This window comes from Marinilabilia salmonicolor JCM 21150 (assembly GCF_000259075.1).
GTDB lineage: Bacteria > Bacteroidota > Bacteroidia > Bacteroidales > Marinilabiliaceae > Marinilabilia > Marinilabilia salmonicolor.
Map to the genome: position 1 here is coordinate 1 of NZ_AJKI01000007.1, position 57,671 is coordinate 57,671.

General features: G+C 41.4%; 42 protein-coding genes (1 of these 42 running past the window's edge). 28 read left to right on the forward strand and 14 right to left on the reverse strand.

What is annotated here, in order from left to right; translation table 11 throughout:
* The 12 genes from W7W_RS23830 to W7W_RS23110 form a co-directional block, all read left to right on the forward strand.
* Positions 1 to 186: hypothetical protein (locus W7W_RS23830; protein WP_238532127.1), on the forward strand; the 186-nt coding region annotated here is incomplete at its 5' end.
* Positions 187 to 419: 233 nt separating this feature from the next.
* Positions 420 to 1,058, forward strand: a complete 639-nt coding sequence (locus W7W_RS0105155; RefSeq protein ID WP_010662758.1) for a hypothetical protein — start codon at positions 420 to 422, stop codon at positions 1,056 to 1,058.
* An 83-nt stretch (positions 1,059 to 1,141) separates the two neighbouring features.
* Positions 1,142 to 1,741, forward strand: coding sequence for a hypothetical protein (locus tag W7W_RS0105160; protein WP_010662759.1), 600 nt, complete (start codon positions 1,142 to 1,144; stop codon positions 1,739 to 1,741).
* Positions 1,742 to 1,929: 188 nt separating this feature from the next.
* Positions 1,930 to 2,331, forward strand: coding sequence for a GFA family protein (locus tag W7W_RS0105165; RefSeq protein WP_010662760.1), 402 nt, complete (start codon positions 1,930 to 1,932; stop codon positions 2,329 to 2,331).
* Between the two features lie 265 nt (positions 2,332 to 2,596).
* On the forward strand, positions 2,597 to 3,628 hold the full coding sequence (locus W7W_RS0105170) for a serine hydrolase domain-containing protein (protein ID WP_010662761.1): 1,032 nt from the start codon (positions 2,597 to 2,599) through the stop codon (positions 3,626 to 3,628).
* Positions 3,629 to 4,062: 434 nt separating this feature from the next.
* The gene (locus tag W7W_RS0105175; RefSeq protein ID WP_010662762.1) at positions 4,063 to 4,629 is read left to right on the forward strand and encodes a DUF502 domain-containing protein; all 567 of its coding nucleotides are present in this window, start codon (positions 4,063 to 4,065) and stop codon (positions 4,627 to 4,629) included.
* A gap of 403 nt (positions 4,630 to 5,032) precedes the next feature.
* Positions 5,033 to 5,548 (forward strand): outer membrane beta-barrel protein, encoded by a 516-nt coding sequence (locus W7W_RS0105185; protein WP_010662763.1) that lies wholly within the window; start codon positions 5,033 to 5,035, stop codon positions 5,546 to 5,548.
* Positions 5,549 to 6,530: 982 nt separating this feature from the next.
* Positions 6,531 to 7,802, forward strand: coding sequence for a hypothetical protein (locus W7W_RS21760; RefSeq protein WP_010662764.1), 1,272 nt, complete (start codon positions 6,531 to 6,533; stop codon positions 7,800 to 7,802).
* 635 nt (positions 7,803 to 8,437) lie between these two features.
* A complete protein-coding gene (locus W7W_RS0105195; protein WP_010662765.1) occupies positions 8,438 to 10,111 on the forward strand; it encodes a SulP family inorganic anion transporter in 1,674 nt (557 codons plus the stop codon).
* Positions 10,112 to 10,300: 189 nt separating this feature from the next.
* On the forward strand, positions 10,301 to 11,233 hold the full coding sequence (locus tag W7W_RS0105200) for a PhoH family protein (RefSeq protein ID WP_010662766.1): 933 nt from the start codon (positions 10,301 to 10,303) through the stop codon (positions 11,231 to 11,233).
* 19 nt (positions 11,234 to 11,252) lie between these two features.
* Positions 11,253 to 12,206 carry a phosphoribosylaminoimidazolesuccinocarboxamide synthase gene (locus W7W_RS0105205; RefSeq protein WP_010662767.1) on the forward strand — a complete coding sequence of 318 codons (954 nt, stop codon included), beginning with the start codon at positions 11,253 to 11,255 and terminating at the stop codon, positions 12,204 to 12,206.
* Between the two features lie 470 nt (positions 12,207 to 12,676).
* On the forward strand, positions 12,677 to 13,771 hold the full coding sequence (locus tag W7W_RS23110; protein ID WP_029510369.1) for an NUDIX domain-containing protein: 1,095 nt from the start codon (positions 12,677 to 12,679) through the stop codon (positions 13,769 to 13,771).
* A 136-nt stretch (positions 13,772 to 13,907) separates the two neighbouring features.
* Here the strand turns inward: W7W_RS23110 and W7W_RS0105215 are convergent, their stop codons facing one another.
* The 8 genes from W7W_RS0105215 to W7W_RS0105250 form a co-directional block, all read right to left on the reverse strand.
* Positions 13,908 to 15,095, reverse strand: a complete 1,188-nt coding sequence (locus W7W_RS0105215) for a tetratricopeptide repeat protein (protein WP_157202444.1) — start codon at positions 15,093 to 15,095, stop codon at positions 13,908 to 13,910.
* Positions 15,096 to 15,303: 208 nt separating this feature from the next.
* A complete protein-coding gene (locus W7W_RS0105220; RefSeq protein ID WP_010662770.1) occupies positions 15,304 to 16,563 on the reverse strand; it encodes a M56 family metallopeptidase in 1,260 nt (419 codons plus the stop codon).
* A complete protein-coding gene (locus tag W7W_RS0105225) occupies positions 16,560 to 16,943 on the reverse strand; it encodes a BlaI/MecI/CopY family transcriptional regulator (RefSeq protein ID WP_010662771.1) in 384 nt (127 codons plus the stop codon). The genes W7W_RS0105220 and W7W_RS0105225 overlap by 4 nt, the downstream gene beginning before the upstream one ends.
* Positions 16,944 to 17,055: 112 nt before the next feature.
* Positions 17,056 to 17,799, reverse strand: coding sequence for a shikimate dehydrogenase family protein (locus W7W_RS0105230; protein ID WP_010662772.1), 744 nt, complete (start codon positions 17,797 to 17,799; stop codon positions 17,056 to 17,058).
* Positions 17,800 to 17,851: 52 nt separating this feature from the next.
* Positions 17,852 to 18,763: a DUF368 domain-containing protein gene (locus W7W_RS0105235; protein WP_010662773.1), complete on the reverse strand. Its 912-nt coding sequence runs from the start codon at positions 18,761 to 18,763 to the stop codon at positions 17,852 to 17,854.
* A gap of 9 nt (positions 18,764 to 18,772) precedes the next feature.
* Complete coding sequence (locus tag W7W_RS0105240) at positions 18,773 to 20,203, reverse strand: tetratricopeptide repeat protein (RefSeq protein WP_010662774.1); 1,431 nt, start codon at positions 20,201 to 20,203, stop codon at positions 18,773 to 18,775.
* Positions 20,204 to 20,587: 384 nt separating this feature from the next.
* Entirely contained in the window at positions 20,588 to 22,117 is a 1,530-nt protein-coding gene (locus W7W_RS0105245) for a DUF4301 family protein (RefSeq protein ID WP_010662775.1), read from the reverse strand.
* Positions 22,118 to 22,545: 428 nt separating this feature from the next.
* On the reverse strand, positions 22,546 to 22,788 hold the full coding sequence (locus W7W_RS0105250) for a transposase (protein ID WP_010662776.1): 243 nt from the start codon (positions 22,786 to 22,788) through the stop codon (positions 22,546 to 22,548).
* A 614-nt stretch (positions 22,789 to 23,402) separates the two neighbouring features.
* On the opposite strand from W7W_RS0105250, the gene W7W_RS0105260 reads away from it, so the two are divergent.
* Together W7W_RS0105260 and W7W_RS0105265 are read left to right on the forward strand one after the other, a co-directional pair.
* Positions 23,403 to 24,632 (forward strand): OmpP1/FadL family transporter, encoded by a 1,230-nt coding sequence (locus tag W7W_RS0105260; protein WP_010662777.1) that lies wholly within the window; start codon positions 23,403 to 23,405, stop codon positions 24,630 to 24,632.
* A gap of 21 nt (positions 24,633 to 24,653) precedes the next feature.
* Positions 24,654 to 26,006 carry an SGNH/GDSL hydrolase family protein gene (locus tag W7W_RS0105265; RefSeq protein ID WP_234408819.1) on the forward strand — a complete coding sequence of 451 codons (1,353 nt, stop codon included), beginning with the start codon at positions 24,654 to 24,656 and terminating at the stop codon, positions 26,004 to 26,006.
* Between the two features lie 188 nt (positions 26,007 to 26,194).
* Here W7W_RS0105265 and W7W_RS0105270 read toward each other — a convergent pair whose 3' ends face one another.
* Positions 26,195 to 26,488 carry a sll1863 family stress response protein gene (locus W7W_RS0105270; RefSeq protein WP_010662779.1) on the reverse strand — a complete coding sequence of 98 codons (294 nt, stop codon included), beginning with the start codon at positions 26,486 to 26,488 and terminating at the stop codon, positions 26,195 to 26,197.
* Positions 26,489 to 26,620: 132 nt separating this feature from the next.
* On the opposite strand from W7W_RS0105270, the gene W7W_RS0105275 reads away from it, so the two are divergent.
* Genes W7W_RS0105275 through W7W_RS0105285 form a run of 3 tightly spaced genes read left to right on the forward strand, consistent with a single transcriptional unit; the run spans position 26,621 to position 32,503 of the window.
* Positions 26,621 to 28,345 (forward strand): M23 family metallopeptidase, encoded by a 1,725-nt coding sequence (locus W7W_RS0105275; RefSeq protein WP_010662780.1) that lies wholly within the window; start codon positions 26,621 to 26,623, stop codon positions 28,343 to 28,345.
* Positions 28,346 to 28,350: 5 nt separating this feature from the next.
* Entirely contained in the window at positions 28,351 to 30,492 is a 2,142-nt protein-coding gene (locus W7W_RS0105280; RefSeq protein ID WP_010662781.1) for a tetratricopeptide repeat protein, read from the forward strand.
* Entirely contained in the window at positions 30,485 to 32,503 is a 2,019-nt protein-coding gene (locus W7W_RS0105285) for an AAA family ATPase (protein WP_010662782.1), read from the forward strand. Before W7W_RS0105280 ends, W7W_RS0105285 begins: the two co-directional genes overlap by 8 nt.
* Here W7W_RS0105285 and W7W_RS0105290 read toward each other — a convergent pair.
* Positions 32,500 to 33,120: a trimeric intracellular cation channel family protein gene (locus W7W_RS0105290; protein ID WP_010662783.1), complete on the reverse strand. Its 621-nt coding sequence runs from the start codon at positions 33,118 to 33,120 to the stop codon at positions 32,500 to 32,502. The two genes, W7W_RS0105285 and W7W_RS0105290, sit on opposite strands and share 4 nt — an antisense overlap.
* 224 nt (positions 33,121 to 33,344) lie before the next feature.
* Between W7W_RS0105290 and W7W_RS0105295 the strand changes: the two genes are divergently transcribed.
* On the forward strand, positions 33,345 to 35,843 hold the full coding sequence (locus tag W7W_RS0105295; RefSeq protein ID WP_010662784.1) for an FAD-dependent oxidoreductase: 2,499 nt from the start codon (positions 33,345 to 33,347) through the stop codon (positions 35,841 to 35,843).
* A gap of 278 nt (positions 35,844 to 36,121) precedes the next feature.
* Here W7W_RS0105295 and W7W_RS0105300 read toward each other — a convergent pair whose 3' ends face one another.
* A complete protein-coding gene (locus W7W_RS0105300; RefSeq protein WP_025007065.1) occupies positions 36,122 to 38,170 on the reverse strand; it encodes a M13 family metallopeptidase in 2,049 nt (682 codons plus the stop codon).
* A gap of 544 nt (positions 38,171 to 38,714) precedes the next feature.
* On the opposite strand from W7W_RS0105300, the gene W7W_RS0105305 reads away from it, so the two are divergent.
* Both W7W_RS0105305 and W7W_RS0105310 read left to right on the forward strand, forming a co-directional pair.
* Positions 38,715 to 41,861 carry a glycoside hydrolase family 2 TIM barrel-domain containing protein gene (locus W7W_RS0105305; protein ID WP_010662786.1) on the forward strand — a complete coding sequence of 1,049 codons (3,147 nt, stop codon included), beginning with the start codon at positions 38,715 to 38,717 and terminating at the stop codon, positions 41,859 to 41,861.
* 164 nt (positions 41,862 to 42,025) lie between these two features.
* Positions 42,026 to 43,096 carry a uroporphyrinogen decarboxylase family protein gene (locus W7W_RS0105310; RefSeq protein WP_010662787.1) on the forward strand — a complete coding sequence of 357 codons (1,071 nt, stop codon included), beginning with the start codon at positions 42,026 to 42,028 and terminating at the stop codon, positions 43,094 to 43,096.
* 48 nt (positions 43,097 to 43,144) lie between these two features.
* On the opposite strand, the gene W7W_RS0105315 is transcribed toward W7W_RS0105310, so the two are convergent.
* Both W7W_RS0105315 and W7W_RS0105320 read right to left on the reverse strand, forming a co-directional pair.
* Complete coding sequence (locus W7W_RS0105315) at positions 43,145 to 43,717, reverse strand: HDIG domain-containing metalloprotein (RefSeq protein ID WP_010662788.1); 573 nt, start codon at positions 43,715 to 43,717, stop codon at positions 43,145 to 43,147.
* A 5-nt stretch (positions 43,718 to 43,722) separates the two neighbouring features.
* Positions 43,723 to 44,487, reverse strand: a complete 765-nt coding sequence (locus W7W_RS0105320) for an aminotransferase class IV (RefSeq protein WP_010662789.1) — start codon at positions 44,485 to 44,487, stop codon at positions 43,723 to 43,725.
* A 362-nt stretch (positions 44,488 to 44,849) separates the two neighbouring features.
* Here W7W_RS0105320 and W7W_RS0105325 point away from each other — a divergent pair, with 362 nt between their 5' ends.
* The 8 genes from W7W_RS0105325 to W7W_RS0105360 all read left to right on the forward strand — a co-directional run bounded on the left by W7W_RS0105325 (position 44,850) and on the right by W7W_RS0105360 (position 56,271).
* Complete coding sequence (locus W7W_RS0105325; RefSeq protein WP_010662790.1) at positions 44,850 to 45,110, forward strand: OadG family protein; 261 nt, start codon at positions 44,850 to 44,852, stop codon at positions 45,108 to 45,110.
* Between the two features lie 18 nt (positions 45,111 to 45,128).
* Positions 45,129 to 47,009, forward strand: a complete 1,881-nt coding sequence (locus tag W7W_RS0105330) for a biotin/lipoyl-containing protein (protein WP_010662791.1) — start codon at positions 45,129 to 45,131, stop codon at positions 47,007 to 47,009.
* Between the two features lie 42 nt (positions 47,010 to 47,051).
* A complete protein-coding gene (locus W7W_RS0105335) occupies positions 47,052 to 48,263 on the forward strand; it encodes a sodium ion-translocating decarboxylase subunit beta (RefSeq protein WP_010662792.1) in 1,212 nt (403 codons plus the stop codon).
* Positions 48,264 to 48,431: 168 nt separating this feature from the next.
* Positions 48,432 to 49,382 (forward strand): signal recognition particle-docking protein FtsY, encoded by a 951-nt coding sequence (gene ftsY / locus W7W_RS0105340; protein WP_010662793.1) that lies wholly within the window; start codon positions 48,432 to 48,434, stop codon positions 49,380 to 49,382.
* A gap of 161 nt (positions 49,383 to 49,543) precedes the next feature.
* Positions 49,544 to 50,851, forward strand: a complete 1,308-nt coding sequence (gene rimO / locus W7W_RS0105345; protein WP_010662794.1) for a 30S ribosomal protein S12 methylthiotransferase RimO — start codon at positions 49,544 to 49,546, stop codon at positions 50,849 to 50,851.
* Between the two features lie 111 nt (positions 50,852 to 50,962).
* On the forward strand, positions 50,963 to 51,694 hold the full coding sequence (locus tag W7W_RS0105350) for a lysophospholipid acyltransferase family protein (RefSeq protein ID WP_010662795.1): 732 nt from the start codon (positions 50,963 to 50,965) through the stop codon (positions 51,692 to 51,694).
* Between the two features lie 140 nt (positions 51,695 to 51,834).
* Positions 51,835 to 53,457, forward strand: a complete 1,623-nt coding sequence (locus W7W_RS0105355; protein WP_010662796.1) for a Na/Pi cotransporter family protein — start codon at positions 51,835 to 51,837, stop codon at positions 53,455 to 53,457.
* A 306-nt stretch (positions 53,458 to 53,763) separates the two neighbouring features.
* On the forward strand, positions 53,764 to 56,271 hold the full coding sequence (locus W7W_RS0105360) for an AsmA-like C-terminal region-containing protein (RefSeq protein WP_010662797.1): 2,508 nt from the start codon (positions 53,764 to 53,766) through the stop codon (positions 56,269 to 56,271).
* A gap of 43 nt (positions 56,272 to 56,314) precedes the next feature.
* On the opposite strand, the gene W7W_RS0105365 is transcribed toward W7W_RS0105360, so the two are convergent.
* Positions 56,315 to 57,671: the end of a UvrD-helicase domain-containing protein gene (locus W7W_RS0105365; RefSeq protein ID WP_010662798.1), read on the reverse strand. The gene runs 1,925 nt beyond the window's last position; the window shows 1,357 of its 3,282 coding nt (coding positions 1,926-3,282); its start codon lies beyond the right edge, outside the window — the gene reads right to left on this strand; it ends in the stop codon at positions 56,315 to 56,317.

Genomic DNA, 57,671 nt, shown 5'->3' on the forward strand with positions numbered 1-57,671 from the left:
TTTGCCATCAAAGTAACGGCTGAAGACGGGGGCTTACAATATGCGCGAGGCCGAAGGCTTACAATGCAGTGGAACCGGATACGTGAAAACTGTACAGCCTGTCCCGATTATTTGCATCGGGATCCGGGTCTGCGAGGGGGGAGGCGGAGTAATCTGCTATCCTATCCCGATTGTATGGCATTATGACACGCATCATGAAATATATGATGACCATTTAGTTTTTATTGAAAAAATATATTATTTAGTCTATATTTATAACAATCAGACAAATAGAACTGTTTTAAAAAAATGATTTCCGAAACATCTGAAGAATCTTTAATTCTTCTTTGTTAGTAAGTCTTTTATCTATTAGTTGTTGAATAAAAGCATTATAACACTTTTAATAGAGTCATATTTATCGATATCTAAAAGACAAAATCATGAAAAAGGGCATCATTTTTTTAATGTTTATGGCTTCGTTGGCATCATGCAAAACATACCAATTGACTTGGGATTATCCGTCCAATGACACTCCTGACAGATTAAGGTGCAAACAAGTTGAAGCAAATGAAATTATTGTGAAAAGAAAATCAATTTTTTCGGATGAAGCATTGAAGAGAATTGATTTTTTTTATTACCCTGGCAAATATACAACAATCGAAACTGAATCATTAAGTGGGTCAAGATTGAAAATGATAAATAATTATCTAGGAGCAGATTCTATTTCTAATTATCTAGGGACATGTAAAGTCACTTTATGCAAAACTAAACATTATATTGAAATAGGATACCTTGTTCCAACAGTATTGACACTTACTATGATAAACCTTTTAGGATTTCCAATTATAAGTCATGAAGTGCAGTTAGAATTAAAAGTAGAATTAGTTGATACCTTAGGTGAAAATGAGAAAGAAATTTATGTTTCAGGTATTAATAAGTCATTTGCCGCATACTATTGGGGATATTCAGGTGTTGGAGCGATGAATGAAAATAGTGAATTGGGGGATATAACAGAAAAATTAGCTTTAAAAGATGCATTGGAAAAAATTAGCTTACAGTTAAACAAAAACATTGAGTAAGAAGATGAATAAGCGCTACACAGTTTACCGCCATGCTCCGAAAAATCAAATATCCATAATGTTAACCTTAATAAAATAAAAAGATGAAAAAAACAGTTTTTACATTACTTTCAATAATCTTCGCACTGAACATTTATTGTCAGACAGATATTGATAAAACTAAAATAGGTTATATAAATTGCATGCTGCCTTTAAGTTTTAATAAAGTCAAAGGAGCTAAATATGATGAGCTTAAGGAAATAACTATATCACAAACAAAGCAGTTGTTAAAATCATACCCAAATACGGATGCTAATTCTATTTCTTTAGTTGGTTTTGATGTATACGAATCTTCTGATCAAAATGTATTGATATTATTTCAGTCAATTAAGATTCAAATGGAGTTATCTGAGTTTTATTTAGATGAGATGAGAAATGAAGCAGTTGATAAAATTAATTGGGGTATTACAAATAATAAATTAAGCAAATGCTTTAAAAATGAGGTTACTTTGATTAATGGCAGTAAAGTCCATTATACTGATTTGTTAATAAGCAATGGTGCGAGAAATATTAATCTCAATTTTTGGAAAAAAGAATTTAAAAATATTACAAATGGAATTGCAATTATAGCAAATACCAATAATGATTATTTAGAAAATGAAAATGAATTAAAAAAATTCATAAACAGTATTATAATTGAATAATTTTGTATCCTTCCCTAAAAAACGGACAGTTTAAAACTAGACAAATTATGTAAAAATTAAGCAGGAAGACTCAGTTTCCATAAAGTAAAGATTGGAGAGTCTTGGCTAGATATAAATAAGAAATTTAGGGTAATACTGGAAAAAGGGTTTCAACTAAATTCATAATATTTACAAAAGAGACTTATCATATGGAATACTTTGGTTCTTGTTTGTGCAAAGGAATTAAATTTAATGTTTTAGGTGACTTTGAGAGTTTTTATTTATGTCATTGCAGATATTGTAGGAAAGATACAGGGTCAGCTCATGCTGCAAATTTATTTTCGACAACAGCTAAACTAAATTGGATAAAAACAGAAACTGAAATTAAAACATTTCAACCCCCCAAAAGTGACCATGTGAAAGCCTTTTGTACAAATTGTGGTTCAGCTTTGCCCAATTTACAGATGGATGGTAAACTGTTGGTTGTTCCAGCAGGATGTTTAGATACTCATTTAGAAAAACGACCTAATGGACATATTTTCATCTCAGATAAAGCATGTTGGGATGAGTCGCTGGAAGAAATAAATAAATTTGGACGTTTCCCTGAATAACCACTAAAAATAAAGAGATTTGCTCCTGTATTTTGATATTAGTTGACATTGAGGAACAACTGAATTGAGGTTAATCTATAAGCTAAAACGAAGGGTAAAGTGCTGTCTAATGTGCCAGCCGGGGGTCCATGGCATAAAATGGGGTTCATGCTCCCCGTCATCAGCGTTTGGCCAGGAAATTTCGCAACTGGCAAAAATGCACCGGCTACTTGCATGCAACTGAGACGGTGTGGTTAATTTAAAAAAACTGTCGTTCCAAAATATTATGACAAAGAAAAAAACAAAACAAATAATCAGAATCATGCTACTGGTGGGAACCATCGTTTCTATGTTCTTTGTACCATGGCTTTTGGTTAAGGCGTGGATACTTCCCTTGCCGGATACGGTTCAAGAGCAGTTAGATGAGGCTATTGGTCATGGATTTGACGGAATGATTGTTTACATAGATGAGGCTGGTAAAACACCGCAATATCTTGCATCTGGCTGGCACGATCGGGAATTTAGGATACCTGCAAAACCTCACGCTCTATTTAAAATTGCCAGCATCAGCAAGCTATATGATGCTGTGGCTGTTACCAAATTGGTTCGTGATGAACGTCTTTCTTTGGATAAAACCATCGCCGATTATTTACCGGAACTTGTGGGAAGAATCGAAAACGCAGAGAAAATTACTTTGAGATTGATGATTCAGCATAGAAGTGGCATCCCCAATTTTACAGATTCTCCTAATTTCTGGGCTGCTCCAACCGAGACCTATGAAGAAAGTCTTGCATTGATTCAAGGAAAGCCGGCCAATTTTAATCCTGGAGAAGATTATGAATATAGTAATACGAATTACCTTCTGATTAACAGGATTATGGATGATGTTTTGGGATATCCTAATTTTCAATTTATCCGTAAAGAAATTTTAGAGCCTCTAAATCTAAATAATACTTATAGTTCATTAAGTGAGGTAAATATGAATGAGGTGATGAGTGGCTATCATGTAGGACACCCTTTTGATTTAAAGGCTGACGAACACGGCATGTTAGCTACAGCAGAAGATGTGGGTATATTCATAAGGGCATTGAACAATGGATCATTGTTTAAGCCCGGAGAAAAAGAAATTTACTCTGCTATTTATGAATATGAACACGGCGGTTGGGTTCCCGGTTATCAAAGTTTTGCAAAGTATCATAAGGACATTGATGCTGTTTTTGTTGGATTCTACAGTACAACCGATTCTAAACTGTACAATTGGAATTTATCGGAAATTATTAATAGTAGAATAGTTAAGATAATTAGAAATAAAAGCTAAGCACATGCTGTCACAGCCAAAAGGGTTTCAGTGGTATGCGAAGGTTTGTAGCCCGCTTCAAATTTATATGTATCTTGATAGATGATTCGTCCGCAATCCCTTACTGGCTATGCCGCCAACAGTTACCGTAATTATTAAAGTGCTTTGGATAATCTATTCACCGCGTACAGGATATACATTGAAACAAATTCTGATTAGATTAAAGACAGTGAGAAATTGATTAGTATTATGGTTTCTAAATTAACGGAACTGAAAAAAACAGATTTGATAAATGAAATGGCTAAGGGGTAAGTCTACAAGATGTATTGATTTTTGATTATCGAATAACCGGATAATCAAATAATGAACAAGAGAATATTAGTTGGAATTTTTCGGGAATGATCAATAGGAAGTATCGTAATTTTGGTCATTATTGATGCTGATAATTTTGTTTTATGAAGAAAATTTTAAATTATTTCCTTCAGGGTTTACTCTATTTAGCTCCCTTTGGAATAACGACTTACATTATCTATGTTCTTTTTAGTTTTACTGATAATCTCCTGGAGGATATCCTGAAGAAATATCTTGGAACAGATATTCCGGGTCTGGGTTTAGTATTCATTTTCTTTTTTCTGGTGTTGGTGGGAATTATTGGCAGTAGCATTCTTGCCAGACCATTTAAAGTTTTCTTTAACAGACTCATTGAAAAGGCACCACTGTTAAAATTTATTTATTCCGCATTGAATGACCTTTTTTCTGCCTTTGTTGGGAAAGAGAGGAAATTTAAAAAACCTGTCATTGTTCTGGTTAATCCCATTTCCAATTTGGAAAAGCTGGGTTTTATTACAGAAGAGGATCTGAGCAAGCTTGATGAAAAAGAGAAGGTTGCCGTTTACTTTCCTCATTCCTATAATTTTTCAGGTGAGTTGTTTATTGTTCCAAAGAACCAGGTTCGGTCTATTGATGTAAATCCTGCGGTTTTGATGAAATTTATCGTTTCTGGTGGTGCTACCGGAATCTGAATGACAAATACTTCATTTTTTGTGAATATTGGAGACTGACGGTTTCAGGTTGGGATTATGGTTTTTATTAAACAGAACTGCTTGGATTTTAGAGTGGTTTGGTGCGTTAAAGAGGTTATGGTTTTGATGGTGATGATAATTTGGAGACGGGTATTAGAATATAGAGAATTTTTCACCTACGTTTGCAATTCCAAATCTATCATTATAGATTTGTTTTGGGGTAGGGTTAAGGTCAAAGGTCTGTCGGAAAGCTGGCAGGCCTTTCTTTTTATGCGGAAATATCCTTAGGATTTATTTTTTCTTCCCGGATGAAACTATTGAATTTAAAGTTTTCTTTATTCGAATAAAAATCCCATTTTTATACTTAAATTAATCTTTTTGTTAATCAAAAATTCTTTTGAACATGAAAAAGTTATTTTTACTGAGTCTTTCAGTGCTTCTTTGCGGAAGTCTTTTTGCACAGTCATTCGATTCCTCTAAGTTACGCGCAGGAGCAGGGTTCTTTTATACTTCTGAAATCCAAAATATGGGTCTTACATTGAACGGAGTTTATGAGATTGATGAAACATGGGAAGGTTCTCTGGGATTTACCCATGTCTTTGAAAAAGATAATTTAAATTGGAATATGCTGGATTTGGATGGTCATTATATTTTTCATGAAGAAAGTGATGATCTGAATATTTACGGTCTGGCCGGTCTGTCTTTTACTTTCTGGAAAGTCACCATTCCGGCTATGGACCTTGGCATGTTCGGTTCAACTGACGAACAGGAAGAAACCGGTTCTGAAATAGGTTTAAACCTGGGTATTGGAGCCAACTACAGAATTGCTGATAATCTTAACCTGGCCCCGGAATTAAGATATACCATTATTGATGGTTCTTATTTCAGATTGGGAGCAACTTTACAATATATGTTCTAAAATACAAACCAATTTCCGGAATCAGAGGAAAAATGGAGACACCGTGTTGGTTGTCTCCATTTTTTTATTCACCATGTACTATTTATTTAACATCAATAATTTTAAACTAATAATCCCTATAGTTGCCTGACATCAGACCGAATAGTATTGAATGATTGGGAAGTTTTACTTTTGTGCCGGGACCTTAAATGATTCAGAACTTTTATATACCTCGGTTGTTTTTTTGCTATCATTATTCTTCGAAATGTAAGTCTCGCCAATTCGGCATTCTTAAACAACCCATGTTTCTTTTTAACGGTGTTATAAATAAAATACAAACTCCCGTTTTTCTCAAAATCAATAAATGAGTTGTTTCTCACACTTTACAAACATAAGGGCTATCAATATGGTAATTAAGCCCTCTAAAACTTTAGCAGAATAAGTCATTTTCCTTTTTTAAATTTGTTATATAATTACTGCCATTCACTCAGGTGATGGCATTTAAGACTTTCTTTTAATGATCTTTGAAAAAAGCAAGTGGAGGTAATTTTTTTGCTATGACGGATATGTCAGAGCGGTTACCATCAAAACACAGGTACACAACTTGAGACTTTTTTGTGAAAAAAATATAGAAAGCTGTCAAATATTATTTTTTTTCATTTTGCCTATCCCCAAAAGATTGAAAAAATTTTCTGAGGACAGCCGTATTGCAAGCAGTTGGTTATAATTAACTTGTGCTCAGTATCTTTTTGTCTTATATTGAGCTAATTGCAGAAGAATCAGGTTGAAAGTTGTTTATTCAGGGTTTGAAAGGAACACTGGTTTTTTTAAGGTGTACAAAACATAGAAACGGGATTTTATTGGTTCCGGATTTTTATTATCTGATAAATTCAAACCGCGAATGCAACAAGCATGAATTTTGGAATGCTAAATTCTCACAAGAGCATGAATAAGATTCATCGTGAGTTCCATTCGGCCAATGAATTAACTAAACTTTGCACGGATGAAGAAACCCATTATTTTAATCATGTTCACCGTTTTTGTCGTCTCAGGTTGTGACCTTATCGACAAAATTAAAGAATTTCTGGGAGTGACGGTGCCCAATGCCACGGAAGAAGCAGTTGCTGTAATAGACCGGGGTATAGGTGAATTGAGCGTAGCATCGGCTGACTGGCAGGATGTTTTGACAGGGGTTTTGGAAGAGTTGCCTGAAGACGTTCAGAGTACTATTAAAACGGAAGTCTCAGAATTAATGCAACGTGGGATTGCCACCACGGGGACGGAACTCAGATGCAATGTTGATTTTTTGCGTATCCGGATGAGGCAGGGGCTGGAGAGAATTAAAGCCCGGATTCTGGGAACCGAGCTGCCACCCCTTGAGCCACAGCTTTGTCAGGTGGTGCCGTCAGCCATTGATATGTCCCTAAACCAGGATAGGCGGAATAAAATCGAATTTTTCGGATATGACTTTGATCGCACGGAAATTACTGTATTGTTGATTGAAGGAAATCGGCAGATTGATATTACCCGAAATCTTGACCGCCCATCCCATTATCATATGACGCTGAATTTGGGTTCATCCGGAGCCAACCTTACCGCACAGAGTAGTAGAATTATATTGAAATGGGGAGGAAGAGAAATTTCCTCCCTTGGAATTATTCAACCGGAACCCAATATTTGCCAAACCCGATTTGATAATTTTAGACCTTCTAATGTGTCGGTAATGCCGGGCCATGCAACCAAACCCGGGAAAAGCAGAGGAGATAAGGAGTTTGGTGGTCATGGTCCGTATATGTATTGCCAAGTAAGACTGATAAATGAAGGCACCCGGTTAAGAGCAAAGGTATATGTAACAGCCAGTGAAACCAAACGTGACTGGACCTATGGAAGAGGGGAGCGGACTTTTACAATTTATACCCCAGATCCCGGCTATGAGATTGAAGAGGTTATTTCTCCTGCAGTGGCTTCATATTCTTATACCGATAATGATCTTGCTGAGGATGTTTTTGCAGGGAGTGGCCCTGTTCAGAAGTTCAATTTTAATGGTGATGGTCCAGGATCCGACATCGGTAAAAATACCAAAGTGGAGATACAATTCAATGCTTTGCGTGTTCAACTAAAAGAAACCGGAAATTGCGTTTCCAGTGCGATGTTACGGAACATTCAATTGCAGGATGCCATTAGTCCTGTTTTAATTCGCAAAATGGAACGGACACCCCAAATTCGGTTTATGGCCCCATCTGAATACGAACTGAGAGATTCAATAATTCATTAATGATGTTGATAGTTAGGTGTTTGGGTGATAAAACTTGTTGATGCATAGGCGTATTATGAATGCAATACATTTTTTAACTATAGGATAAGTAGTAAAAATGAAAAAAAATTTTGCCATTTCCATTTACTCCATTATATTTGCATCGGGTTAGGGTTAAGGTTTGAAAGGTCTGTCGGAATGCCGGCAGGCCTTTCTTTTTTTATAAGCTTTTTGTTTCTTTCCATTTTAATCTATAGTCTTAAGGTTGGCTAAAGTTTAAAATAACGTTTTTGCAATTAGAGATTCTTCGGGCAAGGCCCTCGCAATGACAAAGACCCCGGTCGATGGAGAAGAAGTTAGCAGAGGGCAGGGCCGCGTTGCCGCCCTGCCCTCTGCTAACTTCTTCCATTTAACAGTAAAAAAATATCATGCTCATTTCACACGGCTGATTCTAAAACCCGGTTTCATGTAGTCAATTCATAGGATTAAAACTTCCGTCCAATTTGGTTTTTATAAATAATTAAGAGTAAAAATAGCTTTCTGAACAAAAGTTCATTTAAATTTGCGCCACTATTCACATGGAACCGGCATCTGATGTTAAATTTTGACAGAAATCCCGGGAACTCCACTTTGCATCTTAATTATTTCTTAAGAATATGAAGTACATTTTCAAGCCCAAACTTATCAGTTTGTGGCAGCATCGACTCATCGACAAAAACACCATTACGAAAGATGTTCTTGCCGGTTTGGTAGTGGGCATTGTAGCACTTCCACTGGCTATTGCTTTTGCAGTGGCTTCGGGAGTTTCACCCGAAAAAGGATTGATTACGGCGGTAATTGCGGGGTTTATTATTTCACTGCTTGGAGGTAGCAGGGTACAGATTGGAGGCCCGACCGGAGCTTTTGTAATAATTATCTACGCAATTGTTGAAGCACATGGTTTGGAAGGTTTGATGATCTCCACAATCATGGCTGGTATATTTCTCATAGCATTTGGATTATTGAAACTGGGTACCTTACTGAAATTTATTCCCCATCCGCTGGTGGTAGGATTTACCAGTGGAATAGCATTGGTAATTTTTTCTATTCAGGTTAAAGATGCCCTGGGCATTGTATCTTCAAATGTTCCTTCAGATTTTATTGATAAATGGGTGTTTTATTTTCAGCACATACCGGATGCCAATTTGAATGCTTTATGGATAACTTTTTTTACGATTCTTATTACTTTAGGCTTTAAAAAAATTACCGTCAGAATACCGGGATCCTTTATTGCCATTATTGTAGTTTCCGGGGTAGTTTCTTTAACAGGCATTGAGGTGGCCACCATTGGTTCTGTTTTCGGAGAGATTCCCGCCAGGTTTCATTTCGAGTTACCGGGCATCAGCTGGGAGAAAATCCATTTATATATTGGTCCGGCGCTGACCATTGCGCTGCTTGGGGGGATAGAATCCTTATTGTCGGCAGTTGTTTCCGATGGAATGATCGGGAGCAATCATCGGTCAAATACAGAACTTATCAGTCAGGGAATTGCCAATGTGTTAACTCCTTTTTTTGGTGGCATTCCGGCAACGGGAGCCATTGCCCGTACTGCCACCAATGTGAAAAATGGTGGTCGAACCCCTATTGCCGGGATGGTTCATGCGGTCACTTTATTGCTGATAATGTTGTTTTTCGGGAAGTATGCTGCTTTGATTCCTTTGTCGTGTCTTGCCGGGATATTGATGGTTGTGGCTTACAATATGAGTGAGTGGAAATCGTTTGTTTCCATCCTCAAAGGGTCTGTTTTCGATATTATTGTCTTGTTAACAACTTTCTTCCTGACAGTCCTGGTTGATCTTACCGTGGCCATCGAAGTAGGCATTGTGTTGGCTTCTCTGTTGTTTATGAAACGAATGGCTGATGTAGCAAAATATTCGGACAATGAAATTGATGTGGATGTGATTGAGAATTATTCTCATATTCCCAGGGAGATAGGGATCTTTGAGATCAGCGGACCGTTTTTCTTTGGTTCGGCCAAAGAATATGGGGAGTGGCTGAAATCTTCAGGTCAGAAATACGAAATTCTGATTATTCGGATGCGTCATGTTCCTTTTGTTGATTCAACCGGTGTTCACAATCTGAAAGAGGCTATCAGGAATATACAAAAGAGGGAGACCAGAGTTATGTTGTCGGGGATTAAACCGAATGTGGGTAAAGAACTGATCAAAGGTGGTGTTATTGACATTATCGGAGATAATAATGTTTTCCTGAATTTTGGTGAAGCGCTGGATGAGGCCCGGAAGGGTCCAGTTTTGAAGCAAGAAAAATTGAAAAGGGATCATATCTCATGAACCATCCTTATTTTGAATGAGCCAACAGTTCCTCGATGGAATTTATGGTTGAATGGGTGGCCGATAGTGACAAGGTCTTAACTTTCTAAACTTTTTTATCATTTTCCTCTAATCTCAAAGCATCAGGACTGTTCTAATTTCCCAAAATGTTGTTTCTTTGCAAAACACGGAAAAGAACTTTGATTTTTTATGATCGAAAAACTTATTTATCTCGAATCTGTTGATTTGGTGGAGTTCATGGGAGTGAAAAACACCAAGTTGGATTTGATAAAAGCAAATTTTCCAAAACTGAAAATTGTAGCGCGGGGTAACTGGCTGAAAGCCATGGGGGATGCTGAGGAAGTGGCCGATTTTGAGGAAAAAATCAATCAACTTCTGGAACACTATGAGCGTTTTAATGTTTTGAAAGAAGATGTCATCAACGACATCATGAAGGGACATACGGTGGTTCAACAGGAGAGTGCTGAAGATACCATTCTCTTTGGTGTAAATGGTAAACCCATAAAAGCAAGAACCGAGAATCAGCGAAAACTGGTGGATGCCTATGGCAAAAACGATCTGATGTTTGCTGTGGGCCCGGCCGGATCAGGGAAAACCTATACTGCCATAGCGCTGGCAGTGAAAGCCCTGAAAAGCAGGGTGGTGCGGAGGATTATACTGAGTCGTCCGGCAGTAGAAGCAGGAGAGAAGTTGGGGTTTCTGCCCGGTGATATGAAGGAGAAGATTGATCCTTATTTGCAACCTCTTTACGATGCACTGCAGGATATGATTCCGGCAGTGAAGTTGAAAGAGTATATGGAAAACGGCACCATTCAGATTGCGCCGTTGGCATATATGCGTGGCCGGACACTGAACAATGCGTTCGTGATTCTGGATGAGGCTCAGAATACCACGACCAATCAGTTGAAAATGTTTCTGACCCGAATGGGAACCAGTGCTAAGTTTGTGGTAACCGGTGATATTACGCAGATTGACTTACCAAATCCCATGACTTCGGGACTTGTGCAGGCCATGCGCATACTGAAAGGCATAAAAGGAATAGAGCGGGTAAAGTTTTCTGTGAAAGATATTGTTCGCCATCGATTGGTCCAGGATATTGTGGAAGCTTACGAGAAAGAATAACTCTATATTTTACAGACCTATGCAAAACGCTATTGTTGAGACAAATTTCAATTTTCCGCGTCAAAAAGACGTTTACAAAGGGAAAGTACGTGATGTTTATAACATCGATGACGACTATCTCGTTATGGTGGTGTCAGATCGAATCTCTGCCTTTGATGTGGTGTTGCCTGAAGGTATTCCGTTCAAAGGTCAGGTGCTGAATCAGATTGCTGCCAGATTTCTGGATGCTACCTCCGACATTGTACCCAACTGGAAAGTTGCCACCCCTGATCCAATGGTTACCGTTGGCCACTTTTGTGAGCCTTTTAAGGTAGAGATGGTTATTCGTGGTTATCTTACAGGTCATGCCTGGCGCGAATACAAATCCGGAAAGCGTGAGCTTTGTGGAAATCCATTGCCCGAAGGAATGGTGGAAAATCAGAAGTTTGAGAAACCACTGATTACGCCTACCACCAAAGCAGATGTGGGACACGATGAAGACATCTCCCGTGAAGAGATTTTGAAACAGGGACTGGTTAGTGAGGAAGATTATACCTTGCTTGAAAAATATACCATGGCATTGTTTCAGCGCGGAACAGAAATGGCTGCTGAAAAAGGACTGATTCTGGTGGATACCAAGTATGAGTTTGGCAAGAAAGATGGTAAAATCTATCTGATTGATGAGATCCATACGCCCGATTCATCAAGATATTTCTATGCCGATGGGTATGAAGAGCGCCTGAAAAAGGGAGAAGCCCAGCGTCAGCTTTCCAAAGAGTTTGTACGTCAGTGGCTGATTGAAAACGGTTTTCAGGGGAAAGAAGGACAGCAAGTGCCCGATATGAGTGAGCGCTACATCAGTGAGGTCTCAGAACGATACATCGAGTTGTTTGAGAAAATAATCGGTGAAAGTTTCCAAAAAGCCAATGCTGAGGATGTAGCAGGTCGCATCGAAAAGAATGTGACAGGTTACCTGAATGATTTACTTAAGTAGTGCCCGTCTATAAAGTCGGGAAAATTTGTAAAAAGTCATGTGTCTGGTCAGAAAGTGCCAATTGCAAGGCTTTCGAAGCCGCCAAAAACGGAGTTTGCTTGGGTAAATGAGTATTTTGGCGGCAAGCGTAACGACGCAAATGGTACTTTATGGACAGACACTAAGTAGTCTTTGCAAGAAAACACCAACTACTTCGTTATTTAGGATGTGTAATACCATTTTTAAAAATCTTTGGCTTTAGTATAAGAACTATTACACACCCTGAATTTTTGAATCAGTCATTTACGAAAAGTAAATTCCTTGGATTCAAAAACTTCGAAAGCCTCGTATTTGGCGCATTTTTATCAAAGACTGGAAAAAAGCTTAATTTTCTTGCTAGCACTAAGTAAAAGAATTGTAAACATAAGCAAAGACACCGCGACTGCCGTTGAAAGGGAGAACGGTGTTTTTGTGATTTTAAATAGAAGCCATTGAATCTTTCTACCAGTAAACCATTGTCTCTGGCAGGTAAATTACTGCCGGGAATGCTGCCCTTATTGATTTTTGTTGGTGTTGAACTTATCTGGGGCACAACTGCAGGCCTGTTAGCTGCTTTGTCTCTTGGATTGGTGCAATTTATCTGGTTTTGGTTCCGGGAGCACAGAGTGGATAAGTTCATTCTGGCCGACATCGGCTTTTTGATGGTGCTGGGAGGCCTTGCCATTCTCTTTGACAATGCTTTGTTGTTTAAGCTGAAGCCGGTATTCATTGGTGCTGCATTATTGTTAATAATCGGGTATTCTGCTTTTTCTAATGTCCGGTTGGTTATGCTGATGATGCAACGGTATTTTAAAGGCCTGGTCGCCGGTCCATTTGAATCCTGGCTGATGCAGGATATGCTCAGAGTTTTCTTTTGGTTACTGATGGCGTATACCTTGCTGACCTTTGGTGCAGCACTCTGGATGCCTCATGCATGGTGGGCTGCAATAAGTGGTCCCGGTTTTTATGTTTTGATTGGAGGGCTGGTATTCTATTCCTGGTTTCTTAATAAGAAACGAAAAAGCAACTGGAGCCGGGAAGAGTGGCTTCCACTGGTAGATGAAGAGGGAAAGGTGCTTGGACATGCTCCAAGAAGTCTTGTACACAATGGTAAAAATCGTTGGCTTCATCCGGTGGTTCATCTTCAGGTGGTAACCAGGGACGGACTTTGGCTACAGAAGCGTCCGATGCATAAAACAGTGCAGCCGGGTAAGTGGGATACTGCTGTTGGCGGTCATGTATCAAAGGAGGAAACCATTGAGACCGCCCTTTTGCGGGAAGCTTCCGAAGAAATTGGTGTGAATCCGGAGAATCCTGTTTCATTGGGACGTTACTTGTGGCGAAGTGGAGTGGAGAATGAGCTGGTATTTGTATTCGCATTGTTTCACGAAGGAAAAATCACCCCTCATCCCGAAGAACTGGATGGAGGAAAAGTCTGGTCATTTTCTGAACTCGAAGAAACCAGAGGAAAAGGGCTGCTTACTCCAAACTTTGAGGAAGAGTACCGCCGATATGGAGACGAATTGAAAAAAATGCTGGAGAGATAGTTTTTTTGATTTGAATGACCCCGGAACAGGGAAAGAGCGATGATTTAAAAAAGCAATGAGCTGTGGAGCTGCTACAGAATAATCATACAATTCTGTAGCAGCTCCGCGGGTTTATATCCTTTCTAACTCTCCTTTGTTAGTTTTTTCCACTCTCTTCCCAGAACTTCTGCTCTTCCAGTTTGTCGATCCGCTGGTTCAGGTATTTTATCATTCGGTCTTTATTTTGGGTGATAGTGGTGTCCTCTTCGATCATTGCAAGCGTGTTTTTATATCCATTGATGGCTTTTTCGGCATCTTTTAGCTGGTAGTCCAGAATCATCAATATGTCCATGCGGACAGACATATTTGTAGGATCAGATTCCAGAATTTCATTGTAAATTTTGAGGGCTTTATGCCACTGTGTGGCCCTTTTGTAGTTTTCTGCCAGTTCTTTGATAATCATGTTTCTGATGGCAGGTGGGGTGGTAATGATATCGAGTGCAGTGTGGAAATACCGCTCGCTCTCATCGGTTTGACCTATATTTCTGCAACAAATTCCCAGGTTGTAATACACCAGAAAATCATTGGGGTTTTGGAATGCTGCCTGTTTCAAAGGTATTTCGGCTTCCAGGTATTCGCCGTTTTTTCGGTAACTCATCCCCAGGAACTTAGTTGTGATAAAGGAAGAGTCCCCTTTTTGGTAGAGTTCATCAAATACTTTGATAGATTCTTCATACTCATTGAGTAGAAAGAATGTCTGACCATACAACCGGCGCAAAGGTTTGGAATCGTGAATTTCAGGATTGTAGTATTGATCGAAGAAGGAAAGGGCCTCACCGGGTTTTTCCAGATCCAGAAACAATTGTCCTGCTTTGAAAAGAGTGATGTTTTTTGGGGAGACTTCTACACTTTTCGTGTAGAAGATCAGTGCACTGTCCGGTTTTCGGGCCATCTTAAAAATATCTCCCAGTTGATTCAGAAAGAATGTATTGGTGGAGTCTTTGCTAATCAGATCGCTGAAAATATGCAATGCTTCCGTCAAATTGCCTTCCTTTTTCATTACGAGTGCTTTTCGTGGCAGGTAAACAGCGCTGTCGATTCCCTGCTCCAGCAGCAGGTTTACAAATTCCAGTGCTTTGGTGTTCTCAGAAATGCTGTAGTAAATATCTTCCAGTTCTTTGGCCAACTCGATGGAGGAGGAGTCACGTGCGTAGGCTTTTTCAAGGGTAACAATGGCGCTGTCGATTTTGTATTCTTTCATCAATCTTCTTGCGTGTGCTATATGCAGGGCAATGGTATCCGGCGAAAGCTTATGGGATATGGGTGTTTGAAGTGTTGAATCCATTGTGGGGATTTGGGTACTGTCGGGGTTCGTGAAGGCCACCTGAAGGCTGTCATTTTTCGTGAAATTTCCTGCGAAAATTTGAAATGTCAGGGTTAAGAGGACAATGATTAAAGAAAAACGATTCATAGTCAGAATTTTGTGGGTTAGAAAAAATCCCCGGGCCTGTATTAGGGATAAAGGCCCGGGGAATTCTTAAGAATTAAAATGTTCAATTTGGTGAAGATTTGCTTTCCGAAGATAACTGAAAATTTATGGGTACTGTATAATTAACGTTTACAGCTTCTCCGTTTAGTGAACCGGGCGTCCAGTCGGGTAAAACTGAAATTACCCTGAGAGCTTCTTCATCCAGAATGGGGTGGCCCGAACTACGCACTATTTCCGGTTCGGTCACTTTTCCCTTTTCATCTATAATAAATTTGATATAAACTCGTCCTTCTAACTTGTTTTGAACGGCTTCATCCGGATAATTTGTATTGTTGATCAGGAACATACCTAGTGCCTTATCTCCGCCGGGAAATTTTGGCATTTGATCCACTATATCGTAAACGTCTGTTTCTGAATCCGATTTTAGGACTTCTCCTGATTCAGCAACCCGGGCATTTTCTTCTGTTTGATTACAAGCCATAAAACCGATGAAAAAGGTCAGTAAAGCTATGGTTGCAAAAAGAGTTGTTCGCTTTGAGGTATTATTATTTTTGGACATCATAATAAATCGTTTTTTAATGAATGATTTGTGAAAACTGTTTACCAATTCCAGGCGGGCACCTGTACGTTGGTAAAGCAGCAACTTTTTGTAGTTGACCGGTGAAACCCCCTGATGCAATACGGCTCTGTCGGCCTGAAATTCATGAATTTCTTTCAGGTTTCGGCGCAGAATCCATACAAAAGGGTTGAACCACTGGAAGATAAGAACTGATTCCAGCAAAATTACATCGGCAGAATGCCATTTGACCGAATGGGAAATCTCATGGGCAATGATTTGGTTGATCTCCTCTTCGGTATAGTCGTTCTGTCCGATAAAAACCAGGTTGAAAAATGAAAACGGACTGAAACTCCCTGGCAGATATGCCACTTTGAAACGACCATGTCGGGCAAACACAGCCTTTCGTGACCAGAAACCAAGTTTTATCAATCCGTGAATTACTCTTATTAGAAAAAGCATGACTCCAATGCTATAAATTATCCTGGCGGTTGGCCATTTAAAGGCTGGTGCTGTAAAAAGTGTTTTTACATCGCCAGAGACAATCGTGACCGGAGCCATCAGAACTGCAAAGTCATCATTAACGCTACTTGTACTGAACAAGTTCAATCGGAAAAAGGGCAGGAGCAGAGCAAAGATTAATCCACTCAAAAGAAAAAAGCGGTTGAAAGTAAATGTTGTTTTACTTTTGAGAAATAACTGATAAATGAAAACTGTCCCGGTAATGAATACCGAAGACTCGTACAGCCAGTTTACATAATTAATCATTGTTCTTTGCTTTTTTTGTTCTCCAACTCTTTCCGTACATCAGCCATGAGCTCATCAAAATCTTTTAAATCCATCTTGTCATTTTTTGCAAAAAAGGAGACAAGATTTTTGAATGAATCTTCAAAATAGTTGTTGATAAAGCGTTTCATGAATTTCCTGGTGTATTCCTGCTTTGAAATAATCGGAAAATAAATGTGTCCTTTTCCCTCAACTACATGGTCCACAAAACCTTTCTTTTCCAAGATGCGCACGAGCGTGGATACGGTGTTGTAGGCCGGAGTTGGCTCAGGTAGGTGATCGATGATTTGCTTCACTGTGGCATTGCCCATTTGCCACAGGGGGTGCATCACTTGTTCTTCTGCTTTGGTCAGTTCTTTCATCTTTCAACTAAAAGTTTAGTTCAAATCTATAACTAAAAACTTAGTTGATCAAGTGTATTGTTGTTAAAAAAGCATAAAACGAAGATTGAGATCCAATAAAAGACGAATATTTTTACTTGTTCCAGATGTCCCAGGCAGCTCCTGCCTGAAGGTGCAGCATTTCCAGACCATTCTTTACAACAGCACCTTTTTGGCTACACTTCTGCATGAAAAGGGTGGTTTCGGGGTTGTAAATTAAGTCAAAAGCAAGATGCCGTGAAGTGATTCCGTTGTAGGGGATGGCAGGACACTGATCCGTTTTGGGAGCCATTCCCATGGGAGTGGTATTTATTATAACAGTATATTCTGTGAGAATTTCCTCGTTGAGCGATTCATAAGAAACATGTGAGGGATGCTGGGGAGTCCGGGATATAAAACGGTATAGCAAACCTAAATCTTTCAATGCATATGCAACAGCTTTTGATGCACCACCCGTTCCCAGAATCAGTGCTTTTTTATGATGAGGAAGAAGAAGTGGTTCTATGGAGCGCGAAAAACCAATAATATCACTGTTGTATCCTTTCAGACAGGGTTTTGAACCATCCCAGGTTATTTTTACAACATTAACAGCACCGGCTTCACGGGCTACCGGATCAACTTCGTTCAGGTACTCTATGACTTGTTGTTTGTAAGGGATGGTTACATTGAGACCGGCGAGATAAGGGTGCTTTTCAAGTAAACTGGGAAGTTCCCGGATGTTCTCAATGGGAAAATTGAGGTACCGCGCTTCTATATTTTCTGTTTTGAATTTCTCTGTGAAATATTTCTGCGAAAAAGAATGTCCCAGCGGATAACCGATAAGTCCGAAAGTTTTCATAAAGCAAGGTTTTTAGGAAAAACACTAAGAGCCACGAGCTAACAGCTACGAGCTAATAATCTTCTGTCTGAGTTTTATCAGCCCAAATCTCCGTGATGGCAATACTTACGATGCCTAAGATAATAAAAACAAGTGCAAGTACAAATTCGGTGTTGACCTCCGGCAGATGCCAGTCATAGGCAATTACTTTCACCTTATCTCCGAATGTCTGAGTGATTTCTGTTTTCCAGGGCCAAAGAATTCCCAAAGAACCCAGAATAAATCCTGAGAGCAGGGCAATGGTAGAGTTGGGAAAACGTTTCATCAACCACGAAAGGAACCGGCTGAATACAATCAGTCCCACTACCGCTCCAATGCCCACAGGCAAAAGAATCGAGAGATCAAAGTTGTTGACGGCATCAATCATGACCAGCTGATAGTTTCCCATGAGTACCAGCACGAAAGAGCCGCTAAGTCCGGGTAGTATCATACTGCAAATTGCTACCACGCCGCACAAAAACAAATAATAAAATGACCGATCTTCCCCTGCAGGGGTAAGGACAGAGATGCTAATGGCAATGGAGGCTCCCACTAAAAAAGAAATTACGGCTGCCGCATGCCATTTTCGAACGGTGCGTGCCACAAACCATACGGAAGCTAATACCAAACCGAAGAAAAAGGCCCATACATAGATGGGATGGTTTTCGAAAAGATATTCCAGAAGCCTTGCAAGGGAAAGGATTGCTGCAAAAACTCCGGCGAACAGATAGAGCAGAAAAAACATATCTGTATAAGCTGCAAACTCTTTTAGTTTTCCCTTAAGCAGCAGTTTAAAAGCGGTTCCGTCAAATGATTTGATGGCATTGATCAGTCGCTCAAAGATGCCTGTGATTAGGGCAATGGTTCCACCCGATACTCCGGGGATTACGTTGGCTGCTCCCATGGCAGCACCTTTCAGAAAAGGGAAAATAATTTTGTTAAGCATCTGAATAGTCTATTTGTTCTGCTCTATAAAATCATTTAACGTAGGATCTTCTTTGATGGCAGGATTTAATCCCGGAAATGCTTCCAGTAAATCGTCCAGGTAACCCGGAGCTGAAATTACAGCACCATTCAATAGTTCTGTCGCTTGCTCAATGTCTTCGGTTATAAGAATATGATAAGCTGCCAGAATATACTGAAAAGAGATGGTTTCGATAAATTTGACGCCATATTCATCCACAAACAACTCGATGTTGTAAGAAGGATTGAGCGCTTTGCTGAGTTTGAATAATGCTATGATGTGACGCAAATCTCTTCGGTTACTGAGAATGGCTTTAACGAAAAATTTTTTTGACAGTTTCCACTCTTCTTCCAGAACATAAGATTGTGCTTTAATGTGATGAAACATGCCCAGCTCGGAATCATGCATCATCTCTTTTTCCCTCATGGCCATATCAATGACAGCCCGACAGTTTTCGGGGTCTTGTTGCTCCATGTAAAATCGGGCAAAACTTTCCCAGGCATCTATATCCATTGGATCTATGCGTGTCGCCAGGTCGAAAAATTTACCGGCCATAGTGGAGTTGCTAAGCTGATTCCAACAGTCGGCAATGTAATGATGGCAACGGGATTGAAAAATGTCGTAGGAGATGCACTCCAGATAATTGTCCAGGGCTTCCTGGTAGCGATTTTGCTGTGCCAGACTATTTCCCTTATTGAAATAGGCTTGAGCATGTTCCGGATTGATGGCCAGGCAAAATTCAAAGGCTTCATCGGCACCTCTGAGATCACCCATTTTTACAAGCGTGATACCAGAATTGTACCAGGCATTGTCTGACCAAGGATTGATGTCCAGTACCTGCTGGTAGGTGTTGAAAGCTTTCTGGTCTTCTTCCACTTTATCATAGGCATAAGCCAGTTCAAACAAGAGGTTCTCGTTGGCCCAAAAAAGATTTTTCCGTTTTTCCAGAATGTCAATGGCGGCCTGATATTCATGAAACTGGTTGAGGTATAGGGTTACATCGAGCAAAACCTCCGTGTCATTCCCAAATGCATATTTAAAACCTTCTTCAAAAGTAGCTTTCGCTTTTTCGTTTTGGTCGTTGCGCAGATACACATATCCCAGATTCAGGTAAACCTCGGAGTTGGATTTCTCAATCTGCAGAAGATTTTCCAGCAGTGCCGCAGCTTTAGTGAGTTTCCCGTTTTCGATGTAGATAATGGCTTGCTTAACCTTTAATACTGAGGCCTCGGGATGTTGGCGTAAACCAATCTCTATAATGCGTTCAGCCTTGTTAAACTGAAGCTTATCTATGTAGAAATCAAATATATTTTCTATGCTGTGGACATCAAAAAAGAATTCCTGTCCCTTGTATTCCATTTTCTCAAACCGCTCAACAGCTTCCCTCACTTCATTAAAATGGCCAGACCATGAATCATACATACACACTTGTTTTTAATGGTGCAAAAGTACGCAATCTTTGTGTAATGCCAATGCATCTGATTCATTTTAGTACGTATGTCTTGTTTGCCTTGATAGTGTGCTGTTTATGATTACAGCAAGCTTGTTTTTTTTCTGCATATGGACTTTGTGAGATTACTTCGGGAATGGCCCTCACTATGAACCGCGTTCCGGCATGAAACGAGTATGGAGCTTTGACTTCTCAAAATTTCCACAAACGAGCATTGCAGCGATTTCCTAAAAAGAGAATGTAAATAATCAACCATACGAGTTCCATCAGACCAATAACTTAGATTAATTATTTTCTGATGAATGCATCTCTTTTGCCTTCTGCCTTTTATCTTCTGCCAGATAGTCAACCCTGTCTCACTCAGGCTGATGGGCTTTTCGCAACAAATCATTGACCGTTTTTACAGGGTTGAATGTTTCAACAGGGACCTCCACAAAAATTGTCAGCCAGTTGGCCATGGCACCATTCCAAAGTCCCGGTCTTTCCAGTGCTTTGATGCTTTCCCCGTTGATTGATTTTTCCGAAATAAAACCGGTATTCTGATCAATATATTGCAGAAGATCAAACTTATCTCCTTCAAAATTGCGGGTTATGCAAACCAAATCCACCGGATTAAAATGGGTGCTTCCTTCAAATATTTTCTTTTGTTCAGGATTGTACAGGTCAAGTTGTGAGCTTTCAACAATTTGCAGGGTTTCCTGACCATCAGTGTTGCGCACCCAGAAGGGGCCGCCGCCCGGCTCACCTTCATTTTTAACCATTCCGCATACTCTGATGGGGCGATTCAGAAAATGTAAAAGATATGCACCCTGCTCACCTAATGAACCATCTGCCAAATGCCCCGGAATATCGGTATGAAGTGTTTCTTTCAGGAATTTCCGGATGGAGGTAATCAAGTCGATGGATAGTTCATCTTCCAGCTTTTGAATGAAATGAAATACCTTGTTTCGAATTTGAAGTGCCAGGCCTCCCAGAGCTTGTTTGTAATCTGATACCTGCCCGATTTTATCGGATGGCAGCACATTATCAATGTTTTTGATAAAAATGATTCCTGCATCGCAATCGTTAAGGTTTTCTATGAGGGAACCGTGTCCTCCCGGGCGAAATACCAGTTTCCCGTCTTTATCACGGAATGGTTCATTGTCTGGGAATACCGCAACGGTATCGGTATGTGCTTTTTGGAAACTATAGGTGATCTGAAATTCTGTTCCCGTCTTTTTTTGTAAAGATTTTATGTTTTCGGCCAATTCCTGTTTGAATAGATCCAGATGCTCGGGACTTACGGTAAAGTGAACGTGGGCTTTATCTTCCTTGCTTTTGGCATAACTGGCTGCTTCGGCCAGGTGCTCAAGCATTGCAGTCCGGTCTCCTTCAGGATACTGGTGGAACCGAATCAGCCCTTTGGGTAAAAATCCGTAATTTAAGCCATCTTCATTTAACACCCTGGTAATAATTTCAACGGCCAGAGCTTCGCGCTCTTCAGGCGTGTCAAGATTTTTGCCGGAGAAAAACTGTTTAAGGGCATTGAAAAAAGCAAACCGGGGCAGGTGATTGATAAATTCTTTTGCCGGATGTTGATCATTCAGTTGTTTCAGGTCTTCCGGGTGCTCCAAAAATTGATACAGGGCTTTAAACATCCGGGTTGCTGCTCCCGAGGCCGGAACAAATTTGAGCGGTACCAGCCCCTTATTGATTTCTTCCTGGTAAAGGTTTTTCAGGGAATGAATAGAATTTTCCGATAATCCAATAATTCCATTGGTTAGCGTGGCAGGACGCTCTGCTTTGAGCGGTGGAAAGCCTTCTTTAAAGCGGTTGATCTGTTCTTTTAATGCCTCAATGGAAATCCCCTTTTCTTCAAGTTGCTTCAAATCTGTGTCTTGGATCATGTTTTTCGTTTTTTATTTGTCTGAAAATAATGATTTTTCCTGTTTTTTTCAAATAATGCTGGTATAGGAGCTTTAATTTATCTCAGGCATAAAAACAAAAATATCATCCAAAATTATGGTTCGATAAATTAAGTTCCATAAAATGAATGAGGGGGGGGGCAATTTTCCTGGGGCGTTGCCCCAGGCTATTGCTCCCAGATCGTTGGCCTGTTTGGGATGGTTTTAGAATGGACATATTTTTAATTCCTTAAAAAGTTCATTACCATAAGGAAATGCAATTTTTAACTACAGAATCTCGACCCGCGATGAAAAATAGGTTTGTATCTGGGCATAGTGTTCGCCCTGAAGGGGAACAAGCACCAGCATGGGGCAACGCCCTATCGCTTTGAGTATTGGTGTGGGATAGTGCCCTGAAGGGGCGAAAGCACCTAATCCCAAACATAGCTGTCGCCAAAATCAATATTGTAATTTTTCAAGAACTTGCGGAATTCATCTTTAAAAGTCATTTTTTTATGATGTATATCCTGATTGTCAATATACCTTTTTACAATATCAACTTCTTTTGGATTTACTGAAAAAATTCCATACCCTCTTTGCCAGGAAAATTTTGAATATTTTGGATCAACCTTTTTAGCCCATTGAGAAGATTGTTTTTTTAACTCCTCAACCAATTTTATTAGTATAAAATTTGACTATTACAGCCTAATGCTTTCAGGTCTTTGGACTGTTGAAGAATAGTTTTTAGAGAGAAAAACGATGCACCGGGAGAATTCAGACCAATTTAAAATCGATATTGGTTAAGGATCTTCGTCCTTTACGATGTTTAATTACCTGCTAAATTCAAGCGTCCTCAATTTAATTGACCTGACAATAGTTTACTATCTCCTTCATAAAACTCCTCTGCTGTTATCCGAATTTGTTGGTGTTTAAACATCTCAATTCGAAAACTCATAGATAAACCAGACTAAATTAAAGAAATTTTGCAGGAATTGTTCATAAATAATTTTTTAGGTAAAACATTACCTGATTATTTATGATTCGAACAATCATTTTTGTAAATTCCTGCATCTCAATAAAATCCAGCAATGAAGAATTGACCAAAAACGACGAAAACTGTAAATGTTTGAAAGTCAAATAACAAAAACGTTTTGAGTGAGAATTAAATTTCTATTTTCGCCACGTTTTCCAATGGGATAAACTATTCAAACAAATAGAGTAATCATTAATAGCTGAATGCTTTCGTTGGTTGTTTTCAAAGGGAGCATTTTAATATCAACTCTTTATTATGAAGCAATTATTGTTAAGTTTAGTTGGCTTAATATTGTCGCTGACGCCTGTTTTGGCCGAGGGCTATCAGGTAAATGCGCAGGGACAAAAGCAAATTGGAATGGGACATACAGGAACAGCATTGTTGCTGGGTCCATCGTCCATTCATTTTAACCCCGGTGCCTTATCTTTTCTTGAAGGAAAATATATGTTTTCCGGAGGTGTAAGTGGCGTAATTTCGCAAAATACTTTTGTAAAAAGACAACCGTCACTTTACAGTGCCGAAAGTGACAACCCTATGGGAACTCCGTTCTCTGTTTATGGTGCCATGCGTTTAAACGAAAAACTGGTGATTGGAATTGGTGCCAACTCACCCTACGGAAATAGCCTGGTTTGGGGCGATGACTGGGACGGACGTTATTTAATACAGGATTTATCTTTGCAGGCCATATTTGTTCAGCCCACCGTTTCATATGCCATCACACCTAAAATAAGTATCGGTGGTGGTCCTGTAGCTGTTTTTGGTGCTGTGGAACTCAATAAGGCACTTCCCCTTCAGTCGGAAAGCGGAGATGGACAGGTTACGCTGGAAGGAAGTACTGTTGCTTATGGTTATAATGTGGGACTTTTTCTGAAATTAACTCCTGAGTTGTCTTTTGGAGTAAATTATCGTTCCGAAGTGAATGTGGAGATGGAAGATGGTGAGGCTACTTTTTCAGTTCCGGAAAGTATGCGGGGAAATTTCCCTGAAGGAAACACTTTTTCAGCCGCATTGCCCATGCCCGCAAACCTGACATTTGGGTTGGGGTGGCAAGCCAGTGATAAACTACTCCTTGCTTTTGATTTGCAACATGTGGGGTGGTCGGCCTATAAGGAATTGAATTTTGATTTTGAACAGAACACTGTGGCTCTTCAGGACTCGGAAAACCCACGGAATTTTGAAAACTCCATGGTTTATAGATTGGGTGCTGAATACAAAGCGCTGGAAAACCTGAAGGTTCGTGCCGGTGTTTATTATGATGAAACGCCCATACCAGCTGATTATCTGACTCCGGAAACTCCGGGTACCAACAAAACAGGTATCTCTGCCGGTCTGTCTTATGCGCTCAGTTCAAAGTTATCGCTCGATGCTTCACTGCTTTATATATCGGGCGAAGAGCGGGAAGACGGATATGCTCCGATGGACTTTTACGGAACATACAATACTTCTGCATGGCTTCCCGGACTGGGAATCAGCTATACATTTTAAAATACCTTAAAAGTGATGATGATGAATAAGATATTATACTTTGCCTTAGCAATAACATTTCTAAGTTCATGTGACCAGGAGGCAGATGTTCCAACGCCCAAAAGTGGAGGAGCTGATTTTTCTGTATTTGTATCTTTGGGAGATTCTTACTCTGCCGGATATACCGATGGTGCACTGAGCCGGTATGGGCAGGAGAGTGCTTTTACGACTCTGATGGCAGCGAATTTGTCCGGTTTGGGAAATGAAGGCTATTCAGTACCGTTTTTACCTGAAGGAACCAGCGTTGGTTCATCGCTCGAGGGGAAAATGGAACTTCAGGTAACCCAATCCGGTCTGGCACCTGTTACCACCGAAGGAAATCCGGAACTTTTAACCGATCCTTCCACCTGGATTAATGAGGGGGCTCCATACCATAATATAGGGATTCCCGGAGCCAGAAGTTATCATTTGGTAGCTTCTGAATATGGAGATTTCACATCAGGGGTAGGAAATTTCAATCCTTTTTATGCGCGTTTTGCAACAGCTCCCGGTGTTTCCACCGCTTTGTCTGATGCATTGTCATTGACCCCGACTTTTTTCAGTCTGTGGATTGGCGGAAACGATGTGCTGGGTTATGCCCTGGCAGGTGGCGAAGGGGAGAGTGCAGGAATGGGGGGAGATGATATTACCCCTGCTCCGGTTTTTGGGCAAAGTTATGATTTGATGTTATCGGGCCTGACCGGGCAGGGAGCCAAAGGGGTGATTGCCACGGTTCCCGATATTGACCGAATTCCATTTTTTAATACCGTGTTGCCCGGTATGCTGGAATTGACAGCGGAACAGGCCACTGCGTTGAATGTAGGTTATCAGCAATACAATGATGCTGCAATGCAATACAATCTGGAAAAAATAACCTTTACTGAAGGGGCCAATTATTTCGTGGTGGAAGACGAAGATCATCCGCTGGGAATGCGTCAGATAGCAGCAGATGAGAAAATATTACTTACTGCACGTACAAATATCACAGCGGCAGGATGGGGATCTCAGAGTCCCGTTCCACAGGAATATGTACTGGACAAAGCTGAGTTAACCGCCATCGCTGAGGCTACAGTGGTTTTTAATGGCATTATCCGGGAAAGAGCAAGTCAGTTTGATTTGGCTCTTGTGGAAACCAACGATTTACTGGAAGCAACTGCCGATGGACTGATGGTGGATGGCATATCTTACAACAATGCCTATATTACGGGGGGCGTGTTCTCTTTGGATGGGATCCATGTTACAGCCCGTGGCTCGGCCATTTTGGCCAATGAATTTATTGATGCTGTGAATGAAAAATACGGAAGTACAATTCCGCAAGTGGTCGTAAACAATCAGGACGGGATTGTTTTCCCGTAATTATTTCCCAAAATACACTTCTGATTAATAAAAATGCCGGTTTTTGCCGGCATTTTTTTGATAAAAAAATAACAACTCTACCATTTTTGCTTTATCGTCCTTGTTTTTCTACCATGACACAACATCTTCCAATAAAGCAAACAGATGGTAAAATTGTTATTTAATATGATTTTTTAAGTGGTCGGATTTTATTCTTTATTGAACCTATTCATGGCCGAGTTCCAACTGTTTTTCAAGTCATCAAAAGCTTTCTCGGCACCGGATTTTAACTCTTCCCAGGCATCATCCGAGGCATTTTTTATTTCGGCCAGACGTTCTTTTAACTGGTCTCTTTTCCCCTGAAGTTGAGCCAATTCGTCCTGGTATTTAATTCTCATATCAGCCTCGCTCTGTTTGGCTTTTGCATCCAGTTTGTCGATGTCGGCCTGTAATTCTTTAATTTGGGCTTCAAACTTTTCAATATAAGCGTCCTTGTTTTTCATGACTTTTAGGTTTTTGAAGTTTATTAATACAACAACAAATTGAGGCATATTGTTTGATTGGTTTGTTCTGTGGGAAAAATTCTTTAAACCCCTCAAAATTTTCTATTTTTAGGGCCTTAAATAATGAATCAAATGCCAAGACATTATATATTTTCTCTTCAACTTGTTTTTTTATTGCTTACTGGTGGGGTGGCCGGAGCTCAGGAAATTACCTCTGGATGGGATTACCATTTTCCGCTGGAGATAAAGCCAAAAGTGAGTGGTAGTTTTGGGGAAATCAGAAGCAACCATTTTCATTCGGGGTTGGATTTAGCAACGCAAGGGAAGACCGGATTGCCTGTTTTTGCAGCGGAAACAGGGTATGTTTCCAGAATTGCTGTTTCTGCAGGAGGATTTGGAAAAGCTCTTTATATCGATCATCCTTCAGGATACACCACTGTTTATGCTCATTTAGAATCATTTTCTCCGGTTTTGGATTCTTTAGTTCTTGCTCTGCAATATCAGGAAGAATCTTTTGAAATCAATAAATATCTGAAACCCGGAGATTTCATGGTTGAAAGAGGAGAAGTGATTGCTTACTCAGGAAATTCCGGAAGCTCCGGGGGGCCTCACCTGCATTTTGAAGTGCGCATTACAGAGGGACAGAAACCCATTGATCCATTGGCATTTTCAACTCCGGTAAAAGATGATGTACGGCCGCATATTACAGGAATTAAGCTTTATCCGCTAAGTGCCGGTGCTACCATTAACGGACAGAAGCAGCCGGTATATTATCCGGCCGTGTTTTATGACGGAGCTTTTCATCTGAAGCACAATCCGGATATTAGAGCTACCGGAACCATAGGAGTGGGGATTGATGTACTCGATTATTACACCGGTTCGTGGCGTAAATGTGGTGTTCACAGCATCGGACTAAAAGTAAATGAGGAACCTGTTTTTTCCAGTGTAATGGATGGTTTTTTCTTTCATGATACTCGTTTCGTGAACAGTCATATTGATTATTCCGATAAAATGATTTCCGGACGCACGATTCAGAAAAGCTTTGTGGATCCGTACAACCATATTAATTTATACGAGTTTAATGCACAACGAGGGAAAATAGTTGTTGAGCCCGGTAGTGATTTTCAGTTTGATTATCTGGTAAAAGATATTTCAGGGAACGGTTCTTCACTTTGTTTTTCTGTGGAGGGGGATCGTTTTCTGGCTTCAGGACCGGTGGCAGATCAGGTCGGAATTTTTATTGATGCCGATGCTCCTTATTTTTATGAAGAATCCGGGCATAAGGTGTCTATGGAAAAAGGAACCTTTTATGAGGATATTAGCGGATTTGTCGGTGTAAGGGAATCATTTATTTCGGAGTCGGGAACCGTTTTTTCGATTTTTGATAAAACCATACCTGTTCATAATGGTTTTGAAATAAGGTTTCCTTTACCGGATTCGACAGAAACAAACGGATTGTGCGGGGCCGTTTTGGATGGAAATCTGATGCCACAGTTTGCCGGTGGTAAAGCAGATGGCTCAGAATTTGTAATAAACAGCAGACTTTGTGGCGATTTTCTTTTGGTCCGAGATAGCGTGGCTCCTTTGTTGTATCTGAAGAATCCTCCGGTACAAAATAAGTATTCCAACCGGGAAAAGATGGTTGTTCGTATGGAAGATGACTTTTCAGGAATTGCACAGTTTGCAGGGTATATTAACGACCAATGGGTACTTTTTGAGTATGATGCAAAAAATAATCAGCTGACTTGTTTTTTTGATAAAGTCCCATTCCTGGTAAAAGGAAATCATAGTTTAAGAATAGAAGTTGCCGATAATGCTGGTAATGTAGAATTGCTGGAAACCAATTTCAGGTATTAATACTTATGCGGAAAATTATATACATATTTTTGGTAATGACGGCTTTGGGCGGGGGAGGTGCGAAAGCACAAATTGATACCGACCGCATGACCATTATTGGTCGGAATGCCCTCTATTTTGAGGATTACATCCTTGCCATTCAGTACTTTAATCAAATAATTAAAGCCAAGCCTTACCTGTCTGAACCTTATTATTACCGCGCAGTGGGAAAATATCACCTGGAAGATTTCCCTGGAGCATTGGAAGATTGTGACAGAGCACTTGAAATAAACCCCTACATGATTGATGCATACAATTTGCGCGGAATTGTGCATCAGAAGCTCGAAAATCCCAAAGCTTCCATTGATGATTATAAACAGGGGCTTGATGTGGATCCGCTGAATATGAATCTGATGATTAATCTGGGTATAGCTTATATTCAGACCAAAGATTTTGAGAAGGCTACACAAGTGTATTCGGAGATTTTAGACGAGTCACCCAATATGGTCACTGCATACCTGAACCGTGGACTGGCAAGATTCTCAGCCAATGACACTGTTGGAGCACTGCAGGATTTTTCTCAGGCTGTGGAGCGTAATCCATATATCCCGGATGGTTTTGTGAACCGGTCGATGGTTTATTATCATCAGGGGGAATTTGAAAAAGCCCTTAAAGATGTGGATGCTGCTGTTCTATTACGCCCTGAAGAAGCTTCGCTTTATATGAATCGTGGAATTATCAGGTATCAGCTGGATAGTTTGCGTGGAACGATGGCGGATTTCAATAAGTTTGTTGAACTGGATCCCCGCAATGCCATGGGGTACAACAACCGCGGTATTCTCAGGGCTGAAATCGGAGATCTTGACGGAGCCATCAATGATTTCTCCCGGGTTTTGGCGCTCAGGGGCGAGGATTTGCCTACTCTTTATTATCGGGGAATGCTTTATCAGGAAAAGGGTGATTTTCGCAAGGCTTTGTCCGATTACAATATTGTAGCCGATGCTTATCCTGATTTTTCGCCTGTGTATTACAATCGTGCAGAGGTTCGTATGGCATTGGGACAGGAAGAAGCTGCCCGGTTGGATTATAACACTGCCATGAAGTTGGAGATGGATCGAAGAGAAAATATAGGGAAGGAGGAGGAGCAACTGGCGTCAGGAAAAACAACCAAAGAGGAAACCTCCGAAAAAGGCAAACGAAAAGAGACGCGCGGAGAAAACGACCGCAATATCAGAAATTATGATAAAATGGCTGTGTTGGACGATTTTGGAACCGATCAGCCCGAAGAACTCACAGGTTCTTCCTTAAGAGGAAAGATTCAGAATCGTAACATAATGGTGGACCTTCAGGGACCTTACGGATTAACGTTTTTCCCGGGGGATACTCTGGTTCACAGAGTACGTTATTTTGAAAGGGATGTGGAAGAACTGGCGGAGAATTTCCATTCCGGACGATCTGTAGAAATAGCCAATGTTACAGGTGAAATAAGTCGGGAGGCATCAGCCATATTTTTTGAGAATATTGCCCGTCTAAGCGCACGATTGGAAAATACAGAAGATATTGAAGGCAGAGTGAACCTTTTGATGGAGCGTGGAATGCATTATCTGGCTGTTCAGAATCTGAATAATGCCATCGAAGATTTCAGCAGCGCTGTGTCACTGGACAGTACTTGTTATCTGGCTTTTTTCCAGAGGGCGTTTGCCCGGTATAAGATGGTTGAAACCGTGAAATCCTTTGAATCAGAAGAGGCACCATCTGTGGAAGAACTTAGGCTGTCAGGTTCCGGAGATGCATTGGGGGCTTCAGGCGGGGCGGACAAGTCTTCTATACTTGACTACAACCTAATTATCGACGACCTGAACAAAGTCATTGAACTGGCGCCTGAATTTGAGTTTGCATGGTTCAACAGAGCATTTATGAAAAGTCTTTTGCGCGATTTTGAGGCTTCGGTGGAGGATTACTCCAAAGCAATAGCGCTCAATCCTGACTTTGCCGAAGCATACTTCAACCGGGGTTTGAACAGGATTTACCTCGAAGAAACAACCAAAGGTACCATGGATTTGAGTAAGGCCGGTGAATTGGGTGTTTTTGAAGCTTACAGCATTATTAAACGGTATGGCGCATTTGAAACAGAAAAGGAATTAGAAGAGGAGGCCGCGTATGAGTAGTGAATTACCCGAAAATATGGATCTTGACAATGCGGAATTTCGTAATGCACTTCAGTTAATTCAATACACCAACTCTTCAGTGTTTTTAACGGGGCGTGCCGGAACGGGTAAATCTACATTTTTGAAATACATCTGTGAAAATACACATAAAAAACACATTGTGGTGGCACCCACAGGTATTGCAGCCATCAATGCCGGTGGGGTAACTATGCACTCCTTTTTCAAAATCCCGTTCAGGCCCATATTGCCTGATGACCCTGATCTGTCAACCAAAGATGGCCGGATTTTCGATTTTCTGAAGTACAATAAAGAGAAAATAAAACTTATCCGTGAAACAGATTTGTTGATTATTGACGAGGTCTCCATGGTTCGGGTAGATGTGTTGGATTTCATTGATCAGGTTTTGCGGGTATATACCAAAAATAAAACGCTGCCTTTCGGCGGGAAACAAATTCTGATGGTGGGGGATGCTTTCCAGCTGGAGCCGGTGGTGCGCTCGGATGACTGGAAAATTCTCAGTCGGTTTTACAAGTCTCCTTTTTTCTTTTCCGCCAGAGTCTTTTCCCGTATCCCGTTGGTTCAAATTGAATTAACCAAGGTGTATCGGCAAAATGACAAGGCTTTTGTTCAAATGTTGGATAAAATACGGGTAAATGCGGCGGCTCCAACTGATATTTCCAACATTAATGAACGTCTTGACCGCTCTTTTGAGCCTCCTGTTAGTGAATTGTTTATAACACTTGCCACACGTCGGGATACCGTTAATTATATCAATGATAAGAAACTGGATGAGTTGGACGGTGATGCTGAGACTTTTACAGGCCAAATACAGGGCGAGTTTTCCGAATCCAGTCTTCCTACACTGAAAGAACTGGTATTGAAGGAAAATGCTCAGGTGATGTTTGTGAAGAATGATCCCCAAAAACGCTGGTATAACGGAACACTTGGTCTGGTGGATGAGATTAGTGAAGACGGAATTTACGTGCGAACAGAGGATGATCAGACGCATTTGATAACCCGGGAAAAATGGCTTAATCTGCGGTATCGCTACGACGAGGAAAATAACCGGATTATTGAAGAGGAAATTGGTTCTTTTACGCAATTTCCGCTGCGGCTGGCCTGGGCCATTACGGTCCATAAAAGTCAGGGACTTACATTTGACAAGGTGGTTATTGACTTCAGCGGTGGGGCATTTGCCGGAGGACAACTCTATGTTGCACTGAGCCGCTGCAGATCGCTGGAAGGTATTGTGCTTAAAACTCCTGTTACCTCGCGTGATGTCATCGTCAACCCTCAGGTGACGCAGTTTGCCCGATCGGCTAATGATCAGCGGCTGATTCAGGAAGAACTGAATAAAGCGAAGGCTGACGGGGCTTACATCTCGGCGTTAAAAAGTTTTCGACAGGGAAACTGGCAAGAATCGGTGAAATATTTGGCAGAAGCGGTTAAATATCGGAAAGATGATTTGGAAAGCCCAGTTATTCAGCGTTTTATGGCAAGTGAAATGGTTTTTGCCACCAGATTAAAAAAGAAAATTGATGATTTGGAAGAAGAGTTGGCCTTGCAACAGAAGAATGTGGAGGAATTTGCTCGTGAGTACTTCCTGATGGCCAACGAGTGTGAGGTGAAATTCAAGGATAAAAGGAGTGCTCTGGCTAACCTGAATAAAGCTTTGAGCCTGAATCCCAGGTTTATTGATGCTCTGATCCGTCGTGGAAATATTCTGACGCAAACCGGTGACCTTGAAAATGCAGAAAGAGATTTTACGTCGGTACTCCAATTGCATCAACGTAATTTCGAGGCCCTACTTGGCAGGGGGAAGGCCCGTTTTCAGCTCCGCCATTTTTCGGGTGCTTATCAGGATTTTTTGGAGGCTTCCAATTTGCAGCAGTCCGATCCGGAAGTATATAAAAATCTGGGGGATGTTTGTGCCCGCCTGGGGGAAATGGATAAAGCTCAAACCTATTGGAATATGGCTGCCAGTCTGGATGATGATGATTATTCTGGTTAAGACTCTGGAGTTTTAAATACCGGAATGACAAGATTGAAACGGATAGAGAGAAGCCTGATGGCGATAATAATGCCGACGGTCAACAGCTCGTTGAGTGTGGATGGAAGATTGAGCCAGTTGAAAAACAAATAAAATAAAGCTCCTGTAATACAAGCGGTGGCATATATTTCCTTGTGAAATATTAACGGAAGGTCATTGGTCAGGGTGTCTCTGATTACTCCGCCGACGACTGCCGAAGTCATGCCCATAATAACGGCTACTGCAGGATTTACCCCAAGATTCAACGCTTTTTCCAGACCAATAATGGTGAATACACCTATTCCGATGGTGTCAAATAGGAATAAGGTTCGGCGCATTCGTGCAACAAACTTTTTGAAAACAAGGGTGATGGCAAATCCGCTGAAAATGGCAATCAGATAACCATAGCCCTGAAGCCAGGTAACAGGGGTGACACCAAGCAACAAATCCCTGATTGTTCCGCCTCCGATAGCGGTCACTACTCCTATGAACATAGCGCCAAATAAATCAAGCCGCTTTGTGCCTGCAGTTAAGACTCCACTGATTGCAAATACCATGGTTCCTATGTAATCGAGCCAGATTATGATGTCTATTTCCATTTCCTTTCGCGATTGTAACGGTTGTATTGGTTTCCGATTTTGGCCCGCAAAATTAATCAAAAACTCGGTCGGGGAAACAGGTTTCGTTTTTTTCTTCTAATTTTTCTAAAAGATGACTTTCAGCCTATTAACAACTTTTAAAGAACTTTTTCTTTAAATGAGATATATGGACATATAAAAATGTATATGTTTTTATACTTTTGTCTGCAAATTAATCAGAAGCTATGCAGAACAAGTATGTAATCATTGGCGGAGTGGCTGGCGGAGCCACCACTGCCGCACGTTTGAGGCGAATTGACGAGAAGGCCGAAATTATTATGCTCGAAAAAGGGGAGCATATTTCTTATGCCAACTGCGGATTGCCTTACTATATTGGCGGGGTTATTAAAGAGCGTGAGAAACTGTTGGTTCAGACACCTGAAAGTTTTGGTGGCCGTTTCAATATTGATGTGAGAATTTTTTCAGAAGTAACGAATATTGATTCAGAAAATCAGACAGTTAGTGTACGTGATTTGAAAAGCGGAAAAGAATATTCGGAGCCTTACGATAAGCTGGTTCTTTCGCCGGGTGCTCAACCGGTGAAACCCCCCATTCCCGGCATCGATCATAAAAATATTTTTACACTCCGGAATGTGGACGATACCGACCGCATAAAGGCTTTTGTGGATGATGAGAAGCCTCGTTCTGCAATTGTCGTAGGAGCCGGTTTTATTGGCCTGGAGATGGCCGAAAACCTTCATCACCGGGGTATAAACGTAACGGTGGTGGAAGCTGCTCCTCAGGTGATGAATATGATGGACCCGGAAATTGCTGCTCTTTTGCATCAGCATTTCAAGGAGAAAGAAGTAGGACTTTATCTGCAGGATGCCGTGCAGGAATTTCAGGACAATGGAAATGAACTCACCGTCAGGCTGGCCTGTGGTAACCGGCTGAAGGCTGATTTTGTGGTTTTGTCCATAGGTGTGAAACCGGATACCTCTCTTGCCCGGAAGGCAGCCCTTAAACTTGGACAACGCGGAGGTATTCTGGTGGATGATTATCTGCAAACTTCGCATGAAAATATATATGCGGTAGGTGATGCCATTGAATTTCCGCATCCCCTTACCGGTCAGTCGTCCCTCGCATTTCTGGCAGGTCCGGCTAACAAGCAGGGACGTATTCTTGCCGACAATATGGTTTACGGACATCAAAGAAAATACCGGGGATCTATAGGTACAGCCATTGCAAAGGTTTTTGACCTGACTGCCGGAACTACCGGTTTGAGCGATAAAGCCCTGGCGCAGGCCGGTATTCCACATCAATCAACCATTGTAAATGCAGGAAGTCATGCCGGTTATTACCCGGGTTCCACAAATATGGTGCTTAAACTGACTTTTAACCCTGAAAACGGTAAAGTATTGGGTGCTCAGATTGTGGGGTATGGTGGTGTGGATAAGCGCATCGACATTATTGCAGCAGTCATTAAAGAGAATGGTGATATTTATGATCTTCAGGAAATAGAACATGCTTATGCGCCGCCTTTTAGTTCGGCCAAAGACCCTGTGAGTCAGGCAGGATACAATGCAGAGAATATCATGAAGGGACTGTTTCTGCCGTTGTCTCCATACAAATTTCATGAATGGTCGCATTCCGACAGTTGCCTCATCGATGTTCGTACTCCTGATGAATATAGTCTGAATGCCATTGAGGGATCGGTGAACATAGAACTTGATCAGTTGCGTGACCGTCTGGATGAAATTCCCCGTGACAAAAATCTTTACATCTTTTGTGGGGTGGGATTGCGCGGATATGTTGCCACCCGGATTCTTAAACAACACGGGTTTGAAAAAGTATATAACCTCTCCGGGGGATTGAAGGTATATCAGTCGGCCATGGAAGAGCAGAACAATCCACTGAAATTTAATGTTTCGGAGGAAGCGAAACCGACCAATGATGAGGAAAAGGTACATTTGCCGTTGATAAAAGCTGATACGCTTCAGGTGGATGCTTGTGGACTGCAATGCCCTGGTCCTGTTTTAAAGCTGAAGGAAGAGATGGCCAAAATTGAACCGGACCAGGAGATGCAGGTTAAAGCTACCGATCCGGGCTTTTATAATGATGTGGCATCGTGGTGTAAAGTCACCGGTCACACGCTTGTGGGCCGCTCCAAAAAAGGAGCTGAAATAACAGCGGTGATCCGTAAGAAAAACGAAAAATCGTCAGCAATGAACGGGATGGAGCAGATGTCCGAAGGTATCAGAACCATTGACAAAGGAGACAATAAGACTATTATTGTTTTTAGCGATGATCTGGACCGCGCGCTCGCTTCTTTTGTTATCGCAAATGGTGCAGCTTCCATGGGCAAAAAAGTTACGATGTTCTTTACTTTCTGGGGACTTAATGTGATTAAAAAGCAGGATAAGCCCAGAACCCGCAAGGGGATGATGGATCGTATGTTTGGACTGATGATGCCCGGCCACGCCGGAAAATTACCTTTGTCAAACATGAATATGGGCGGAATTGGTCGCAGCATGATGAAACAACGCATGAAAAGCAAAAATGTGGATGCGCTGGAGGTAATGATTGATAATGCCGTTCGTTCTGAGGTGCAGATGATTGCCTGCCAGATGAGTATGGATGTAATGGGCGTTCACAGTGGAGAATTGATTGATGGTGTTCGCATTGGGGGAGTCGCCAACTACCTGGAAGAGGCGGAATCATCCAACCTTAACTTGTTTATCTGATTAAAGGTCTTCTGATTAACAACAAAAAAGGCCGTCCCTTTCAGGACGGCCTTTTTTATTCGAAATGTGCGGATTTCAATCTGCCGTCTGTCTTATTTATAAGGTAGTCCTCCCAAAAGCGAGGCTTTTCCCTTTTAACGGAATACATAATGTGGTTGCTTTTTTAAAAGGCCGAAGGTCTTTAAGCAACAGCCTGGGGCGTTGCCCTGGGCTATTGCTCTCAGGCCTTCAGCCTGTTTACACTTTACCAGTTTTATGTATAAGGTAGATCAAATTTTCTACCAAATTGATGCTCTTTTTTCGGGAGCCAGGTACATGGCGTCGTCAGCTTCAATATTAAAAGCTTCAACAAATGGCTGCATATTTGGTAAAGGACCATTTACACGCCATTTACCGAGTGAGTGAACGTCTTCTTTGGTACGACGCAATATCTCTTCGTCCCGGATGTTTTGTGCCCATACACGGGCATAAGCCAGGAAGAAACGCTGATCATCGGTGAAGCCATCCAGTTTTCCGGGTTCTTCTTTTCCTTCCAGACTCATTTTGTAGGCCTGATAGGCAATGTTTAAACCGCCCAGATCGGCGATGTTTTCTCCCAGGGTTAGTTCTCCGTCTGCTTTGATGGTATCCAGCACAGCAAAATTGTCATAACGGTCAATCAAAACCTGCGCTCGCTTTTCAAAATTGCCTGCATCAGCAGGTTGCCACCAGTCGTTCATGTTTCCGTCTTTATCATACTGACGGCCTTTATCGTCGAATCCATGTGTCATCTCATGGCCGATAACCATGCCAATAGCACCATAATTCACGGCGTCATCACCATAAGGATAGAAGAAAGGAGGCTGAAGAATTGCGGCAGGAAAAACAATTTCATTGGCCAGCGGACTATAGTAAGCATTTACTGTTTGAGGAGTCATGTGCCACTCATCTTCATCCACCGGTTTCCCGATTTTGTTGAGGTCGAAGATGAAATCAAAACGATTGGAACGTATCACATTTTCTGCGTAATTCTTTTTTGATACTTCCAGACCACTGTAATCGCGCCATTTATCAGGATATCCGATTTTTACTTTAATGGCGTCCAGTTTATTGTGCGCTTCTTTTTTGGTTTGGTCGCTCATCCATTCCAGCTGGTCAATGCGGCGGGCAAATGATTTTTTCAGGTTGCCGGTCAATTCCAGCATCCGTTCCTTGGCTTCCGGCGGGAAATATTTTTCAACATAAAGCTGACCCACTGCTTCTCCCAAAGCACCGCTGGTGGTATTTAAAACACGTTTCCAACGTGGTTCCATGCTTGGTTGTCCCGACAGGGTTCGGCCGTACATCTCAAAGTTGGCTTCCACAAAGTCCTGTGTCAGATAAGGGGCCATACTTCTCATGGCTACAGCAGTGAAATAGTCCTGCCACATTTCCGGGCTTACCTCATTGATCATTTTTGCAACTTCGGCCATAAATTTCGGCTGTCCTACATTAATTTTTCCAGGCTTGGGAAGTCCTGCTTCACTGAAATAAAGGGTCCAGTCAAATCCAGCGGCCATTTTTGGAAGTTCCTCAAGAGTGGTCGGATTGTAAGTGGTTTGAGGATCCCTGTTTTCCAGTCGTGTATTGGAGGCTTTTGCCATCCGGGTTTCCAGCTCTATTATGTTTGAGGTCTTTTGACTGGCAGTTTCCTCTGTTTCTCCCTTCAGCACAAAAAGAGTCGTCAGGTATTGTTGGTAGGCATCCCTGAGTTTTTTGCCGCGCTCACTCTCATCGAAGTAGTAATCCCGGTCGGGAAGTCCCAGTCCGCCCTGATAAAAATTGGCAATAACCATGTCACTGTTTTTCCGGTCGGGAGAACTGTAGAGATAAAAGAATGGGTAAATCTGTTGCTGATGCAGTGCAGCCGCCACTTTTACCAATGTTTCGGGGTTATTGATGGTGCCAATGAGTGCAAAAATATCGGAAAGTGGCTCCAGACCAGCTTTTTCTATGGCAAGAGTATCCATTCCGGAAGCAAAAAAATCACCGATTTGCTGAGCTACACTTCCTGTTTCAGCCTCGGTTTGAGCAGCTTCCTCAATGATTGTTTTTACTTTTTCGCGGTTTTCTTCTGCCAGCATATCGAAAGCACCAAATCGGCTTTTGTCGTCAGGTAGGGGATGGTTTTCGATCCATCCTCCGTTGGCGTAGAGATAGAAGTTTTCACCCGGTGTCAAGGTGGTATCCATGTTCTCCGGAGAGAACACGGCCCGCTCATCTTTTGCGGGCGCCTTGTCGCTGCCGGTACAGGCAGGAATTACCATAAGCCCTGCAGCTGCAAACATTAACGGTTTTAATAGATTCATTTGATGTTCATTTATGATTAATATTTGATACGGTTTTTTGTGCTTTTTCTATGTTGAGAAATTTCTCAAAAACTTTGATATTCAAAACTTATGAATAAACCAGTCCTCTTAAAAGCGAGGTTTTTCCCTTTTAAAGGATTACATAATGTTGTTGTGTTTAAGCATTAGCCTGGGCCAGCGTCCCGGGCCGTTGCTCTCAGGCTTTCAGCTTGTTGTACCTAACCTGTTTTATGTAATAGGCAGGTTAATTTTTAGGATGATAACCCCATATCTGCAGATTATTCCGGCTTCCAGCTAAAACTTTTTGGGTAGAATTTGTAAAAATAGCATAACCAATCTTTTTCACCAATTGAATGAAGAATAATTATTTTCCTAAAAAATCAGGATGTCCGGGTTTGTAGTGAAAAATATTGTCTAAATTTGTTTTTCAGAGATGCCCCTTTGTGTTAACATGTTGATTGTCAAAGTACTTTTGTCTGAGGAGAAATGATGTTGTGAGACCAAGGGGAAAAAATCAACCGGAAAAATTTTAAACCTGATACGAATGAAGTATTTCTACCTCCTGTTACCTCTTGTTTTACTGGGTTCCTGTACCGATTATCGCGATTACTCTGATGTGCCTTTTGAGGAGAAAATTCCACGGGATTGGGAGAACCCTCTTGTGAACCAGATAAATAAAGAATCTCCACGTTCATGGTTTGTCCCATTTGCCGATCCAGGTGAAGCAGATCCGGATAATATTTGGTCATCGTCCTTCATTCAATCGCTCAATGGCAAATGGGCCTTTAAGTTATCCCAAAATCCGGCGCAACGTCCTTTTTATTTTTATAAAGATGACTTTGATACAGAAGAATGGGAAACAATCCCGGTGCCATCCAACTGGGAAATGCATGGACATGACTATCCCATATATACCAATGTTCAGTATCCTCATGCTAAAACTCCGCCCGAAATTCAGGATCATTACAATCCTGTAGGATCTTACAAACGTCATTTTACCATTCCGGAAACATGGGAGGGTAAAAAAGTATATCTTCACTTCGGGGCCGTGAGTTCTGCCATGTATGTATGGGTAAATGAATCCTTGGTTGGGTATAGTGAGGACAGTAAAACCCCGGCCGAATTTGACATTACCCAATATTTAATTCCAGGAGAAAACAGTCTGGCGGTTGAAGTGTATAAATGGAGCGATGGCAGTTATCTCGAAGATCAGGATTTCTGGCGTTTGGGGGGCATTACGCGGGATGTATTCCTAATGGCCCGGGCACAGCAGCATATTAAGGATTTTCGGATCACTTCTGATTTGTCTGATGATTTGAATGATGGTGTTTTTGCGCTCGAGTTGAGTGTGGAGAATGCCTCGGTAGAAAATCCTGTAATGGTGGAGGCCAATCTTTATGACGGAACAAAACAGGTGGATAGTTTTATTGATGCCGTGGTGGAGAATTCTGTCCGATGGAGTTCTGTGCTGGATAATATTAAGCCATGGTCGTCCGAAATACCTCATTTGTATCAACTTGAAATCAATCTCAAAAAAGAGACAGGGGAAGTGCTGGAAACCATTGTTCAGGATGTCGGATTCAGAAAAGTGGAAATCAAAGGAAATAGTTTGCTGATTAACGGAGCGTATGTGAATCTGAAAGGGGTGAACCTGCATGAGCACCATCCGGTAAAAGGCCATGTGGTGGATGAGCAAACCATGCTTGAGGATATTAAACTGATGAAAAGCCACAATATTAATGCAGTCAGAACTTCACACTATCCTCAACCAGAGCGTTTTTACGAATTGTGTAATCAATATGGTCTTTATGTGATTGATGAGGCCAATATTGAGTCCCACGGAATGGGATACGGTGCTGAATCGCTGGCAAAAGATTCGTTGTGGATGTCATCGCATCTTTACCGTACGCGCAATATGTTCGAGCGCGACAAAAATCAGCCGTCCGTGATTATCTGGTCGCTTGGCAATGAGGCCGGCGATGGCATTAATTTTAATAAAACCTATGATTATCTTAAGTCGGTGGATGCTTCCCGCCCTGTTCAGTATGAGCAGGCACACGGAGGACGAAATACCGATATTTATGTACCCATGTATGCTTCCATTGAGCATATGGAACGATTTGCCCGGGAAGATGGCAGCAAGCCATTGATTCAGTGTGAATATGCGCATGCCATGGGCAACAGTGTCGGAAATCTTCAGGACTACTGGAATACCATTGAGACGCATCGGGTAATGCAGGGTGGTTTTATCTGGGACTGGTTGGACCAGGGGTTATTGACGACCAACGAATATGGTGAAGAATTATATGCTTATGGGGGAGATTTTGGCCCTGATACAGTGCCCTCCGACGGAAATTTCTGTCTTAACGGGCTGGTAGATCCCGACCGAAAACCACAACCTGCTCTGGAAGAGGTGAAAAAGGTGTATCAGTACATCAAATTTTATCCTGCGGATCTCGCCGAAGGTATTATTGGTATCCGGAATGATTATTCCTTTCTGAATACGGATGTTTTTAATTTCGATTGGGAGATTAAAGGAGACGGAGAAGTGGTGGATTCGGGTCGGATTGAAGCGTTGTCTTTACTTCCTGGTGAGAAGGAACAGTTGATTGTTGGTCTTGATTTTGATGTCAATCCGGGCACCGAGTATTTTCTGAATTTCCATGCCCGGTTAAAAGAACATATGGGCAGCCTTCCGGAAGGGGCTTCTCTGGCCAAAGAACAATTTAAGTTGCCTGTGTATGAGAAACCGGAAGAAAATGTCGTAAAAAAAGCTGCTTTAAATGTCGAAAAGCAAAACAATGATTCCTCGGCCGTTATTTCCTGGAAAGATTTCATGGTGGAGTTTGATATGGCAAGGGGAGAGATGAGTCAGCTTCAATACAACGGAAAACGGATGTTGCTGGAAAGTCCTCAGCCATCTTTCTGGAGGGCACCTACAGACAATGATTTTGGTAACGGACTGCCCCGAAGGTCGCATATCTGGAGAAACACTGAAAAATATAAGGAACTTAAATCTGCCGGAATAGAGGATGTGAGCAGAGGTAAGCAGGTTAGCTTTTTATGGAATTACTTCGACGAAAATCATCAACTTATCGGTACTTCTGAGGTGGTTTACGTAATTGACGCAGAAGGAAGCATCGATGTGAATCATCATTTTACAATGAACTCGGATACTTTACCGGAGATACCAAGGATGGGCATGACATTGGTGATGCCCCGTGAGTTTGATCAAATGGAATGGTTAGGGCGGGGACCACAGGAGTCTTACCGGGACAGAAAATCGGCTGCTTTTGTTGATGTTTGGTCCGGTTCGGTTGCTGAGCAGTACCAGGCCTACCTGCGACCTCAGGAGAATGGAAATAAGACAGATGTTCGTTGGTTGACCATTACCAATAAGGCCGGAATTGGACTTGTATTTAAAGGTAAACAACTGCTGGAGGTATCTGCGCATCATAACTCCATGGAGGATTTTGAGTCTCCAGTGAATTCAGACTATGAAAAAGTTGAGTATCCCGATGGTCACCGACACACTACTGATGTTGTGGCACAGAATTTTACCTCTGTGGATTTAGATCTGGGACAAATGGGTGTTGGTGGTGATAACAGCTGGGGAGCATGGACGCATAAAAAATACAGATTAACAGACAACCGGTATTCTTATGGTTTTGTCATCAAACCGCTTTATTAGGATAATGACTGACAGTTTCTTCTAATAGATGTATCTGGATTTTTAGTTTCTTAAAAATCATTGATATTTTTTGATGATTTCAAACATTTTTCTCTATCTTGCATTGTTTTTGGCCTCAAAAACAGGAATAAATGATACTTGAATGAGACCTAAATCTATCATTTATGAATCACAAAGAGAGAGTATTAACTGCTTTGAATCATGAAGAACCCGATCGGGTACCTGTTTTTTACTGGGCTGTTCCCGAATTCACACAAAAAATGATGTCGGAACTGGGTTTTTCTGATGTTGACCAGCTTCTTGAACACCTGGAGATTGATTTTAGATGGGTGGAACCCACTTATACAGGGCCCAAACTTGTTGATCAGAAAAAAGGAAAGAAAAAGGATATCTGGGGTGTTGAATATGATTTGGTTGGCCATGGAGATTTAAGATACTGGGAAGCTACGCGGTTTCCACTACAAGGTGTAACCGATCCGGAGTTGTTGGATAAGTATCCCTGGCCGCATGTTGATTTATTTGATTTTAAATCACTTACCAGGCAATGCGAAAAGTACAGAGATTATGCCATCATGACGGCACCCGGGTACTCTTCACCTGGACTTTTTCGCATCATTCAACGCTTAATAGGGCGTGATTCTTTCCTGGATGTTATGATGTACAATCCTCATTTCTTTAAGGCATTGGTCGATAAAGTAACCGATTTTTATGTAGATTTTATCGAGCACTTTTTCGCTGTAACCGGAGAAAAGGTTGATTTTATTCGTATTGCTGATGATTTTGGTGCCAGTAACGGACTGATGATCAGTAATGAAAATTGGAATAACTACTGCCGGCCTGCCATTGAGCGATTTTTAGAGTTGCCGCGAAAACTGGGAATAAAATACTATATGCACAGTTGTGGTGCCGTTCGTAAACTCCTGCCAGAGTTTATTTCCCTGGGTGCTGATGTATTAGACCCCATTCAGACTCGTGCTGAAGGAATGAACCCGTTGGGCTTGAAAAAGGATTTTGGACGGATGATTACCTTTTCAGGTGGATTGGATGAGGAATTATTGCTTCGAAAATCAACTCCTGATCATGTGCGGGAAGGGGTTCGGGAGCTGATAGATACAATGGCTCCTGGTGGAGGCTTCATTATTGGGCCTTCTCATAAAATCAAGGTTGAGACGCCAGTTGAAAACGTTCTTGCCATGTATAACGCTGTAAAAGAATACTCTGGCCAGTATCACTGATGATATTTTAACTCTGCCCTGAACTTTGAGAATCAAGTGGCTTACCTGTCAGGAGGATGATCCGTCCAGACCTAATAGGGGAGCCACTTTTTTCATGGCCTCAATGGTCTCTTCTATCAGATCTCTGAGATCCATCTCCAGCATTTCGGCTCCTTTTAGAATAATGTTCCGGTCAACTCCGGCCGCAAACTTTTTGTCTTTCCATTTTTTCATTACCGATTTTACTTTTAATTCATGGAGGTTTTTGTCGGGTCTGACCAATACAGAGGTTGTCACCAGCCCGGTTAATTCATCCGTTGCGTACAAAACCTTTTCCATAATATGTTCAGGTCTGGTATCGCTGCAAATGCCCCAACCATGACTCACAATAGCTCTGATATAATCTTCGGGCCATTGGTGTTCTTCCAGAATTTTTCGGGTCATCGTACAGTGTTGATCCGGATATTGTTCGTAATCCAAATCATGTACGAGACCTATGATGGACCACTTTTCGGAATCTTCTCCAAATTTTCGGGCAAAATAATCCATTACAGCTTCTACAGCAATAGCATGTTTGTACAAGCTTTCACTCTGGTTGTACTTTTTAAACAGGGAGAGTGCCTCATCTTTGCTTGGTTCCATAATATTTATCGTAAATGATGATTGATATAACTGTTAATCAGCTTTGAAAAACCGGCCATTAATTTTTGTATCATCAAATGCTCAGGTTTCAGATTGTAACCTTCGATGTTTTTTATTGGCAGAATTCTCGGTGAAGTTCCCGTAATAAAAGCTGCCTCAATGTCTTTGATATTTTCATGAGCCAGGGCCTCGAAGAGAACAGGGATGTTTAATTCCTGAGCTGTCTGAAGTGTTTTTTTTCGCGCAATACCCGGCAAAACCAACTGTTCCGGTGCGGTATATAGTTGATCTTCCATAATAAAAAAAACATTACTGCGACTCCCTTCCGTGATTTCGCCCTGATGATTGACCAGTAGTACCTCAAAAACACTTTTCTCTTCAATCATCTGATTGGCATTTTTACGCAATGTTGTATTGGCAATCTTAGTTCCCGGATTGTCTCTTTCACTGAAAAGCAATCCGCAGGAAATGCCTTTTTTGTATTGTTCCTGAGAAGGATAGGAATGGGGGATTACTTCTGCATTGTGAGATTGTATCTCTCCGGTATGAGGGTCAAAAAAAACTGATAATCGTACATTTCCGGTTTCAATATTTTGTTTAATCAGGAAACTTTTCAGATAATTTTCCATCATCCTGAAATCAAAATCCAATCTAATACCCGATTTTGCTGCGCCCGCTAAAAGTCGCTTTATATGGTCCTCCAAAAAAAGGCCGACTTTTTTTTCCACTCTGAAAACTTCGTACAATTCCCGGACGCTGTTATTATCCATCAATTCCTATTTTAATGGTAAATGTAATAAGAATCTCATTAATTTTTTAAATCGTTATTATTTCCTGACTTAATAAAACTCAGTTGTACTATAATTTTTGAATTACAATTTGATACACCCTAAGTGTTTCCTGATTCAGGATGAATTACAATTCTAATTAAAGAAAAAAAACCTTAAACAACTTGTAGATTTTAAAGAAATTATATTCTTAAGAAATTCAATATGATAGGAGTTGAAATAATTCGGAAAAACCATCAATGAAAATTAGAAAATTATTTAATGTGTTCGGAAAACCTTAATATTGCCTGTCGATTATCAAAAAATTATCAATGAAAGTTTCAATCTGAAAATGAAATTGTAACATGACCGAGAGTTTTGATCAAGCATGGGTGCTTCTGGGAGTAGGAATGGTAACCGTTTTTTCGGTGTTACTATTGGTCGTTATAATAGGAAATACCCTGATATTTTTTGTCAACCGTTTTTTATCGAAAGAAGCTACTGACTCATCCGGTGATAAACCATCTGTTGGAGAACTTCATTCTGCAAAAGTAGCTGCAATCGTTGCCGGAGTTAAAAAAGCTACAGGGGGAAGGGGAAATGTTATTGAAATCAGAAAGAAATAAAAAATATAAGATAGAGTTATGAGCAGAAAAATAAAATTCTCTTTGTTGTATCGCGATATGTGGCAATCGTCAGGTAAATATGTGCCACGGAAAGATCAGCTTGAAAAAATTGCCCCGGCTATTGTAGAAATGGGGTGTTTTGCAAGGGTGGAAACCAATGGCGGCGGTTTTGAACAAATCAATCTGCTTTTTGGGGAAAACCCCAACGATGCGGTTCGGGCATGGACCAGGCCATTTAACGAAGCCGGGATTCAGACGCATATGCTTGAGCGGGCCTTAAACGGCATCCGTATGTCGCCGGTTCCGGCTGATGTGCGCAAACTGATGTTTAAGGTTAAAAAACAGCAGGGTACCGACATTGCACGTTCTTTTGACGGGCTCAATGATCCGCGAAATATTATTGATTCCATTAAATATGCCAGAGAAGGCGAAATGATTGCTCAGGCTGCAATGAGTCTTACTTATTCTAAAGTACATACGGTTGAGTACTACATTAACCTGGCCGATCAATTTATTGAGGCAGGGGCCGATGAAATCTGTCTTAAAGACATGGCAGGTGTGGCCCGTCCCGCATGGTTGGGAAAAATAGTGAAAGGAATTCGTAAACAACACAATGAGGTACCCATAACATATCACGGACATTCGGGCCCTGGTTTTTCGGTAGCCACCATTCTTGAGGTGGCCCGTGCCGGAGTTGATTATGTGGATGTTGCCATGGAGCCTCTTTCCTGGGGGACAGGACATGCCGACCTGCTAACCATTCAGGCAATGCTGAAGGATGATGGATTTGATGTGCCCGAGATCAATATGAAAGCCTATATGAAGGTGCGTAAGCTAACTCAGGAGTTTATGGACGATTTTCTGGGATATTACATCAATCCTAAAAACCGGCACATGAATTCGTTGCTTATAGGTCCCGGACTTCCGGGTGGTATGATGGGCAGTCTGATGGCTGATCTGGAGAACAATCTGGAAAGCCTGAATAAGTGGAAAGCCAAACGCAACGAACCCGAACTTACACAAGACGACTTGCTTATCAAACTTTTTGAAGAGGTTGAATACATCTGGCCCAAACTGGGATATCCGCCGCTGGTAACTCCTTTTAGTCAGTATGTGAAAAATCTCGCACTGATGAATGTGCTTCAGATGGAGAAAGGACGGGAGCGCTGGAGTATGATTGCAGATAATATTTGGGATATGATTCTGGGAAGGAGTGGTCAGCTCCCCGGAAAACTGGCTCCCGAAATCATTGAACTGGCGGAAAAAGAAGGTAAAGAATTTTTTACCGGTCATCCACAAGAGCCTTATCCTGATGCATTGGACACCTTCCGAAAGGAAATGGATGATAATGGTTGGGAGTATGGCAAAGATGATGAAGAACTGATGGAGCTGGCAATGCACCCGGAACAGTACAGAAATTACAAATCGGGAAAAGCGAAAGAGGCTTTTGAAACAGATCTCGCAGAGCGAAAAGCTGAGACTGAGTCTTCTGCATCAAATGGAGAAGCTTCTGATAATGGATGTGCTGATTTTTCTCCCGCAAGAATGAATGTTAATGTGAATGGGGAAGAATTTGAAGTGATGGTTTCCTGCAATGGGCACGATACTAATAATAATACTAAAGTAACTCCTTCGAATGAGGCCATTCCTTCGCAGCCTTTAACCAAAGGAGAACCGGTAGTATCTCCGTTGGAAGGAAAGTTCTATTTTACCAAAGATTCAAGTGAAATGGCCATTAAAGAAGGAGATAAGGTAAAAGAGGGAGATATTCTCGGTTATGTGGAAGCAATGAAAACTTACAATGCGGTGCGTTTTGATAAAGCAGGAGTGGTTGCCAGAATTTTGAAAGAGAATGGCAGTGAAGTAGAGGAGGACGATGAGCTGGTTCTTCTTCAATAGATTTTCGGGAAACCGGTAAACGCTAAAGAATCTGAAAATTAAATGGAAATACTCAGACAATTGTACGATATGACCGCCATGGGAGAAATAGGGGAAACTCCCGGCGTTTTATTAATGATTTTAATTGGTGCTGTTCTACTTTACCTGGGGATTGTGAAAAAATACGAGCCACTGCTGCTTGTTCCCATCGGTTTTGGTATTGTGCTGGCGAATCTTCCCGGAGGCAGTATGGATGTGGTTCCATCAGAAATGGTGGAATTGCCGGGTCACCGATACATGAATCTTTTTGAAATTGCCAGCGAATACGGCATCATGAATTTTGTTTATTATTCTTTGATAAAAACCGGTTTTCTTCCACCGATTATTTTTATGGGGGTGGGAGCACTGACCGATTTTGGGCCCATGTTGCGTAATCTTCGACTGGCCTTTTTCGGGGCCGCAGCACAAATTGGTATTTTTGGCGTATTCTTTGGGGCAATAGCCCTGGGCTTTTCACCTAAAGAGGCCGGTTCCCTTGGAATTATAGGGGGTGCCGATGGTCCCACAGCTATTTATACTACCATTTTACTGGCTCCTCACTTGTTGGGCCCCATCGCTATTGCAGCCTATTCCTATATGGCCCTGGTTCCTGTCATTGTACCTCTGGTGGCCAACCGGCTCATGACAAAAAATGAGTTTCGGATAAATATGAAGAAACAGGATAAACTGTATCCGCCTAAATACAAGATAAAGAACATTAAAACGGTTAAAATTATTTTTCCCATTGTTTTGGGTGTTGCAGTGGCCATCCTGGTGCCTTCATCAGTTCCGTTGCTGGGAATGTTGCTTTTTGGTAATCTTATCAAAGAGATTGGTACAGCTACCTCACGTTTGTCTGATGCCGCCACCGGGCCCATTATGAATACAGCTACTATTTTTCTTGGGCTGGCCGTTGGGGCAACAATGACTGCAAAAGTCTTTCTGGACTTTAAAACACTGGGTATTATCGTAGGTGGATTTCTGGCTTTTGCCATCTCTATTGCAGGTGGAATCCTGGCTGTAAAAGGGTATAACCTGATAGCCAAAAAGAAAATCAATCCGCTGGTGGGTGCTACCGGCCTGAGCGCTGTCCCCATGGCTTCGAGAGTGGCCAATGAACTGGGGTTAAAGCATGACAGCAGTAATCATCTGCTTCAATACTGCATGGCTTCAAATATTTCAGGTGTTATCGGATCTGCAGTTGCAGCCGGAGTGCTGATTTCTATCCTGGGATAAAACGAATTGAATGTCATTTCGCCGCAGAGTAAGCATTTTTGAGGCTTTTACTCTGTGGCATTTTTTATTTATGTCGAAAGTATTGATTATCTTTGGCCTTTTCTAAAAATCGGTATCCCGAAACGTTGTTTTCAGGCTGCCGGAAACTAAATATTTCAATTTATTACCATGGGATTATTCGGTGGTTTCAATAAGGCCAAAAAAGAAAACCTGGACAAAGGACTGGCCAAAACTAAAGAGAGTGTATTTCAAAAGATGACCCGCGCCGTGGTTGGTAAAACCAGAGTGGATGATGATGTGCTCGACAGTTTGGAAGAAGTATTAATCACGTCTGATGTGGGAGTGGATACCACGCTTCGCATTATTGAGCGAATTGAAGAGCGGGTGGCCAGGGATAAATACGTTAATACCAGTGAGTTAAATGTAATCCTAAGGGAGGAGATTGCCTCTTTGCTGGCTGAAAATGAGGATGATACGGAAGGTGATTTTGAATTTCCGGCTGACAAAAAGCCATATGTAATTATGGTGGTAGGCGTCAATGGCGTTGGAAAAACCACTACCATTGGCAAATTGGCTCATAAGTTTAAAGCATCCGGCAAAAAAGTGATATTGGGTGCAGCAGATACTTTTCGGGCTGCGGCTATAGAACAGCTTGAGATTTGGGCCAACCGTGTGGATGTACCGTTGGTGAAACAGAAAATGGGTTCTGATCCTGCATCGGTGGCTTTCGATACTTTGGCATCAGCCAAAACCAAAGATGCTGATGTGGTGATTATTGATACTGCCGGCCGCTTGCACAACAAGGTAAATCTGATGAATGAGCTTACCAAGGTTAAGAAGGTAATGCAGAAAGTTGTGCCTGATGCTCCTCACGAAATAATGCTTGTACTCGATGGATCCACCGGCCAGAATGCCTTTGAGCAGGCCAAACAATTCACCAAGGCCACTGAAGTGACTTCCCTTGCCATTACCAAACTGGATGGTACAGCTAAAGGTGGCGTGGTTATCGGTGTTTCCGATCAACTTAAGGTGCCGGTTAAATACATTGGAATAGGTGAGGGAATCGATGATTTGCAGGTGTTTAACCGAAAAGAATTCGTCGATTCGTTATTTGGATAAGGAAAATGTTCGATGTTGGCTTGTAGTCTGTTGGTTCGTAAGATTTGAGGCAGATTTTTGGGAAGGGCACCTTTCTAACCTCCAGCCTCTAACCTCTAAATTCCAACTTCTAACATCTAACTTCTATTTTCCCAACATCTCACAAACTAACTGTAAATTAAATGACCAAGCAAGGCAAGAGGCGAGTGGACGTAATCACTTTGGGATGCTCGAAAAATCTGGTGGATTCCGAATTTCTAATACGACAATTTGAGGCAGGAGGTTTTTCGGTGGAACACGATGCCGACCAGGCCAAAGGTGAAATTGTGGTAATCAATACCTGTGGATTTATTGGCGATGCCAAAGAGGAGAGTATTGATACCATTCTTGATTTTGCAGAAGCAAAAAAGGAAGGTCGCATTAATAAGCTTTATGTGATGGGATGCTTGTCGGAGCGTTATTTCGATCAGCTGGGGAAGGAGCTGCCTGAAGTGGATCGGTTTTATGGCAAATTCAACTGGAAGGAGCTTATTTCTGATCTTGGAAGCACCTACAGACCCGATCTTGTGAATGAGCGTTCTCTCACTACTCCCGGGCATTATGCTTACCTTAAAATTTCCGAAGGTTGCAATCGCTCCTGTTCTTATTGTGCCATTCCAATCATTACCGGAAAGCATAAATCAAAACCCATGGACGACCTGCTGGAAGAGGCTACTCTGCTGGCGTCACGCGGAGTTAAAGAATTGCAGGTAATTGCTCAGGATTTATCCTATTATGGACTGGATCTGTACAAAAAGCAGATGCTGGCACCTCTGGTGGAAAAGCTTTCCCGGATTGAAGGAATTGAATGGATTCGCCTGCATTATGCCTATCCGGCTGCATTTCCCATGGATATTCTGGATGTAATAGCTAACAATTCCAGGGTTTGCGCTTATATGGATATTGCACTTCAACATATTTCTGATAACATGCTGAAAATGATGAAACGGCATGTTACAAAAGCCGACACTTTGAGGTTGGTCAAAAACATGCGGGAAAAAGTGCCGGGTATTCATTTGAGGACTACTATGATTACCGGTCATCCCGGAGAAACGGAGGAAGACTTTTCGGAGCTGATGGAGTTTGTTAAAGAAATGCGCTTCGAGAGACTGGGTGTTTTTCCTTATTCACATGAAGAGGATACATTCGCCTGGAAAAATTATCAGGACAATATACCACAGGATGTTAAGCAAGCCAGGGCTGATGAAATAATGGCCCTGCAACGCGATATCAGCCGCGAAATAAATGAGACAAAGGTGGGAACCAAAATGAAAGTGATCATCGATCGTAAAGAGGAGGATTTTTTTATTGGCCGTTCAGAGTTTGATTCTCCGGAGGTTGACCCTGAAGTGCTCATCCCTGTTTCCGAAAAGTTGAAGCCCGGAAATTTTTATGAGGTGGAAATAACCGGTGCCGAAGATTATGATCTATACGGAACAGTGATAAAGTGATGTTATTCAGTTTATTAAATGTTGAAATGAGTAGAGTTTTAAACGAATGAAACGAGCTTGTATAAAGAAATTTCGAGTTCTATTCGACCTTAATAAACAAATTTTATACAGATGAAAAAAGTTTTGGGATTTCTGCTTACTCCGGTTTTTCAATTATATATGATTGCCCTGATCATCGGTTTTTATCCGGTTCAGGTGATTGCCCTTAAGTTGTTTGGCGAGCATGCCCGTCGAAGATCTGTGGATTTACTCAATATTATGCTTTTGAGAGGTTTGTGGATTATGGGGGCACGGGTTCGCTATTTGGGATTGGAGAATCTTCCTAAAGATCGTCCGGTCATTGTGGTGGCCAATCATCAGAGTATGTACGATATTCCTGCGATCGGATGGATATTCAGGGACTATTATCCCAAGTTTATTGCAAAAATAGAGTTGTCCAAAAATATGTTTAGCATCTCCTATAACCTGAAACACGGGCAGTCGGCTCTTATCGATCGTGCAAATGGTTCTCAGTCTGTTAGAGAGATACTGAAACTGGGCAAATTGATTGAGAAAAACAATTATGCGGCCTGCATTTTTCCGGAAGGTACCCGAAGCAAAGACGGCCAGCTTAAACCTTTTATGTCTGCCGGTATTCAGACGCTTCTCAGGGGCGCCCCATCGGCCGTAATTGTGCCTTTTGTTATCAGCGGGCACCATAAAATCCTTAAAAACGGCAATTTCCCTTTACAGTTTGGTGAAAAAGTAACTTATCAGATTTTAAAGCCCGTTGAACCGTGCAATTACTCTTCTGACGAGATAACCGGGTATCTGGAGAAAGTGATTGAGGAACAGTTGCAATAAGGATCGGACAATTTATCTTTGACAATAAGAAAGCATCTGGTTTTGTTTTAATTATTCCCTAAACATTTTTGTGAGAAATTTCAACATCCGGTTGGTCGGCGGATCTTTTTATCTTTACTGTTAAAATTGACTACAATTTCATGAATTACTTTCTGATATTCATACAGCTGCTGGGTGGACTTGGCTTTTTCCTGCTGGGGATGGATCAGTTGAGTTCGGGGATGAAAAGTCTGGCCGGAAGACAAATGCGTCATGTGCTGGAGAAATTTACCGCTACCAAAGGAGGAGGTGTGGTTTTTGGAATTCTTTTGACAGTATTGTTTCAGAGTAGTTCGGCTGCTTCGGTGGTTATGGTGGGATTTGTGGATGCAGCCCTGCTGAGCCTCGGCCAAACGCTGGCAGTGATGCTGGGCACCGGTATAGGTACCACCATTACTGCCCAACTCATAGCTTTTAAGTTGGGAACTTATTCCCTCGGTTTTGTGGGTGTAGGATTCCTGTTCAAAGCCTTTGGGCGACGTCGATGGTCTTACAGCGGTAAAATAGTCATGGCGCTGGGTATTTTATTCTACGGAATGGATCTGATGTCTTCAGGTATGGAACCGCTGGGTAGCATGGATCGATTCACAAAATGGCTTGTTTATCTGCAAAACCCCGTATGGGGGGTGTTGGCAGGAACCATTTTTACGGCAATGATTCAAAGCAGTGCTGCCTTTATTGGAATTGTGATGACATTGACCGCCACCGGGTTATTATCCATTGCTGATGCTCTGCCGCTCATCCTGGGCACCAATATCGGCACCACTGTCACTGCCTTGATTGCATCCATGAATTCCTCTATTGGCGGTAAGCGACTGGCAGTTGCCAATACTTTATTCCGGGTTGCCGGAGTTCTTATTATGATTTGGTTGCTTGGATTTTGGGAGCATATAACCTGGGCAGTATCGGGTGATAAAGCATCAGGTGGAAGGTTTCTGGCCAATGCTCACACAATCTTCAATGTTTTTATGACGTTGGTGTTTTTGCCTTTTACGGGGATTATCGGAAGCATTGTTAAGAGAATTGTTCCCGAACGAAAAAAGGAAACTTTTAACCTCCATTATCTAAAGCCGGAATTGATTGGTTCAGGTGGGATGATGCTTCCTTTTTTGAAGAAAGAGGTTTCTGATATGGGACGACTCGTTATTCAGATGGTCGATGCATCCCTTACTCCGTTTTTTAGTCGTGAATCGAAAGTTTTGGATGATTTGCGGAGTAACGAAAAGATGGTGGACAATTACCGGGAAGAAATCAATCGCTTTTTGGTATCTATGAACGAAAAGATGTCAGCAGAGGAGTGGTCTGATGATATTTACCGCTTTTTGCATGTGGTCAATGAACTGGAGCAGATAGCAGATATCGTATCGGTAAATATTGCCCGCCAGGGGGAGAAATGGCTCGATGCAAATATCCATTTTTCTGAGGAAGGAGGTAGAGAGTTGTGTGATTATCAGCAGAGATGTGTCAAGCAACTGGCCAGAGCAATGCAGTTATTGGAAGACTGGGAGCCGGAAAAAGCCATGAAAATGAAACGAAAATACCGGAAATATGCACTGATGGCCTACGAAATGGAGATGCAGCATTACAAAAGACTCCTTGCGCCCAGCAGTCGGTCAGTTGAATCCAGTAAAGTGCATATTGAATTGCTGAATCTGTTGAGAATGATTAACAGTCATGCAACGAATATCGGCCGTATGGTTTTTATGGAAGAGGAAGGAAATTAAAACTTTTCAGTTTTCCCCGATAATCGTGAATTATAATCTCTTTCTTTCTGCTTTTTTCTTCGTGTTTTGTTAAATTTACCCTGGTTTATTCATGAACTTTCGTTATGAAATGTTCATTTACCAATAAATACTGGCACCCGCAAAGAAAATTGATGAAGGAAATAGTGAACTATTTTCAAATTAATTTTATTGAGGACGCCGGAATTTAGCAAGTAATTAAACATTGTAATAGAAAATTTATGAATAATTCAGGTTACACGCATATTAGAATTTATTCTTCAACTTTTGAACTTTAATTCAGAACTCATGAAGCGTTTTTTTCAGGTTTTATTGGGCATTATTACTCTTATTTTGTTGCTCTTATTGGTGTTGCCTTCTTTATTTAAAGGAAAAATTGAACAGAAGGTAACCGAAGTGATTAACGAAAATGTTACAGCCACTGTCTCATTCGACAAATTCAGCCTCTCTATGTTTCGCCATTTTCCCAATCTTTCAATGGGACTCGATGGATTGACCATTGTGAATAAGGAACCTTTTGAAGGAGACACCCTGCTGCATATTGGTGCATTTTCTGCCAGCATCGATTTGTGGAGTGCCATAAGCGGAAGTGGTATAAATATTAACTCTGTTTTACTGGATAAACCTCAGGTTTGGCTAAAAGTGAATCAGGATTCTGTAGCTAATTGGGATATTGTTCCCATGTCGGAAACGGAAGAGGTGGAGGAAGATACGGCTTCTGCTGCTTCCGATTTTGCCGTTCAGTTAGAGTTATTTGAAATATCAGATGCCCGGCTGGGATTTTCAGATCAAACCATGGATTTTGCTACCGTAATTGACGATCTGGACTTTTCCATGGAGGGTGATTTATCCCAGAAAGCTACCAATCTGGATATTAAAACTTCCATTCAGAAATTGAATATGAAGATGGAAGGAACCAGTTATCTGAAGGATGCGTTTGTGTCTCTGGAGGCCATTATTGGTGCAGATCTGGAAAATATGATCTTTACTTTTCAGGACAATGAATTGCTGTTAAATGATTTGGGTCTCGGTTTTGAAGGAACTGTTGGAATGCTTGAGGAAGGGTACGACCTGGATGTGAAACTTGCCGCACATGAAACGAGTTTTAAAACGCTACTTTCGATGGTTCCCGAGTCATATCTTCAGGATTTTGAGGAGTTGACCACCGAAGGCTCCCTGAAATTGGAGGCAGTAGCAAAGGGAACTTATGTGGACACGGAGCATCTTCCGACATTTAATCTGGTGTTGAATGTTAAGGATGGACTGATCCAGTACCCTGATTTACCCAAATCCATTGAAGACATTCAGATTGATGTAAAGGTGGATAACCCCGGAGGGGCCATGGATCTCACGGTGACAGATATCAATAAGTTTCATTTCAAGCTGGGGGACAATCCGTTTGATGCTTCATTGTGGATTGGGACGCCAATTTCAAATGCCACCTATAAAGGAAGTCTGAAAGGTATTATCGACCTGGAATCTTTGACTGATGCTATTCCCATGGACAGTATGGAATTGGGGGGTGTTATTACTGCTGATATGCGCATTGACGGTGACTATGCAATGGTAGAAAAGGAACTTTATGAAGAGATTGAAGCCAACGGGCAAATTGGAATGAAAGATTTCTTTTTCAGTACTCCTGATCTTCCTGATGGATTTCATGTCAGTAACGCTGATATGCAAATTACTCCTCGTTTTATGGATTTGAAGACTTTTGAAAGTTCTTTTGGAAGCAGCGATTTTAATCTTCAGGGAAAGGTTGAAAACTATCTTTCTTATGTATTGAAAGATGGCACCTTAAGTGGAAATCTCAATCATCAGTCCAGGTTGATTGATACCAATCAATTGATGCAATTGGCAGGAGAAGATACTACTACCGTGAAGGAGGATACCACTGAAATGGAGCTTGTACTGGTCCCTAAAAACTTGAATTTTGTACTGAACAGTAACATAGACAAATTGCTCTACGACAAGCTGGAAATGACTGATATGACCGGAAAAATAACCATTGTGGATGGGCGTGTCATTCTGGATGGTCTCAGAAGCAAGATGCTTGACGGAAGCATGATTGTTTCAGGCGAATACAACACTGCAGATACTCTTAAACCTTTCGTGAATTTTGATATGGCACTTAATTCCATTGATGTTCACAAAGCTGCAAATTCCTTCAGCATGATCGACAGCATGATGCCCATTGCCAAACGTGCTGTTGGTACCATCTCAACCAACTTGAAATTTAACAGTCTGATGGGAGCTGATATGTCGCCCGTACTGAGTTCTATCGGTGGTGGTGGTTTGCTGGAATCACAAGGGGTTGAAATTTCCGGTGCCAAAGTGCAGACAGCCATGGCTACTATGCTGAACAACAATAAATACCGTAAGGCCAGGGCAGAGGATCTCAACATCAATTTCAAGCTGGAAAATGGGAACGTAATTGTGGAGCCTTTTACAACCAATTTATTCGACCGGAAACTGACCATTTCAGGTACACAGAGCCTTGACCAGACCATGGACTATGTGATAAAAATGCCGGTTTCCAAACAGGAGTTAGGGAATGTGGCCGGCCTGCTTGGCGCTTCATTACCCTCCGGGTCTTCAGATGTAATGGTGAATGTACTGGTGCGAGGAACCGTTAAAGATCCAAAATTGAGTTTCAAATTGGATGAAGATTTTAAAGAACAGGCCAAAAAAGAACTGGAACAGGAGGCTAAAAGAGCGGTGGAAAAAGTTCTTGAGGATCCTGAAGTAAAGGAGAAGGTGGATGAAGTTAAAGAAAAGCTAAAGAAATGGTTCTGATTAATTTATTAAAAAAAAAACGGCGGTTTTTTACCGCCGTTTTTTAAAATAAGCTACCCTGAATGATGTCATTCTCAACCGTTACAACTTCCTGATGGGGAACATACCAAATATATCCTTTAACATTAGTGTGTCCCATCTCTTTTATCTTGTTCATATAACCTCTTACCTGCATTTGATGCTTAGAGGTTTCAGCTTTTCCGAACTTATAATCCACTACAATGGTTTCTTTGTCAGACAACATTACTCTGTCGGGGCGGCGGATGTTTTTGTGTAGAATGGCTACTTCAGGTAATATTTTATAACTTCCATTAAACCAGCTTTCTACTTCGGGGTGATCAAGCCATTTTTGCATCTTGTCCCGGATGACAATTTGTTCTTTTTCATCAATTTTGCCTTCGAACCACAATGTTTTTAAAGCGTCATCTAAATCTTCACGGGTTTCAATCATTTCAAATAGGTGGTGCATAATTTTTCCGTAGGTAAGGCCAGTTTCTTCTTTTTCATCGTCAAAATATTCATCACTCTCCAGATGGATGGCAATGCGCTCACGAAATGGAAATGTCTCCATGGGAGGCAATGGACAGGTATTTAAAGGACGCAGATTTTGAATGTTTTTTTCCTTCTCAGGTTCCTTATTATTTTCCTTTTCCCTGAACATGGTGCCAAGGTCAAATGTCTGATTAACAGCATCCCAGTTTCCGGGTAGTTCGTTGTGGTCAGATTCTCGTGCTTCAAAGTGAAACCACAGCAAATCTGATACAGTTCCTAACTCTTTGGGAGGTGATTTTTTCTTCTGACAAAATGCTGATAATGATAATTCTGCCCGGGTAAAGGCCACGTACAGCAGATTCAGATTATCGATGTACTGATGCATTAATTCCTCCAGGTATTCATCGGCAAAATGAGACTCCACCAGTGATTTTTCATAATTGACAGGAACCAGATCCAGTTCGTTAAAGGGAGCAGACCGGGGTTTACACCAGAGCAGATTTTGCAGTCGTTCATCATTCAGATCCCAGTTACAAAAAGGCAATATCACGGCCTTAAATTCCAATCCTTTCGATTTGTGGACAGTCATCACCTGAATGGCCTCCTGGTTTTCGGGTCCGGCGATACTTTCAAACTGGATGTTTTTTTCCCATTCGTCGATAAAAAGATTGAGGTTGGCCGCCTCCTGAGCCGAAAAACTATTGATATTGTTCAAAAGTGCCTGAATGTAAATGCCTTGTTCGGTCCTTATGTTTTCGGGTAAAAGGCGTGTTAACTCATCTGCCAGGTCATAAAGTGGAAGTTGCTGTTTGTTTTCAATAAAGGCCAGATGTTCTTCCCAGGAAGTGGTCTTTTCCGCGTTGTGAAAAACATCGGAAGCATCGAAATCCGTTAGCTCTGCTTCCCGA

Coding starts and splice junctions, on each gene's coding strand:
- W7W_RS0105155 (WP_010662758.1), top strand. CDS start 420: ATGAAAAAGGGCATCATTTTTTTAATGTTTATGGCTTCGTTGGCATCA.
- W7W_RS0105160 (WP_010662759.1), top strand. CDS start 1,142: ATGAAAAAAACAGTTTTTACATTACTTTCAATAATCTTCGCACTGAAC.
- W7W_RS0105165 (WP_010662760.1), top strand. CDS start 1,930: ATGGAATACTTTGGTTCTTGTTTGTGCAAAGGAATTAAATTTAATGTT.
- W7W_RS0105170 (WP_010662761.1), top strand. CDS start 2,597: ATGACAAAGAAAAAAACAAAACAAATAATCAGAATCATGCTACTGGTG.
- W7W_RS0105175 (WP_010662762.1), top strand. CDS start 4,063: ATGAAGAAAATTTTAAATTATTTCCTTCAGGGTTTACTCTATTTAGCT.
- W7W_RS0105185 (WP_010662763.1), top strand. CDS start 5,033: ATGAAAAAGTTATTTTTACTGAGTCTTTCAGTGCTTCTTTGCGGAAGT.
- W7W_RS21760 (WP_010662764.1), top strand. CDS start 6,531: ATGAAGAAACCCATTATTTTAATCATGTTCACCGTTTTTGTCGTCTCA.
- W7W_RS0105195 (WP_010662765.1), top strand. CDS start 8,438: ATGAAGTACATTTTCAAGCCCAAACTTATCAGTTTGTGGCAGCATCGA.
- W7W_RS0105200 (WP_010662766.1), top strand. CDS start 10,301: ATGATCGAAAAACTTATTTATCTCGAATCTGTTGATTTGGTGGAGTTC.
- W7W_RS0105205 (WP_010662767.1), top strand. CDS start 11,253: ATGCAAAACGCTATTGTTGAGACAAATTTCAATTTTCCGCGTCAAAAA.
- W7W_RS0105215 (WP_157202444.1), bottom strand. CDS start 15,095: ATGGATTCAACACTTCAAACACCCATATCCCATAAGCTTTCGCCGGAT.
- W7W_RS0105220 (WP_010662770.1), bottom strand. CDS start 16,563: ATGATTAATTATGTAAACTGGCTGTACGAGTCTTCGGTATTCATTACC.
- W7W_RS0105225 (WP_010662771.1), bottom strand. CDS start 16,943: ATGAAAGAACTGACCAAAGCAGAAGAACAAGTGATGCACCCCCTGTGG.
- W7W_RS0105230 (WP_010662772.1), bottom strand. CDS start 17,799: ATGAAAACTTTCGGACTTATCGGTTATCCGCTGGGACATTCTTTTTCG.
- W7W_RS0105235 (WP_010662773.1), bottom strand. CDS start 18,763: ATGCTTAACAAAATTATTTTCCCTTTTCTGAAAGGTGCTGCCATGGGA.
- W7W_RS0105240 (WP_010662774.1), bottom strand. CDS start 20,203: ATGTATGATTCATGGTCTGGCCATTTTAATGAAGTGAGGGAAGCTGTT.
- W7W_RS0105245 (WP_010662775.1), bottom strand. CDS start 22,117: ATGATCCAAGACACAGATTTGAAGCAACTTGAAGAAAAGGGGATTTCC.
- W7W_RS0105260 (WP_010662777.1), top strand. CDS start 23,403: ATGAAGCAATTATTGTTAAGTTTAGTTGGCTTAATATTGTCGCTGACG.
- W7W_RS0105265 (WP_234408819.1), top strand. CDS start 24,654: ATGAATAAGATATTATACTTTGCCTTAGCAATAACATTTCTAAGTTCA.
- W7W_RS0105270 (WP_010662779.1), bottom strand. CDS start 26,488: ATGAAAAACAAGGACGCTTATATTGAAAAGTTTGAAGCCCAAATTAAA.
- W7W_RS0105275 (WP_010662780.1), top strand. CDS start 26,621: ATGCCAAGACATTATATATTTTCTCTTCAACTTGTTTTTTTATTGCTT.
- W7W_RS0105280 (WP_010662781.1), top strand. CDS start 28,351: ATGCGGAAAATTATATACATATTTTTGGTAATGACGGCTTTGGGCGGG.
- W7W_RS0105285 (WP_010662782.1), top strand. CDS start 30,485: ATGAGTAGTGAATTACCCGAAAATATGGATCTTGACAATGCGGAATTT.
- W7W_RS0105290 (WP_010662783.1), bottom strand. CDS start 33,120: ATGGAAATAGACATCATAATCTGGCTCGATTACATAGGAACCATGGTA.
- W7W_RS0105295 (WP_010662784.1), top strand. CDS start 33,345: ATGCAGAACAAGTATGTAATCATTGGCGGAGTGGCTGGCGGAGCCACC.
- W7W_RS0105300 (WP_025007065.1), bottom strand. CDS start 38,170: ATGAATCTATTAAAACCGTTAATGTTTGCAGCTGCAGGGCTTATGGTA.
- W7W_RS0105305 (WP_010662786.1), top strand. CDS start 38,715: ATGAAGTATTTCTACCTCCTGTTACCTCTTGTTTTACTGGGTTCCTGT.
- W7W_RS0105310 (WP_010662787.1), top strand. CDS start 42,026: ATGAATCACAAAGAGAGAGTATTAACTGCTTTGAATCATGAAGAACCC.
- W7W_RS0105315 (WP_010662788.1), bottom strand. CDS start 43,717: ATGGAACCAAGCAAAGATGAGGCACTCTCCCTGTTTAAAAAGTACAAC.
- W7W_RS0105320 (WP_010662789.1), bottom strand. CDS start 44,487: ATGGATAATAACAGCGTCCGGGAATTGTACGAAGTTTTCAGAGTGGAA.
- W7W_RS0105325 (WP_010662790.1), top strand. CDS start 44,850: ATGACCGAGAGTTTTGATCAAGCATGGGTGCTTCTGGGAGTAGGAATG.
- W7W_RS0105330 (WP_010662791.1), top strand. CDS start 45,129: ATGAGCAGAAAAATAAAATTCTCTTTGTTGTATCGCGATATGTGGCAA.
- W7W_RS0105335 (WP_010662792.1), top strand. CDS start 47,052: ATGGAAATACTCAGACAATTGTACGATATGACCGCCATGGGAGAAATA.
- ftsY (WP_010662793.1), top strand. CDS start 48,432: ATGGGATTATTCGGTGGTTTCAATAAGGCCAAAAAAGAAAACCTGGAC.
- rimO (WP_010662794.1), top strand. CDS start 49,544: ATGACCAAGCAAGGCAAGAGGCGAGTGGACGTAATCACTTTGGGATGC.
- W7W_RS0105350 (WP_010662795.1), top strand. CDS start 50,963: ATGAAAAAAGTTTTGGGATTTCTGCTTACTCCGGTTTTTCAATTATAT.
- W7W_RS0105355 (WP_010662796.1), top strand. CDS start 51,835: ATGAATTACTTTCTGATATTCATACAGCTGCTGGGTGGACTTGGCTTT.
- W7W_RS0105360 (WP_010662797.1), top strand. CDS start 53,764: ATGAAGCGTTTTTTTCAGGTTTTATTGGGCATTATTACTCTTATTTTG.